52 protein-coding genes and 2 pseudogenes (1 of these 54 only partly in view) are annotated in these 56,079 nt (G+C 61.2%); 15 read left to right on the top strand and 39 right to left on the bottom strand.

What is annotated here, in order from left to right:
- Positions 1-645: 645 nt before the first annotated feature.
- The 12 genes from ccmI to CWM53_RS25200 form a co-directional block, all read right to left on the bottom strand.
- Complete coding sequence (ccmI, locus tag CWM53_RS31760; RefSeq protein WP_100729474.1) at positions 646-1,488, bottom strand: c-type cytochrome biogenesis protein CcmI; 843 nt, start codon at positions 1,486-1,488, stop codon at positions 646-648.
- Entirely contained in the window at positions 1,485-1,931 is a 447-nt protein-coding gene (locus CWM53_RS25150) for a cytochrome c-type biogenesis protein (protein ID WP_162893589.1), read from the bottom strand. Before CWM53_RS25150 ends, ccmI begins: the two co-directional genes overlap by 4 nt.
- Positions 1,932-1,942: 11 nt before the next feature.
- Positions 1,943-2,497, bottom strand: a complete 555-nt coding sequence (locus CWM53_RS25155; RefSeq protein WP_008804532.1) for a DsbE family thiol:disulfide interchange protein — start codon at positions 2,495-2,497, stop codon at positions 1,943-1,945.
- Positions 2,494-4,446, bottom strand: coding sequence for a heme lyase CcmF/NrfE family subunit (locus tag CWM53_RS25160; RefSeq protein WP_100729475.1), 1,953 nt, complete (start codon positions 4,444-4,446; stop codon positions 2,494-2,496). Before CWM53_RS25160 ends, CWM53_RS25155 begins: the two co-directional genes overlap by 4 nt.
- Complete coding sequence (gene ccmE, locus CWM53_RS25165; protein ID WP_004143391.1) at positions 4,443-4,901, bottom strand: cytochrome c maturation protein CcmE; 459 nt, start codon at positions 4,899-4,901, stop codon at positions 4,443-4,445. Before ccmE ends, CWM53_RS25160 begins: the two co-directional genes overlap by 4 nt.
- Positions 4,885-5,115 (bottom strand): heme exporter protein CcmD, encoded by a 231-nt coding sequence (ccmD, locus tag CWM53_RS25170; protein ID WP_002908220.1) that lies wholly within the window; start codon positions 5,113-5,115, stop codon positions 4,885-4,887. The genes ccmE and ccmD overlap by 17 nt, the downstream gene beginning before the upstream one ends.
- A complete protein-coding gene (locus tag CWM53_RS25175; RefSeq protein WP_100630633.1) occupies positions 5,112-5,849 on the bottom strand; it encodes a heme ABC transporter permease in 738 nt (245 codons plus the stop codon). Before CWM53_RS25175 ends, ccmD begins: the two co-directional genes overlap by 4 nt.
- 49 nt (positions 5,850-5,898) lie before the next feature.
- On the bottom strand, positions 5,899-6,558 hold the full coding sequence (ccmB, locus tag CWM53_RS25180; protein WP_012967964.1) for a heme exporter protein CcmB: 660 nt from the start codon (positions 6,556-6,558) through the stop codon (positions 5,899-5,901).
- Positions 6,555-7,178, bottom strand: a complete 624-nt coding sequence (gene ccmA, locus CWM53_RS25185; protein WP_012541448.1) for a cytochrome c biogenesis heme-transporting ATPase CcmA — start codon at positions 7,176-7,178, stop codon at positions 6,555-6,557. The genes ccmB and ccmA overlap by 4 nt, the downstream gene beginning before the upstream one ends.
- An 83-nt stretch (positions 7,179-7,261) precedes the next feature.
- Positions 7,262-8,602 carry a c-type cytochrome gene (locus CWM53_RS25190; protein WP_163595913.1) on the bottom strand — a complete coding sequence of 447 codons (1,341 nt, stop codon included), beginning with the start codon at positions 8,600-8,602 and terminating at the stop codon, positions 7,262-7,264.
- Positions 8,603-8,612: 10 nt separating this feature from the next.
- Entirely contained in the window at positions 8,613-10,397 is a 1,785-nt protein-coding gene (locus CWM53_RS25195) for a GMC family oxidoreductase (protein WP_002908285.1), read from the bottom strand.
- Positions 10,398-10,399: 2 nt separating this feature from the next.
- Positions 10,400-11,155: a gluconate 2-dehydrogenase subunit 3 family protein gene (locus CWM53_RS25200; RefSeq protein ID WP_165785131.1), complete on the bottom strand. Its 756-nt coding sequence runs from the start codon at positions 11,153-11,155 to the stop codon at positions 10,400-10,402.
- A gap of 501 nt (positions 11,156-11,656) precedes the next feature.
- Between CWM53_RS25200 and CWM53_RS25205 the strand changes: the two genes are divergently transcribed.
- Positions 11,657-12,028 carry a VOC family protein gene (locus tag CWM53_RS25205; RefSeq protein WP_100729477.1) on the top strand — a complete coding sequence of 124 codons (372 nt, stop codon included), beginning with the start codon at positions 11,657-11,659 and terminating at the stop codon, positions 12,026-12,028.
- Between the two features lie 60 nt (positions 12,029-12,088).
- Here the strand turns inward: CWM53_RS25205 and CWM53_RS25210 are convergent, their stop codons facing one another.
- From CWM53_RS25210 to CWM53_RS25225, 4 genes are all read right to left on the bottom strand, one after another.
- Positions 12,089-12,772 (bottom strand): YrhA family protein, encoded by a 684-nt coding sequence (locus CWM53_RS25210; protein ID WP_100729478.1) that lies wholly within the window; start codon positions 12,770-12,772, stop codon positions 12,089-12,091.
- A gap of 423 nt (positions 12,773-13,195) precedes the next feature.
- Positions 13,196-14,266 carry an ABC transporter ATP-binding protein gene (locus tag CWM53_RS25215; protein WP_008804521.1) on the bottom strand — a complete coding sequence of 357 codons (1,071 nt, stop codon included), beginning with the start codon at positions 14,264-14,266 and terminating at the stop codon, positions 13,196-13,198.
- Entirely contained in the window at positions 14,259-16,028 is a 1,770-nt protein-coding gene (locus CWM53_RS25220) for an ABC transporter permease (protein ID WP_061154291.1), read from the bottom strand. Before CWM53_RS25220 ends, CWM53_RS25215 begins: the two co-directional genes overlap by 8 nt.
- Before the next feature lie 74 nt (positions 16,029-16,102).
- On the bottom strand, positions 16,103-17,191 hold the full coding sequence (locus CWM53_RS25225) for an ABC transporter substrate-binding protein (protein WP_012541442.1): 1,089 nt from the start codon (positions 17,189-17,191) through the stop codon (positions 16,103-16,105).
- 297 nt (positions 17,192-17,488) lie between these two features.
- On the opposite strand from CWM53_RS25225, the gene CWM53_RS25235 reads away from it, so the two are divergent.
- Both CWM53_RS25235 and fdhF read left to right on the top strand, forming a co-directional pair.
- Positions 17,489-18,568, top strand: a complete 1,080-nt coding sequence (locus CWM53_RS25235) for a malate/lactate/ureidoglycolate dehydrogenase (RefSeq protein ID WP_100729479.1) — start codon at positions 17,489-17,491, stop codon at positions 18,566-18,568.
- Positions 18,569-18,814: 246 nt separating this feature from the next.
- A complete protein-coding gene (fdhF, locus tag CWM53_RS25240) occupies positions 18,815-20,965 on the top strand; it encodes a formate dehydrogenase subunit alpha (RefSeq protein ID WP_100729480.1) in 2,151 nt (716 codons plus the stop codon).
- A gap of 40 nt (positions 20,966-21,005) precedes the next feature.
- On the opposite strand, the gene CWM53_RS25245 is transcribed toward fdhF, so the two are convergent.
- On the bottom strand, positions 21,006-22,163 hold the full coding sequence (locus tag CWM53_RS25245; RefSeq protein WP_008804517.1) for a M20 aminoacylase family protein: 1,158 nt from the start codon (positions 22,161-22,163) through the stop codon (positions 21,006-21,008).
- A 296-nt stretch (positions 22,164-22,459) separates the two neighbouring features.
- Here CWM53_RS25245 and CWM53_RS25250 point away from each other — a divergent pair, with 296 nt between their 5' ends.
- From CWM53_RS25250 to CWM53_RS25275, 6 genes are all read left to right on the top strand, one after another.
- Entirely contained in the window at positions 22,460-23,659 is a 1,200-nt protein-coding gene (locus CWM53_RS25250) for an MFS transporter (protein WP_100729481.1), read from the top strand.
- 87 nt (positions 23,660-23,746) lie between these two features.
- The gene (locus CWM53_RS25255; RefSeq protein ID WP_100729482.1) at positions 23,747-24,139 is read left to right on the top strand and encodes a VOC family protein; all 393 of its coding nucleotides are present in this window, start codon (positions 23,747-23,749) and stop codon (positions 24,137-24,139) included.
- 142 nt (positions 24,140-24,281) lie between these two features.
- Positions 24,282-24,866, top strand: a complete 585-nt coding sequence (locus CWM53_RS25260) for a TetR/AcrR family transcriptional regulator (RefSeq protein WP_100630642.1) — start codon at positions 24,282-24,284, stop codon at positions 24,864-24,866.
- A gap of 199 nt (positions 24,867-25,065) precedes the next feature.
- Entirely contained in the window at positions 25,066-25,638 is a 573-nt protein-coding gene (locus CWM53_RS25265; RefSeq protein WP_100630643.1) for a DUF308 domain-containing protein, read from the top strand.
- Between the two features lie 47 nt (positions 25,639-25,685).
- Entirely contained in the window at positions 25,686-26,741 is a 1,056-nt protein-coding gene (locus CWM53_RS25270) for a catalase family peroxidase (protein ID WP_100630644.1), read from the top strand.
- Positions 26,738-27,277 (top strand): cytochrome b, encoded by a 540-nt coding sequence (locus tag CWM53_RS25275; protein WP_008804511.1) that lies wholly within the window; start codon positions 26,738-26,740, stop codon positions 27,275-27,277. Before CWM53_RS25270 ends, CWM53_RS25275 begins: the two co-directional genes overlap by 4 nt.
- A gap of 2 nt (positions 27,278-27,279) precedes the next feature.
- On the opposite strand, the gene CWM53_RS25280 is transcribed toward CWM53_RS25275, so the two are convergent.
- Complete coding sequence (locus tag CWM53_RS25280; protein WP_074385590.1) at positions 27,280-28,149, bottom strand: LysR family transcriptional regulator; 870 nt, start codon at positions 28,147-28,149, stop codon at positions 27,280-27,282.
- A 128-nt stretch (positions 28,150-28,277) separates the two neighbouring features.
- Here CWM53_RS25280 and CWM53_RS25285 point away from each other — a divergent pair, with 128 nt between their 5' ends.
- The 3 genes from CWM53_RS25285 (at position 28,278) to CWM53_RS25295 (ending at position 31,080) form a co-directional block, all read left to right on the top strand.
- Positions 28,278-29,024 (top strand): glucose 1-dehydrogenase, encoded by a 747-nt coding sequence (locus CWM53_RS25285; protein WP_100630646.1) that lies wholly within the window; start codon positions 28,278-28,280, stop codon positions 29,022-29,024.
- Positions 29,025-29,130: 106 nt separating this feature from the next.
- Positions 29,131-30,567 (top strand): MFS transporter, encoded by a 1,437-nt coding sequence (locus CWM53_RS25290; RefSeq protein WP_100729483.1) that lies wholly within the window; start codon positions 29,131-29,133, stop codon positions 30,565-30,567.
- Positions 30,568-30,687: 120 nt separating this feature from the next.
- Positions 30,688-31,080 carry a RidA family protein gene (locus tag CWM53_RS25295; RefSeq protein ID WP_100630648.1) on the top strand — a complete coding sequence of 131 codons (393 nt, stop codon included), beginning with the start codon at positions 30,688-30,690 and terminating at the stop codon, positions 31,078-31,080.
- Between the two features lie 58 nt (positions 31,081-31,138).
- On the opposite strand, the gene CWM53_RS25300 is transcribed toward CWM53_RS25295, so the two are convergent.
- The 8 genes and pseudogenes from CWM53_RS25300 to CWM53_RS25335 all read right to left on the bottom strand — a co-directional run bounded on the left by CWM53_RS25300 (position 31,139) and on the right by CWM53_RS25335 (position 38,282).
- Positions 31,139-31,861 carry an amino acid ABC transporter ATP-binding protein gene (locus CWM53_RS25300; RefSeq protein WP_061156356.1) on the bottom strand — a complete coding sequence of 241 codons (723 nt, stop codon included), beginning with the start codon at positions 31,859-31,861 and terminating at the stop codon, positions 31,139-31,141.
- Positions 31,848-32,612 (bottom strand): amino acid ABC transporter permease, encoded by a 765-nt coding sequence (locus tag CWM53_RS25305; RefSeq protein WP_004151161.1) that lies wholly within the window; start codon positions 32,610-32,612, stop codon positions 31,848-31,850. Before CWM53_RS25305 ends, CWM53_RS25300 begins: the two co-directional genes overlap by 14 nt.
- 63 nt (positions 32,613-32,675) lie before the next feature.
- Positions 32,676-33,443 (bottom strand): basic amino acid ABC transporter substrate-binding protein, encoded by a 768-nt coding sequence (locus tag CWM53_RS25310; protein ID WP_061154280.1) that lies wholly within the window; start codon positions 33,441-33,443, stop codon positions 32,676-32,678.
- A 92-nt stretch (positions 33,444-33,535) separates the two neighbouring features.
- Positions 33,536-34,469: pseudogene (locus CWM53_RS25315) on the bottom strand (MurR/RpiR family transcriptional regulator).
- The gene (locus CWM53_RS25320; RefSeq protein WP_074456603.1) at positions 34,435-35,412 is read right to left on the bottom strand and encodes an iron-siderophore ABC transporter substrate-binding protein; all 978 of its coding nucleotides are present in this window, start codon (positions 35,410-35,412) and stop codon (positions 34,435-34,437) included. Before CWM53_RS25320 ends, CWM53_RS25315 begins: the two are co-directional and overlap by 35 nt.
- Complete coding sequence (locus tag CWM53_RS25325) at positions 35,402-36,442, bottom strand: FecCD family ABC transporter permease (RefSeq protein ID WP_100729485.1); 1,041 nt, start codon at positions 36,440-36,442, stop codon at positions 35,402-35,404. The genes CWM53_RS25320 and CWM53_RS25325 overlap by 11 nt, the downstream gene beginning before the upstream one ends.
- Positions 36,439-37,464 (bottom strand): FecCD family ABC transporter permease, encoded by a 1,026-nt coding sequence (locus CWM53_RS25330; RefSeq protein ID WP_100729486.1) that lies wholly within the window; start codon positions 37,462-37,464, stop codon positions 36,439-36,441. Before CWM53_RS25330 ends, CWM53_RS25325 begins: the two co-directional genes overlap by 4 nt.
- Positions 37,461-38,282, bottom strand: a complete 822-nt coding sequence (locus tag CWM53_RS25335; RefSeq protein ID WP_100729487.1) for an ABC transporter ATP-binding protein — start codon at positions 38,280-38,282, stop codon at positions 37,461-37,463. The genes CWM53_RS25330 and CWM53_RS25335 overlap by 4 nt, the downstream gene beginning before the upstream one ends.
- A 505-nt stretch (positions 38,283-38,787) precedes the next feature.
- On the opposite strand from CWM53_RS25335, the gene CWM53_RS25340 reads away from it, so the two are divergent.
- Positions 38,788-40,860: a TonB-dependent siderophore receptor gene (locus CWM53_RS25340; protein ID WP_100729488.1), complete on the top strand. Its 2,073-nt coding sequence runs from the start codon at positions 38,788-38,790 to the stop codon at positions 40,858-40,860.
- A 148-nt stretch (positions 40,861-41,008) separates the two neighbouring features.
- On the opposite strand, the gene CWM53_RS25345 is transcribed toward CWM53_RS25340, so the two are convergent.
- The 7 genes and pseudogenes from CWM53_RS25345 to CWM53_RS25375 all read right to left on the bottom strand — a co-directional run bounded on the left by CWM53_RS25345 (position 41,009) and on the right by CWM53_RS25375 (position 48,040).
- Positions 41,009-41,797, bottom strand: coding sequence for an ABC transporter ATP-binding protein (locus tag CWM53_RS25345; protein ID WP_100729489.1), 789 nt, complete (start codon positions 41,795-41,797; stop codon positions 41,009-41,011).
- Entirely contained in the window at positions 41,791-42,786 is a 996-nt protein-coding gene (locus tag CWM53_RS25350) for an ABC transporter permease (RefSeq protein ID WP_100729490.1), read from the bottom strand. The genes CWM53_RS25345 and CWM53_RS25350 overlap by 7 nt, the downstream gene beginning before the upstream one ends.
- A complete protein-coding gene (locus CWM53_RS25355) occupies positions 42,767-43,804 on the bottom strand; it encodes an ABC transporter substrate-binding protein (RefSeq protein WP_074385580.1) in 1,038 nt (345 codons plus the stop codon). The genes CWM53_RS25350 and CWM53_RS25355 overlap by 20 nt, the downstream gene beginning before the upstream one ends.
- Complete coding sequence (locus tag CWM53_RS25360) at positions 43,801-44,763, bottom strand: ABC transporter substrate-binding protein (RefSeq protein WP_008804495.1); 963 nt, start codon at positions 44,761-44,763, stop codon at positions 43,801-43,803. Before CWM53_RS25360 ends, CWM53_RS25355 begins: the two co-directional genes overlap by 4 nt.
- Before the next feature lie 5 nt (positions 44,764-44,768).
- Positions 44,769-45,920: an acyl-CoA dehydrogenase family protein gene (locus CWM53_RS25365; protein ID WP_165785132.1), complete on the bottom strand. Its 1,152-nt coding sequence runs from the start codon at positions 45,918-45,920 to the stop codon at positions 44,769-44,771.
- Positions 45,907-47,002: pseudogene (locus CWM53_RS25370) on the bottom strand (LLM class flavin-dependent oxidoreductase). The gene CWM53_RS25365 and the pseudogene CWM53_RS25370 overlap by 14 nt, the downstream one beginning before the upstream one ends.
- A 144-nt stretch (positions 47,003-47,146) precedes the next feature.
- On the bottom strand, positions 47,147-48,040 hold the full coding sequence (locus tag CWM53_RS25375; protein WP_100630651.1) for a LysR family transcriptional regulator: 894 nt from the start codon (positions 48,038-48,040) through the stop codon (positions 47,147-47,149).
- Between the two features lie 106 nt (positions 48,041-48,146).
- On the opposite strand from CWM53_RS25375, the gene CWM53_RS25380 reads away from it, so the two are divergent.
- Entirely contained in the window at positions 48,147-48,749 is a 603-nt protein-coding gene (locus tag CWM53_RS25380; protein WP_012541416.1) for a cysteine dioxygenase, read from the top strand.
- Between the two features lie 5 nt (positions 48,750-48,754).
- Positions 48,755-50,335, top strand: a complete 1,581-nt coding sequence (locus CWM53_RS25385) for a rhodanese homology domain-containing protein (RefSeq protein ID WP_100630652.1) — start codon at positions 48,755-48,757, stop codon at positions 50,333-50,335.
- A gap of 12 nt (positions 50,336-50,347) precedes the next feature.
- Here the strand turns inward: CWM53_RS25385 and CWM53_RS25390 are convergent, their stop codons facing one another.
- From CWM53_RS25390 to mhpC, 6 genes are all read right to left on the bottom strand, one after another.
- Positions 50,348-51,073, bottom strand: a complete 726-nt coding sequence (locus tag CWM53_RS25390; protein WP_032730631.1) for a polyphenol oxidase family protein — start codon at positions 51,071-51,073, stop codon at positions 50,348-50,350.
- A 102-nt stretch (positions 51,074-51,175) separates the two neighbouring features.
- On the bottom strand, positions 51,176-52,372 hold the full coding sequence (gene mhpT / locus CWM53_RS25395; RefSeq protein WP_100729491.1) for a 3-(3-hydroxy-phenyl)propionate transporter MhpT: 1,197 nt from the start codon (positions 52,370-52,372) through the stop codon (positions 51,176-51,178).
- Between the two features lie 75 nt (positions 52,373-52,447).
- The gene (gene mhpE / locus CWM53_RS25400) at positions 52,448-53,464 is read right to left on the bottom strand and encodes a 4-hydroxy-2-oxovalerate aldolase (protein WP_012541412.1); all 1,017 of its coding nucleotides are present in this window, start codon (positions 53,462-53,464) and stop codon (positions 52,448-52,450) included.
- Positions 53,461-54,411, bottom strand: coding sequence for an acetaldehyde dehydrogenase (gene mhpF, locus CWM53_RS25405; protein ID WP_100675449.1), 951 nt, complete (start codon positions 54,409-54,411; stop codon positions 53,461-53,463). Before mhpF ends, mhpE begins: the two co-directional genes overlap by 4 nt.
- Positions 54,404-55,210 carry a 2-keto-4-pentenoate hydratase gene (gene mhpD / locus CWM53_RS25410; protein WP_012967940.1) on the bottom strand — a complete coding sequence of 269 codons (807 nt, stop codon included), beginning with the start codon at positions 55,208-55,210 and terminating at the stop codon, positions 54,404-54,406. The genes mhpF and mhpD overlap by 8 nt, the downstream gene beginning before the upstream one ends.
- A 10-nt stretch (positions 55,211-55,220) precedes the next feature.
- On the bottom strand, positions 55,221-56,079 hold the 3' portion of the coding sequence (mhpC, locus tag CWM53_RS25415) for a 2-hydroxy-6-oxonona-2,4-dienedioate hydrolase (protein ID WP_004151837.1). The gene runs 8 nt beyond the window's last position; the window shows 859 of its 867 coding nt (coding positions 9-867); its start codon lies beyond the right edge, outside the window; the stop codon is at positions 55,221-55,223.

The following is a 56,079-nucleotide window of genomic DNA, read 5'->3' on the forward strand; positions in this document are numbered from 1 at the left end:
CTGAAACTGCCGGTGCTGGCGGCCTCAACATCGCTGAGACGTTCCCGGAAGGCCGGGGCAGCCCGCATGGATGCGGGCTGAGGGCCGTATTTTGCACGGACGCTGCCTCGGCCCGACCCGAAGCCTGCAGGGATAAGTCGAAGGGTCCACGCAGTGGCGATTTTGCTGGCCGGAGCCCGGGGGTACAGGGGGCGGCGGCGACTGGCCGCCCCCTGTGCGCTCCCTGCGCCATGCCAGGCATAACGCAGAAGATTAACCGGGAGCGCAAACTACGCTGAAGCCACAGATAACATAAAAGACTTGCCAGCAATGCTTTCCCTCACCCCGGCCCTCTCGCGGAGGGAGAGGGAACCGTCCGGCAGTCGTTGCCGCTGCCATACCGCTCCCCGCACCACAGAAAACCGGGTTCAGCAACACGAAGCGGGAGCACAAAGTACGCTGAAGTCACGCGTGTTAAACGCTTTCCCCAGGCTGAGAACTTGTAAAACCGATAATAGTCTCCACCGCCGCCGGCAAGATATCAGGCTCCGAGCCCAACATGTTGCCGGGTGGCGCTTCGCTTACCCGGCCTACAAAGGCTGCCCGCGATTTGGCGCTCTATTCGCGCCCTTCGTCGGCCCACGCCTGCGCTGCGCCGCCGGGCAGTTACTGCGCCTGCTGCTGCGCTTGCGCCAGCTGGCGGACGATCGCCTCGCGCCGCGCATCCCCTTCCGGCAGCCGGGCCAGCAACGCCTGCAGGGCTGCCACGGCTTCGGGGTAATCTTCATTACGCACCGCGCTCAGGGCCAGCATCTCCAGCACCGGCAGGCTGGTCGGCTGCCGCTGATGCAGGTCACGCAGCAGCAGCTCGCCCATCCGAACCTGACCGCTATCCCCCGCCCGCACCAGCGCGCTGGCGTAATCGAAAGCCGCCGCCGGGTCATCCGCCGCCAGATCATGCGCCCGGCCAAAGGCGCCGATCGCCGTCTCGCCATCGTTCAACAACAGGCCCAGCCGCCCAAGCAGCTGCCATCCGGGGAGATCGTTCGGGGTATCCTGCAGATGGCTGCGCAGCCCGAGCCGCAGCTCCGCCAGCTCATCCATACGCAGCGGCGCCGCCGTCGGGTCCTTAACCTGCTGCAACAGCGCAGGATAATGCCGTTCAGCCTGCTGCCAGAGCAGCACCTGGCCAATATCGCTGGTTTTCAGATACAGGCCCAGACTCAGAACCACCAGCAGCAGCGCGCCCGGAAGCAGCGCCCAGCGGCTTAGCGGCCGTTCGCCAGGCTGTGCCTGGGGCGGAATATCCGTCAGCAGCGTGCGCTGCAGCTCGACGACCAGCGCCGGGTTGTCCTCGCCGCGCTCCTGCGCCAGCTCCTGCAGACGCGACTGGTACAGGGCGCGGTTGAGGGTATCGCGGTCTACCGCCCCTTTGCCCGGCCACGGGAAGTACAGCAGCCCCAGCGCGCCAGCCAGCAGCAGCGCGACGATAACCACCAACAGGCTCATCGTTCTTTTCCTTCTTTCAATAATGCCGCCAGCCGCTGGCGCTCTTCGGCGCTGAGCGCCGCGTCAGGAATGTCGCGACGACGCGCGCGGGCGATAATCACCCCCGCGCCCGCCAGCACGAACAGCCCCGGCCCCAGCCACAGCAGCACCGTGCCCGCGGTCAGGGGCGGCTCGTAGCTGACAAAATGACCGTAGCGGGCCACCATATAGTCAACGATCTGCCCTTTCGTTTTCCCCTGCTGCATCAGCTCGTACACCTTCTGCCGCATATCAGCGGCAATCATCGCGTTTGAGTCGGCGATGCTGTTGTTCTGGCATTTCGGGCAGCGCAGCTGGGAGGTGATCTCGCGGAAGGCCTGCTCCTGGGCCTCATCCTTAAACTGCCAGGTGTCGATGACAGCCCACGCCTGGCCGGTCAGCATCAGCGCCAGCAGGATGCCCATTACCCCTCTCATCAGCCCGCCCTCCGGTTGTATTGATCCCACAGCGGCTGGAGCTCCTCGCGCCACACCCGTTCGTTCAGGTCGCCGGCGTGCCGCCAGCGGATGATGCCCTGACCGTCGATGAGAAACGTCTCCGGCGCGCCATAAACGCCCAGGTCCAGACCAAGCATGCCGTTGCCATCGTACAGGCTCAGCATGTACGGGTTCCCCAGGCGCTGCAGCCAGCTCATCGCCTTCTGCCGATCGTCTTTGTAGTTCATCCCCACCACCCGCACGCCCTGCTGCGCCAGGCCGTTGAGAAACTGATGCTCGGCGCGACAGGTTGGACACCAGGTGGCCCAGACGTTAAGCAGCAGCGGCTTGCCGTCAATCAGCGTGCGCCGGTCCAGCGTCTGGCCGGGGGTATTCAGCGCTTCAAGGCGAAATTCCGGCAGCGGTTTGCCAATCAGCGCCGACTCGAGGGTCGTCGGGTCATCGCCATCGGCGTTGCGCATCAGTTGCCAGAACAGCGCAGCGGCCAGTGCCAGAAACAGCACCAGCGGGATAAACAGTAGCTTCCGGTTCATGAGGCCTCCTGCAGCTTCTTACGCATCCGGTAGCGCGGGTCGAGCATGCAGCACAGACCGCCGAGGGCCATCAGTACGCCGCCGTACCAGATCCAGCGAACGAACGGTTTATAGTACAGACGCACCGCCCAGCTGCCGTCGCTCAACTCTTCCCCCAGCGCGGCGTACAGATCGCGGGTCAGCCCGCCGCTGATCGCCGCCTCGGTCATCATCATCCGGCTGGCGGTGTAAAAGCGCTTCTCGGCATACAGCGTCGCTTCCGGGCGGCCGTTGCGGGTCACGGCAATAATGCCTTCGCCGCCGGTCCAGTTGGGGCCGACGATATTGCGCACGCCATTAAACACAAAGTGATAGCGGTGGATATCGATACTGTCGCCGGGGCGCATCCGTACATCGCGTTCCACGCTGTAGTTCTGGCTGAAGGTGATGCCGATAACGGTCACCGCCACGCCGACGTGGCCGAGCACCATCCCCCACTGGCTGCGGGTCAGAGTGCGCAGGCCGCGCCAGAAGCCGTGGCGATGGGTGGCCCGTTCGTGAACCTCCATCAGGGCGAAGATCAGCACCCACAGGGCCATCATCAGGCCGATGACCGCCATGGCGGTGATACGGTCCTGCAGCAGCCACGGCAGCGCCAGAGAAAGTGACAACGTCACCACCAGAACAATAATCAGGCGCTTAATCTGCCTGGCGACGTCATCGCGCCGCCAGCGGATCAGCGGTCCCAGCCCCAGCAGCAGCGCAAAAGGCGCCATCAGGGCGGTGAACATGGTATTGAAGAACGGCTCGCCAATGGAGATGCTGCCGAGGCCCAGCTCTTTATGCACCAGCGGCAGCAGCGTTCCGAGGAGCACCACCAGCATCGCGGCCATCAGCAAGATATTGTTGCCAAGCAGGAACGACTCGCGCGACCACAGCGTATGTTCCACCCGCGCGCGCACCCGGCCGCCCTTCAGGGCGTACAGCAGCAGCGACCCGCCGATAGCGACGATCAGCAGTACCAGAATAAACAGCCCGCGCGACGGATCCGAGGCGAAGGCATGCACCGAAACCAGCACCCCGGAGCGCACCAGGAAGGTGCCCAGCAGGCACAGAGAGAAGGCGGCGATGGCCAGCAGTACCGTCCAGGCACGGAAGCTACCCCGCTTCTCGGTCACCGCCAGGGAGTGCAGCAGCGCGGTTCCCACCAGCCACGGCATAAACGAGGCGTTTTCCACCGGGTCCCAGAACCACCAGCCGCCCCAGCCCAGTTCGTAATAGGCCCACGCCGAGCCCAGCACGATGCCGAGGGTGAGGAACATCCATGCCGCCTGGGTCCAGGGACGCGACCAGCGCGCCCAGGCAGTATCCAGCCGCCCCGCCAGCAGCGAGGCGATGGCGAAGGCGAAAGCCACCGAGAAGCCGACGTAACCCATATAGAGGATCGGCGGATGGAAAATCATGCCGATATCCTGCAACAGCGGATTGAGGTCGCGGCCATCAATGGGGTACTGCGGCAGGCCGCGGCTGAACGGGTTGGAGGTAAAGAGGATAAACAGCAGGAACCCAAAGGCGATCATCCCCATCACCGCCAGCACCCGGGCGACGGCGTCGAGCGGCATTCGGCGGCTGAAGATGGCGACGGCGAAGGTCCAGACGCTGAGCAGCAGGACCCACAGCAGCAGCGAGCCCTCGTGCGCCCCCCAGGTCGCCGCCACCCGATACCACACCGGCAGCGCGCTGTTAGAGTTTTCCGCCACGTAGCGGACGGTAAAGTCGTTGACCACGAAGGCGTGCACCAGCAGCAGGAAGGCGCCGCCGATACAGGCGAACAGCCCACAGGCCAGCGGCCGGGCCAGGGCCATCAGCCGCCGGTCCTGCCGCGCCGCGCCCCACAGGGGATAGACGCTCAGGAGCAGCGCCAGCCCCGCCGCCAGACACAATAAAAAGTTGCCCAGCTCCGGCATCATGGCTGCGCCCCCGTTTTCTCCGGCGTCATGGCGTTTTTCACCTCCGGCGGCGTGTAATTTTCATCATGCTTGGCCAGTACCTGCTGGGCGGTGATATGCCGCTCGCCGTCCAGCACGCCCTGGGCCACCACACCCTGCCCTTCACGAAACAGGTCCGGCAGAATGCCCTTATAGCTGACGTCCACCACCCCGCGGGCGTCATACAGCTTAAAGCGCACGTCGAGGGTTTGCGGGTCGCGCTGCAGGGAGCCCGGCTGAACGTAGCCCCCCACCCGCAGCCGCTGCCCGGTATGGGGCAGCGCCCGGGTTTCCGTTTTGCCGTAGATAATTTCCCCCGGGGTGTAGAACAGATCGATATTGCTGCTCAGGGCGTACAGCGTCAGGCTGACGGTCAGCCCGAGGCCGGCGAGCACCGCCAGCACGATATACAGCCGGGTTTTACGACGCGCTTGCATCCGCGGCCTCCTTGTCGTGTTCGCGGGCGGCAGCGATCCGCCGCTCGCGCGCCTGCTGGCGTCGTACCTCATGGAACAGCGCCCGCCGCGCCCACAGAGTGTGCACCGTCAGCAAGCCAAAGGCGGCGACGGCCACCGCCACCGCCAGCCAGACGTACACGGCATAGCCGCCCATATTCAGGAAGGCGGCGAAAGACGAAAAAGCGGGGCTCATCGGGCAGCTCCTTTATTCACCAGCGCCACCACCCACGGTCGACGGCGCTCCAGTTGCAGGATCAGGTTGCGCAGGCGCATCAGGGTCAGCGTGACCGACAGCGCGAGGAAAGCAAAGATACAGATCCGCAGCGGCAGACGCATGCTTGGGTCAATGGTTTGCTGCAGGTTGGTCGAGCCCTGGTGCAGGGTGTTCCACCAGTAGACCGAGTAATGAATGATGGGCAGATTGACCACCCCGACCAGGACGAGGATCCCCGCCGCGCGCCCGGCCAGCCGCCGGTCGTCAAAGGCGTGCCACAGGGCGATGACCCCGGCGTACAGAAACAGCAGCACCAGCTCTGAGGTCAGGCGGGCGTCCCAGATCCACCAGGTTCCCCACATCGGCTTACCCCATGCCGCGCCGCTGACCAGTGCCACCAGGGTGCAGACCGCCCCCACCGGCGCCAGGGCGGCGATCGCCAGGTCGGCCATTTTGATCTGCCAGACCACCCCGACGAAGGCCGCGACGGCCATCGCCAGGTACAGCCCCATCGACCACATCGCCGCCGGGACGTGAAGGTACATGATCCGATAGCTTTCCCCCTGCTGATAGTCCGCGGGGGCGAAGCCAAAGCCCCACCCCAGGCCGATGACCAGCAACAGCGCGCTCAACGCCGCCAGCCAGGGGATCCAGCATCCGCACAGGCGGTACAGCCGCTCGGGGATCGCCAGTTGATGTAACGCTTTCCACATAGACGCTTACTCACACGGTTATGATGGCCGCGCCCGCAGGCGCAGCGAATTATTGCACGGTCAGCCGCAGCGCGGCGGCGGTGGCGAACGGACACAGGGTGGCGCTGGCGGTTAAAAACGCCGCCAGCATCGCCAGATAGCCGCTGACCGGGAGCCCAGCGGCCGCCGCCTGGCAGGCCGCGGTGGCGAAAATCAGCAGCGGCACCGCCAGCGGCAGCACCAGCAGGCTCAGCAGGACGCCGCCGCGCTTCAGACCGACCGTCAGGCCAACCCCCACCGCGCCGAGAAAACTGAGCGTCGGGGTGCCGAGCAGCAAGGTCAGCGCCAGCACGCCGGCATCGTGCAGACTCATCCCCAGCAGCAGCGCCGCCAGCGGCGAGACGATCAGCAGCGGCAGGCCGCTCATCATCCAGTGGGCAACCACCTTCACCAGCACAACCGCCACCAGCGGCGTCGGCAGGAGCATCAGTTGCTCCAGGGAACCGTCCTGCCAGTCGTCGCGAAACAACCGATCCATCACCAGCAGCGCCGCCAGCAGCGCGGCGACCCACACCACGCCCGGCGCAATCTGCGCCAGCAGCTGTGGCGCGGCGCCGACGCCGAACGGAAACAGGGTGATGACGATCAGAAAGAACCAGAGCGGATTGAGGATCTCCGCCCCGCTGCGCCACGCCAGGCGCAGTTCCCGGGCCAACAGCGCTCGCATCATTGCCCGCCTCCCGCGTCGCCGCCGAGGCGCAGGGTGCGCAACGGACAGCGCAGCGGCCGCAGCGGCTGATGAGTCGTGAGGATCGCGCTTCCCCCCTGCCGGGCGTGCTGCTCCAGGCGGCGGGTCAGGGTTTCCATCGCCGTGGCGTCGAGCGCGGTGAACGGCTCATCGAGGATCCACAGCGGCGCGTCGGTTAACCACAGGCGGGTCAGCGCCACCCGCCGCTGCTGCCCGGCGGAGAGCTGGCTCAAGGGGAGGTCTTCATAGCCCGCCAGGCCGACGGCGGCGAGGGCGCTTTCCCGCTGCTGAAGGCGGCTGGATGGAAAGAAGAAACGCAGGTTTTCATCGGCGGTCAGCGCCGCGTTGACGCCGGGTTTATGGCCCAGCCACAGCAACTGACGATGAAATGACTCCCGGACCTTCGCCAGCGGCTGCCCCTGCCAGCTCACCACCCCGCTTTCCGGGCGCGCCAGGCCGCAAAGGATCCGCAGCAGCGAGGTTTTCCCCGCGCCGTTATCACCGGCGACCTGCAGCAGCTCGCCGGCAGCGAGGGACAGCGTCAGCGCCGCAAATAGCGGTCGATCGTCAACGATGCAGGTCAGTCGCTCTGCATGCAGCATGAAGGCAAACTCCTTGATTCAGACAGTATTTTACGTCGTGGCTAAGTATGGGTTGCGCCGCGCGGGCGACGCAACCCTGACGATTACTGTCCGGCCCCCGGCAGCTTCGAGATATCGGCGTTGCCTAACGCCTTCTCATCGTGCGCTGCGGTCTCCTTACGCACCTTCGCCACATCGCTGGCGCTGACCGCCGGCGCATTGTTGCCCCAACTGGTGCGGATGAAGTTGACCACATCCGCCACCTGCTGGTCGTCCAGACGCCAGCCAAACGACGGCATGGTCAGGTTGGAGACCGCATCTTTCACCGCCGGCGTGGTGCTCCCGGTCAGAACGATATGGATAAGCGAAGTGGCATCTTCGGTCTGTACCACCGGGTTGCCCTTCAGCGACGGGAAGGCGCGTTGGTAGCCCACGCCGTCGGTGCGGTGGCAGGCGGCGCAGTTATCAACGTACAGCGCGGCGCCGGTTTTGCTGTCGTTACCCTTCCACAGATCTTTCGCCACGCTGTCTTCCACCGGGGCTGGGGTCTGTTTGCCGCCGCGCGGCGGGAGCGACTTCAGATAGCGGGCGATGGCGGTGATGTCGTCATCAGAAAGATACTGCAGACTGTGCTCCACCACATCGCTCATGCCGCCGAAGACCACCGATTTATCGTTGCGTCCGGTTTTCAGGAACTCGGCCAGCTCAGCCTCGCTCCAGGTCCCCAGACCGTCGCGGTTTTCGCCGCGCAGGCTGGAGGCGACCCAGCCGTCAATCGGCGCATTGCTGCCCGCCAGGTAATCATCGCCTTCGCTTTCGCTCAGCGCTTTTTCCTGCATCGTCAGACTGCGCGGGGTATGGCAGGCGCCGCAGTGGCCCAGGCCTTCCACCAGATAGCGGCCGCGCTCCAGCACCGGGTCAACCTGCGGGTTGGCGACAAAGTCGCTCGGCGTCGGGGCGAAGATGCCGCGCCAGAACGCCAGCGGCCAGCGCATCGACAGCGGCCACGGGATGTCGGTGTCCTTGTTGGCGGCATTTACCGGTTCCACGCCATGCATAAAGTAGGCGTACATGGCGCGCATGTCCGCTTCACTGATCCGCGCGAACGAGGGATACGGCATCGCCGGATAGAGCGTGGAACCGTCTTTCCGCACGCCCTTGCGCACCGCGTCGTCGAACTCTTCGAAGGTGTACCCGCCGATGCCGTGTTCTTTATCCGGCGTGATATTGGTGGAGTAGATGGTGCCGATCGGCGTCTCCATCGGCAGACCGCCGGCGAAAGGTTTCCCCGTTTTGCCGTTGGTGTGGCAGGCGACACAGTCCCCCGCCCGCGCCAGATACTCCCCCTGCTTAATCAGATTGCTGTCCGCAGGCGCCTCTTCGGCAAAAGCCGCGCAGCTCAATGCCCCAAGCACCAGGGCCGATAACCATTGCATTTTCATCATCTGCCTTCCTTTATGCCTGCACCAGGGGACCCGGATTTTTCAGATACTGCTCACGGATCGCCTTCGCTGACCAGTAGGCCAGCGCGGCCACCGTGCCGGTTGGGTTGTAGCCCAGCCCCTGCGGGAACGCGGAGGCGCCGATGACGAAGACGTTATGCACGTCCCAGCTTTGCAGATAACGGTTCACGGCGCTGGTTTTCGGATCTTCCCCCATTACCGCCCCGCCGTTCATATGGGTGGTCTGGTAGGTGGTGGTATCAAAGTGGCTGTTGGCGTTTTTCGGGCTGCCGAGGATATATTTCGGCTTCATCGCTTTGGCGATCGGCGCCATCTTATCGAACATAAACTGCGCCATCTTGATGTCGTTTTCCTGCCAGTCGAAGGTCATGCGCAGCAGCGGCTGGCCGAAGACGTTTTTGTAGTTCGGATCAAGATCGAGGTAGTTCTGCCGATAGGACTGGTGCGCGCCGTGGGCATCCATCGACAGGTGATGGGTGTAGGTATCGGCAACCGCCGCTTTCCACTTGCTGCCCCACGCCGGGGTGCCCGGCGGTACCGGGAAACCGGAGATGGGCTTGGTCCCGGCCTGGTTGACCCAGAATGGTGAACCGCCCACAAAGCCCGCCGCGCCGTGGTCGAAGTTGTCGGCGTTGAAGTCGTCGACCCCGACGCCGTTGCCGCCCGCGCCGATAAACGGGTTGGTATAGGTGTCTTTGTCGAAAATGGCCTTGATGGTGGTCATGTTCTGGTAGGCGAAGTTACGCCCCACCACCCCTTCGCCGGTCTCCGGATTGTACGGTTTGCCGATCCCGGAGAGCAGCATCAGGTGCACGTTGTGGAACTGGAAGGCGCCGATAATCACCAGGTCCGCCGGCTGTTCCATTTCGCGCCCCTGGCCGTCGACGTAGGTCACGCCGGTGGCGCGGGATTTGTCGTCGGTCAGGTTGACCTTCAGCACGTTGGCGTTAGTCCGCAGTTCAAAGCGTTTTTCCTGGCGCAGCGCCGGCAGGATGTTCACGTTCGGCGAGGCTTTCGAATACATGTAGCAGGCGTAGCCGCTGCAGAAACCGCAGAAGTTACACGGCCCCATCTGCGCGCCATACGGGTTGGTATAGGAGTCGGAGGTGTTTGCGGAAGGCAGGTTATAGGGATGATAGCCCACTTCCAGGGCCGCTTTTTCAAACAGCTGCGCCGACCAGGTGTTTTTCTGCGCCGGCAGCGGGAAATCGTCCGAGCGGTCCGGGGCGAAGGCGTTGCCGCCGCGGCCTTTGCCGACGACCTTGCCTTTGATCGACCAGGCAGTCCCGGAAGTGCCGAACACTTTTTCCGCTTTATCGAAGAACGGCTCCAGCTCGTCGTAGGTGACGCCGAAATCCTGGATGATCATATCCTGGGGAATGAAGTTTTTGCCGTAGCGTTCTTCATAGTGGCTGCGCATCCGCAGTTCGATGGGATCGACGCGAAAATGCACGCCGGACCAGTGCAGCCCGGCACCGCCCACGCCGGTACCCGGCAGGAAGGCCGCCAGCTGCCGATACGGCACCGCCTGCTGGCTGGTGTTATGCCGGATGGTGACGGTGCTTTTCGACAGATCCTGGAACAGCTTGCGGCGGATGTTGTAGGTCAGCTCATCAATCACCTGCGGATAGGCGCCGTCCGGCCAGGTATCGCGCATCGGGCCGCGCTCCAGCGCGACGACGTTGAGCCCGGCTTCGGTCAGCTCTTTGGCCATGATCGCCCCAACCCAGCCGAAGCCGACGATCGCGACATCGGTTTTTTTCAATACGGTGGCCATGATTACGCCCTCTCCCCATTAATTGATACCGGTGGGAAGGGATAGCGTTCGCTTCGTTCAACCCAGTCCATAAAGTCGGCGCGCGCGCCGGGAAAATTAATCAGCGTCCAGCCGACCATGCCTTTATTGCCGCCATGGATCGGGTCGCTGAAGAAGCCTTCGCGGGTGTTTTGCAGCAGATAGGAGAAGAACAGCGAGGCCGGGAGCTGTTTGAACTCGGCTTTGCCGGATTCCCACAGGCCGAGCGCCTCGTCCTGCTGCTCGCTGCTCAGTTCAGCGAAGGTTTTGTGATACTTGTCCTGACACCAGACCTCAGCGTCGGCGATCCCGAGGTTATAGATCTGTTTGGGCACCAGCGGCAGCTGATAGCCCATCTCTTTCGGTACGTCGGGGTTGAAGGGACCCTGCATGTACCAGATGGAGCCGGTGGCGTAGGGGGTATTGAGCTGGCGGTCAATAAACTCCGGCACCCCGGCCTCTTTGGCGCCAGGACCGAGTTCATCCGCCGGGATTAAGCGAGCGACGGCGGCGTTGATAAACACCCACTCACGATCGTTGAAGAACTGCGGCTTCCAGTAGCTGGCCGCCACGGTGTTCCCGGAAGCGGGCTCAGACGCGGGGGCCGCCTGCGCGGTCGCGCTGGTGGCCACGCCAATGGCCCCTGCTCCCGCGCCGCCGATCACCACCGTCGGGATCAACGCCATCGATTTCACCAGGAAATCACGCCTGGAATTGTTGGTTTTCTCGCTCGACATCATCACATTCCTGTCATTGAAAATTACTGTTTTTGTCGCTGACAAACCCAGTGAATGTCGTGCTGGAACCGATACCATTACGCTTCGCAACCACTTAACGTCTGGCCCGGCCCGGCAAGTCGGATAAAACATCGCCAGTGGCGATATCATTTATAGGGTTATCGTTTGGATAGTAGACGATTCTCAACGAAACGCGGGAAATCGGAGAGAAATTCACCGGAATGTCATCGTGAGAAGGGTGCTGCCATAAACCTTGAGGCGGCAAACCGGCGGCATTCACACCGCGCTGAGCTTACCCATGCGCCATAAAAGAGTGACTTGTATCACAAATGTTATTTTTTGTTTATGGTACATGGCAGATTAAACGTCTGTAAATACTCGTATTAGGAATAATTAAACATTTTGAGCTGTTAAAAAAGTTACTAACCGTTGTTAACTATTTTGCATCTATTTCCCGGCTAACGCGTTCAGCTGGCGATCCCCATCCACAGGAGAAGAGAAGATATGTTCGATCATGTGAAATTCGGCGCTAGCGACTATGCCGCCAGCAAAGCGTTCTTTTTACAGGCCCTGGCCCCGCTTGGCGTAACGCTGGTTGGCGAAGGCGAGCCGACCTACGGCGCAGAGCTGGCCGGCAGCGGCGATGTCTCTCTATGCCTCTATCAAAGTACGGAAAAACCGGCGCCGCTGCACATTGCCTTTCGCGCCGACAGCCGCGAGCAGGTCGATGCCTTCTGGCAGGCGGCGCTGGCCGCCGGAGGAAAGGACAACGGCGCGCCGGGGTTACGGCCAAACTACCACGCCAGTTACTACGCCGCCTTTGTGATTGCGCCAGACGGGCACAATATTGAAGCCGTGTGCCATCTGGCGGGGTAAGCTGAGCGGAAAAAAATTCCCACGTCCGTGGGAAACACTGAAGGTATGGATGTGTCGGATTCAGCTGACCGGCTCAATGAGGGCGGACAACAGTCCGTTGAAGTGGGTATGTGACTCAATGACATAATCCGAGGAGACTTTATCGCGGATTTCGAAACGGTCATCTGTGAAGCTGTAGACAATCGCGGACATGCCCTCTTCACCAATCACTACTTTGTCATTGAGGTTCGGATCGACATAGATTTCGTTAATACGCGTCTCAAAGTTTCGAACAAAGATATTCGACCATGCAGGTTCACCGTTCTCTGCCTGCACCAGGCTGTACAATGTCATGCCATTGTACTCACCCCCATCCATAATATTGAACATATCCGCGTAGTCCGGCCGACTAATCAATAGTCGTTGAATATCCTCATAGACCCTTCTTTTCTTGTCCTCCCATTCAACAGGCGCGACTTTGTGCATTAAATCTGCCATGACGTCTGGGTCTACAGGGTCGGCTACGGGATAATTACCTTCCACCATCAGCGACTTCAGGTTACCAATCGTGAAATAGCGCTTTAGCTGGGCGGGGAATAAAACTGGCATTGCGATTGTTTTTCCTTTCTCGTCGCAAAACTCGACCAGATAGCCAGTTGTTGGCGTATTAAAAAACATCACAATCGTACCAAGCGTTCCTTTTACCAGCCCTTCATTCGGTAAATCCTCACCTAAAACCACAACGTCTAATTCGGCTCTTTTCATTTTAATTTCCTTATCAAACGAAAACAGGCCCCACACGTGTGGGGAAGACCCGAACAGGGAACCGGAGAGTTTTTCTTTTTTAGACACACCCCCACACACGTGGGGAAGACAGTCCATATACTCTGACAAAACCATGCTTAACAGAAACACCCCCACGCATGTGGGGAAGACACCAGCATATTGTGTTTAGCGGCGTATTAAAATACCAGATTTACGATAGTTGCACTCCGCAGGGTTTCCGCATCAGCATCAACATTTATCAAACGAAAAAGTCTGTCCCCATATCACCACCGTCGACTTGCTGCTGACCAGGACCGATATACCCTACTGGCCTGCCCGCCCCGCAGCCAGGCGCAAAACGCTTTTGTCATACCTAGAACGTAGCGCGACGTACTGATGCTTGCCTTCCGTGGCTTCGCGTAGTTACCGCTGCGGAAAAATCCACACATCCTCCGCCGGGAGCGTCAGATGGCAGTGTTCGGCATCGCGCAGCGCCGTTCCGTAGGCGCGCAGCGGAAAGTCGTCGCCTTCGGTACGGAACAGGTACTCCCAGCGGTCGCCGAGGTACATGCTGGTCAGCAGCGGTAGCTGGAGGCTATTATCCTGCGCTGCGCCGTCGAGACGCAGGCGCTCGACGCGGATCACCGCCGTCGCCGGTTGGCCGACGCTGACCCCCTCGCCCGCTCGTCCCCACAGCGTCCAGCTGGCGCCTTCAACCCTCGCACGACCGTTTTCCAGTGCCGTCACCTTACCGTGCAGGCGGTTATTGCTGCCCATAAACTCGGCGGCGAACAACGTCGCCGGGCTGCCGTACATCTCCTGCGGCGTCCCCTGCTGCTCGATGACGCCATTATTCAGCAGCAGAATACGATCGGAGATGGCCATTGCTTCATTTTGATCGTGGGTGACCATCAGCGCCGACAGGCCCAGCTTGATGATCAGCTCGCGCAGAAACACCCGCGCCTCTTCGCGCAGCTTGGCGTCAAGGTTGGAGAGCGGTTCATCCAGCAGGATCACCGGCGGGTTGTAGACCAGCGCCCGGCCGATGGCCACCCGCTGCTGCTGGCCGCCGGAGAGCTGGTGCGGATGGCGGTTGCCGAGATGCCCCAGCCCCAGTTGATCCAGCACGCGCTGCACCCGTTCTTTTATCTCCCCGGCGGCGACTTTACGCAGCTTCAGCGGATAGGCCACGTTGTCGAACACCGTTTTGTGCGGCCACAGGGCATAGGACTGAAAGACCAGGCCCAGGTTACGCTCTTCGGCCGGGATTTCGCTGCGCGGCGTACCGTCGTACACCGTACGGTTGCCGATGGCGATCCGTCCGCTCGTCGGCTTCTCCAGCCCGGCCACCGCCCGCAGTAGCGTGGTTTTGCCGCTTCCCGAAGGCCCCAGCAGCGATACTACCTCCCCCCGGCCAAGCGTCATGGACACCCCCTTCAGCACCGGGTTGTCGCCATAGGTGAGATGCAGATTTTCTACCGATAACTCAATCATGTAATTTCACTCCAAAGCGCAGGGCGATGCCAAGGCCAATCACCACCAGCAGAATATTGATAAAGGAGAGCGCCGCGACGATATCAATGGCCCCCGCCGCCCACAGCGACACCAGCATCGAGCCGATGGTTTCCGTACCCGGCGACAGCAGATAGACGCCGGTGGAATACTCGCGCTCAAAGATAAGGAACATCAACAGCCACGAGCCAATCAGCCCATAGCGCGACAGCGGGACGGTGACGTGGCGGGTGATCTGCCCCCGTGAGGCACCAGTGCTGCGCGCCGCCTCCTCCAGCTCCGGGCCCACCTGCAGCAGCGTCGAAGAGATGAGCCGCAGACCGTAGGCCATCCATACCACGGTGTAGGCCAGCCAGACGCTGAAGATGGTGTTGCGCAGGGCGCGCAGCTGCACGATAACGTGTTCGCGCAGCCAGTCGGCCACCGGCAGCGCTGAGAGCCAGCCGTGCTTCAGCGACTGATCGAGCCACATCGGCACAAACAGGAACACCCACAGGAAGGCCAGACCGGCCAGCAGCCCCGGCACCGCGCGCGGGACCAGCACGCTGTAGTCGAGAAAGCGGGTGACGTTGTCCGCTTTGCGGTGCATGGCGATGCCGACAAACAGATAGCAGACCACCGCCAGCGCGCCGCCGACGATGCCGATAGCCATCGAGTTGACGATCGCCCGCAGCAGGTTGGGCTGCTGCCAGATATTGTGGAACGTCGCCAGCGACAGCTCATCCCACAACGACACGCCGACGCCCCAGTTGGAGATAAAGGCGCGCAGCGCCACGCCGAGCAGTGGTACGCCGATGGTCACCGTCAGCCAGGCCACTACCACCGCCCCGGCCACCCAGCGCCATTTGCCCAGCGGCAGCGCCCGCGCCTGCGACGCCTTGCCCTTCATGGTGACAAAGCGGTTGGCGGTGCGCATCAGCCGACGCTGGAGCATCACCAGCGGGATGGTGATGCAGATCAGCACCACCGCCACCGCCGCCATCAGATGGTAGGAGGGGGTGCCGAGCTTGTTGGTCAGCTTATAGAGATAGGTCGCCAGCACCATGTTGCCCTCAGGGTCGCCCAGCACCAGCATCAGACCGAAAACTTCCAGACCGAGGAAGAAGAGCAGCACGCAGGCGTAAAGAATGGATGGCCGCACCATCGGCAGACTCACCGAGGTCATCACCTGCAGCGGGGTAGCGCCGACGGTGCGCGCCGCCTCTTCCACGTCGGAACCGACGCTGCGCAGCGCCGAAGAGATATAGAGATAGGCGTGCGGAACGTGGGTTAAGCCGGCGATGACCACAATGCTGAACATCGAGTAGATATTCCACGGTACAAAGCCGATCAGTTGCTGCGCCCACTGGGAAAAGAAGCCTACCGGCCCGGCGGCCACCACGTAGCCAAAGCCCAGCACCATCGGCGAGACGAAGATCGGCACCAGGATCAGCGGCTCAATGATCCGCCGGCCGGGTAAATCGGTGCGCACCATCAGAAACGCCAAAATACCGCCCAGCGGAATGGCAATAATCACCAGGCCAAAGGCCAGAATAAAACCTGACCTTAATGCCAGATAAAAATCCGGGTCGGTAAAAATAAAGGCGAACGCTTCCAGACTCCACGATTTGGAGCGGGAAAAGAATGGCGCGGAGAGAAAACTCTGCACCACAATAAATAACAGTGGGACATAAATCACCAGCGCCGTGATGCACACCACCACGCCGCGCGGCAGCCCCTGCCACTTTCTGCGTAATACATTCATGGTTCATCCCTTTGGTCAGGAGAAAAAACCCGCCGGGTGTGAATAAGGGGCATCGGCGATGCCCCGAAGGAGGATTATTTCGCGGCGGCGCTGCGCCATTGTTTAATAAACTGCAGACGTTTTTGCGGCTGTAAATAATCGAGCAGCGTTTCGTTGACCGGGATCGGTTTTAACGCTTTGCCCAACAGCGCGGTCATACCATCGATATCATTTTTACCTTCAATATCGCGACGAATAGAGGGAATATCCGCCTGGCTGGCGAGGATCTGCTGGCCTTTTTCCGACAAGACATAATCCAGCCACAATTTCGCTGCATTGGGATGTTCGCTCTCCTGGCTAATAAACGAGACGCGGGAGAGCACCAGCACGTAATCTTTCGGATAGGCGATGCCTAAAGAGGGATCGTTTTTCGCCCGTGCTTCGGCATAGGAGCCAAGAATGTTATAGCCGATCAGGTTTTCGCCAGAGGAGACGCGCTCCATCATCGTGCCGGTGGAAGACTGCACTGTCAGACCGCCTTTAGCGATATTCGCCAGGTCGGCAAAATAGTTCGCGTCGGCCTGGCTGTCCTGCACCGCCAGCATAAAGCCGAGGCCCGATTTTTCGATATCGTAGGTGGTGACTTTGCCTTTAAATTTATCGGCCTGGCTGGCGATCAGTTTTGCCAGCGCGGTATGCGAATCCGGAACCTCATTCTGCGGGATCAGCCGTTTGTTATAGATAAACACCACCGGCTCGTAGGTGGTGCCATAGGCTTTCTGCTGCCAGACCGCCCAGTCGGGTAATTGCTTCACCTCCGGCGAGGCATATTGTTCCGCGTATTCGGTAGCTAATTTCAGCGCGGTATCCATCGACGAGCTCCACACCACGTCCCCGCTGCCGCCCCCGGCGGCCTGCTCGCTGATATAGCGGTTATACAGCTCGGTGCTGTTCATGTCGTTATATTCAACTTTGACGCCCGGATATTGCGCTTCAAATCCTTTAATTAACGGCCCGGCTGCTTTGGTATCGGTGGTGGAATAAATAACCACCTTGCCCTCTTTTACGGCGGCATCAACCGTTTTTTGATAATCCGCCGGATAGCCCGCAGGCACCTCCGCCCAGGCGGCACAGGCGAAAACGGCCGTCAGTGAAACCACTAAACCACTTATTTTCTTATACATGATACCAACCTTTAACCATCAATTAATAAACACAAATTTAACATATAGTGGTATCAGCTCCCCTTGCAACGCCGGGGATGGCTTTTTTCTGGCTTTTGTGACACTGGCAGAATTTAAAAATGTGGTGTTTATGGCGTTAATTAAAACGCGATCCCGGCCCGGTTTTTTATCGCCTGTCGCCTGACTCAGACGCAGTGACGTTCCGCCGGAAGCCCCCGCCCTTGACCTTCTGCGCCGGGCGGCGCAGCATAAAACGGCAAACATAACAAAATAACAACAGACTACAGGAGAGAATCAGTGCCAACAGGACACCGCTTTCTGGCGACGGATCTGCATCAGTTTGTCGTCTCACTGTTTACCCATCTCGGCAGTACCTCAAGAGAAGCCACCCTCGTCGCGGACCATCTGATCGCTGCCAATCTTGCCGGGCATGACTCCCACGGCATCGGGATGATCCCAAGCTACGTGAAATCCCACGCCGGTGGTTTTCTGCAGCTCAACCGCCACGCCACGGTGACCAAAGACGCCGGCGCCGTGGTCACCCTCGACGGCAACGCCGGCTTCGGCCAGGTGGTCGCCCACGAAGCGATGCAGTTAGGCATTGAAAAGGCGAAGCAGCACGGCATGGCGGCAATCGCCCTGCGCAATGCGCATCACGTCGGGCGCATCGGCTACTGGGCCGAGCAGTGCGCCGCCGCGGGGCTGATCTCCATTCACTTCGTCAGCGTGATCGGCGACCCGATGGTCGCCCCGTTCCGCGGGAAGGACAGCCGCTTCGGCACTAACCCGCTGTGCGTGGTGTTTCCCCGCGCGGGCCATCCTCCGCTGCTGCTGGACTACGCCACCAGCGCCATCGCCTTTGGTAAAACCCGCGTCGCCTGGCATAAAGGCGAAGCCGTGGCCCCTGGCTGCCTGATCGACGCCAAAGGGCTCCCCACCACCGACCCGGCGGTGATGCAGACCTCGCCGCTGGGCGCCCTGCTCACCTTCGCCCAGCACAAAGGCTATGCCCTGGCGACGCTGTGCGAAGTGCTCGGCGGGGCGCTCTCCGGGGGGCAAACCACCCATCAGGAGAGCCTGCAGACCAGCGTCGACGCCATCTTTAACTGCATGACCACGGTGATCCTGCGCCCGGACGCGTTCGATGCCCCGGACAGCCAGGCGCAGACGGAGGCCTTTATCGCATGGTGTAAGCAGTCACCGCACGATCCCGATGCCCCGGTGCTGGCGCCCGGCGAATGGGAGGCCGCCAACCGCGAAGCGCGGCTGGCGCAGGGGATCCCGCTGGATGCCGGCAGCTGGCAGGCTATCTGCGCCGCCGCGCGCGACGTCGGCCTGAGCGAATCGCACTTCGACCGCTGCCGCCCTCTCGCCTAGCCGCGTTTCCCCCCGCAGAGCGTCTGACGTCGGCGCTCTGCGTCATCGTCATTAGTGACGAGGTCACGCTCCCGTCAGTAATCACCTTTCACTTTCCATTATAAATCAATAAATTAAATTCTGGCACAAGACCTGCATAGCGCAGCAGGCCTGCGTCTGCATCACGACCAGGCGTTACCGCGATCGTTGCCCGTCGGGCCCGGCGCGACAGCGATCCTCTGTTCACTGTTAACAGGTCTGTTACTGATGAAAAAAATCACGAGCGTGTGCCCCTACTGCGGGGCGGGTTGCAAACTTAAACTGGTTGTCGACAACAATAAAATCATTCGCGCGGAAGCCGCCGACGGCGTCACCAACCAGAACCAGCTGTGCCTGAAAGGCTACTACGGCTGGGATTTTCTTAACGACACGCAGCTCCTGACGCCCCGTCTCAAACAACCGATGATCCGCTACCAGAAAGGCGGCGCCTTCACGCCGGTCAGCTGGCAGGAGGCGATTCGCTATACCGCCAGCAAGCTCAGGGAGATCAAAGAGAAGCATGGCCCGCGCGCCATCATGACCACCGGCTCCTCGCGCGGCACCGGCAACGAAACCAACTATGTGATGCAAAAGTTCGCCCGCGCGGTACTGAACACCAATAACGTCGACTGCTGCGCCCGCGTCTGCCACGGCCCCTCCGTCGCCGGGCTGCAGCAGGCGCTGGGCAATGGGGCGATGAGCAACTCGATCAGCGACATCGAAAACTCGAAATGCCTGTTGGTCTTTGGCTACAACTGCGCCGACTCCCATCCGATCGTCGCCCGCCGGGTGATCAAAGCCCGGGAAAATGGCGCCAAAATCATCGTCTGCGATCCGCGGCGCATTGAAACCGCGCGCATTGCCGACCGTCATCTGCAGCTCAACAACGGCAGCAACATGGCGCTGGTGAATGCCTTCGGCTATGTACTGCTGGAGGAGGAGCTGTACAACAAAGCCTATGTCGAACGCTATACCGAAGGGCTGGATGCTTACCGCGAAGCGGTGAAGGATTATGCCCCGGAAGCGGTGGAAGCGATTGTCGGAGTCAGCGCGCAGGCGATCCGTGAGGCGATGCGCATCTTCGCCGCGGCCCCTTCCGCCACTATTATGTGGGGCATGGGCGTCACCCAGTTTGGCCAGGCGGTGGACGTGGTGCGCGGTCTGGCAAGCCTGGCGCTGCTCACCGGTAACCTGGGGCGGGCGAACGTCGGCGTGGGCCCGGTCCGCGGGCAAAACAATGTGCAGGGCGCCTGCGATATGGGCGTGCTGCCGAACCTGTTCCCGGGTTATCAGGAGGTCACCGACCCCGCCGTGCGGGAGAAATTTGCCGCCGCCTGGGGTGTCGACCCGGCGCTGATGGATGACCAGGTCGGCACCCGCATCACCGAGGTGCCGCATAAAGCGCTGACCGGCGAGATCAAAGCCTACTACATCATGGGCGAAGATCCGCTGCAGACCGAAGCCGACCTCGGCCTGGTGCGCAAAGGCATCGAGGCGCTGGACTTTGTGGTGGTGCAGGACATCTTCATGACCAAAACGGCGGAAATTGCCGATGTCCTGCTGCCGGCCACCTCCTGGGGAGAGCACGGCGGCGTATTCACCTGCGCCGACCGCGGGTTCCAGCGCTTTGAACAGGCGATCCCTCCGGCGGGGAATGTGAAGCGCGACTGGGAGATCATCAGCCTGCTGGCCAGCGAAATGGGTTATCCGATGCACTATGAGAGCAACCAGCAGATCTGGGACGAGATGCGCGAACTCTGCCCGCTGTTCTACGGCGTGACCTGGGAGAAAATGGGCGATATGGGCCATGTCCAGTGGCCGTGCCCGACCCTCGACCACCCCGGCACGCCGTGGCTGTATAAAGACAACCGCTTCGATACCCCATCGGGTAAAGGGCAACTGTTCGCCACCGCCTGGCGCGCGCCAGCGGAGCGCCCGGATGACGAGTGGCCGCTGGTGCTCTGCACCGTGCGGGAGGTGGGGCATTACTCCTGCCGCTCAATGACCGGCAACTGTGCCGCGCTGCAGTCGCTGGCCGACGAGCCGGGACGGGTGCAGATGAATCCGGTGGATGCGCAACGACTGGGGATCGCTGACAAACAGCTGGTGTGGGTCAGCTCCCGGCGCGGGAAGGTGATCACCCGCGCCGACCTCAGCGATCGCATCAATCCGGGGGCGGTCTATATGACCTATCAGTGGTGGGTGGGCGCCTGCAATGAGCTGACCCAGGATAACCTCGATCCGATCTCCAAAACGCCGGAAACCAAATACTGTGCGGTGAAAGTGGAAGCGATTGCCGACCAGCAGTGGGCGGAGCGCTATGCCTGGACGGCCTACAGCGATATGAAGGCGCGGCTGAAAGCCACCGCCGACGTCTGACCTCAGGGAGCGCGCGCGCTCCCTCTGCCGCTGCCGGTGGTTACGCCGCCGGCAGCTGTTTCTCTACCAGCGCCACCCACATGGCCACCCCGGGACTAATCAGCGCATCGTTAAAGTCATAGCTGGCGTTATGCAGCGGCTTCGACGGGGTTTCGCCGTCGGTGCCTATCCAGAAATAGGCTCCCGGACAGGCCTCCAGCATGCAGGCAAAATCTTCGGAGGCCATCGACGGCGCCTGGTTCCAGCGCACCGCTTCCGCGCCGAGGGTGGCGACGGCCACCTCGCGCACCTGCTGCGCCTGCAGCGCATGGTTTTTGGTCACTGGATAGCCCGGGAACCAGCTAATCTCACCCTGCACATCGGACACCTGCGGCTGGGTCGCCACATAGCTTTCGATAAGCTCGCGCACGCGGGCGCGAACGCGATTGCTCAGACAGCGGAAGGTACCGCGCAGCACCACGGTGTCCGGCAGGACGTTGATCGCCTCGCCGCCGTTTATCTGGGTGATACTGACCACCGCGGAATCCTGCGGCGACAGGCGGCGGGAAGGAATGGTCTGCAGCGCCATAATCAGCTGCGCCGCCGCGACGATCGGATCGGCCCCGCTCTCCGGCATCGCCGCATGACAGCTCTTTCCGCGCAGGGTGATCTCGAAGGCGTCCAGCGAGGCCATCATCGCGCCATCGCTGAGCGCCACTTCGCCAAGGGGGATCCCCGGCCAGTTATGCAGCGCGTAGATGGCGTCCATCGGGAAGCGTTCGAACAACCCCTCTTCCACCATTTTGCGCGCGCCGCCGAGGTTCTCTTCCGCCGGCTGGAAGACAAAGTGGACGGTGCCGCTGAACTGGCGGGTCTGCGCCAGATGGGCGGCCGCCGCCAGCAGCATCGCGGTGTGACCATCGTGGCCGCAGGCGTGCATCACCCCGGGACGGCGCGAGCGATAGCTGACGCTCCCCAGCTCGGTGATCGGCAGGGCATCCATATCGGCGCGCAGGCCGATGACCGGCCCGGGACCGTTTTCCAGCGTCGCCACGACGCCGGTGCCGGCCAGCCCGCGGTGTACCTGCAGCCCAAACGAGGCCAGCAGCTCCGCAACGCGGCGCGAGGTCTCCTGCTCCTGATATCCGAGCTCAGGCGCGGCGTGAAATTCACGTCGCCAGCCAACGGCTTCGGCGATCAGTGACGGCGATACGGCCATGTATTACTCCTTTCCTGCATAGCGTAATGCTGAATAATCGGTCATGCGTCGCGTTTTTTCCCCGTCGCTCACCGACGTCGGGTCGCTGCCGCTCCCTCCGTTATATCCTGTCGTTAACACGCTGACAACGTCACGAAATGCGGCGGCGGCGCGGCGTACAGCCCTGTCGCCGCCCGGCGGTCCTTTTTTGGTAGTGATTTCAACGGTGACAACGGCCAGGCGATTAATTATTATGCAACTCAGGACGGCAATTTGCCGAAGGATCCACTACTGACCTCTCCTTCATCGGAAATAAAATGTTTAACCCAGACCAGAATCGTCTTGCCCCCACGCTGGCGATGATCATGGCCGCGTCGCTCGTGGGATTTATCACCGGCTATACGGTGCCGTTAATCAGTCTTGAGCTGGCGCAGAAGCAGATCGCGCCGCTGTACGTCGGCCTGCTGGCCGCCCTGCCGCCCGCCGGCATGATGATCTCCTCTTTCCTCTCTCCTGCGCTGTGCCGGCGCGTTGAAATGGGCGTGCTGCTGAGCGGCAGTCTGATCATGCTGGCGCTGGCGACCATCGCCTCATGCATGACCACCGATATGACGCTGCTTTTGCTGCCGCGCCTGCTGACCGGCCTGGCCTCCGGGGTCATTATCGTGCTGGGCGAAAGCTGGATCACCGGCGGCGCGGCGGGCAGCCAGCGCGCCACCCTCACCGGCATCTACGCCTCGGCCTTTACCGGCTGCCAGCTGGCCGGGCCGTTACTGATCTCCGTCGGCCCCGCCTGGCAGGCCTCGGCGCTGATGGCGATCGTCGCGGTCACTGCCGTCTGCCTGCTGATGCTGCGCCATCTGCCCACTGGCACCCGCGAAAGCCTTGGGGAGCGCGCCAGCTGGCGCAGCCTCGGCGCTTTCCTGCCGGTACTTGCCTCCGGGGTCTTCTGCTTCGCCTTCTTTGACGCCAGCATCCTCGCGCTGCTGCCGCTGTACGGCATGGACAAAGGACTTAATGAAGGAATGGCGGTGCTGCTGGTCACCGTGGTGCTCACCGGGGATGCGATGTTCCAGACCCCGCTCGGCTGGCTGGCCGACCGGGTCGGCATTCGCCGCGTGCATCTGACCTGCGCGGTAGTCTTCAGCCTGTCGCTGCTGGCCCTGCCGCTGATGCTCGGCTCGCGCATTCAGCTGATGGCCATTTGCCTGTTGCTGGGCGCCGCGGCGGGCGCGCTTTATACCCTGTCGCTGGTGCGGGCGGGGAAAACCTTCAATGGGCAGAAGCTGATTATGATTAACGCCCTGTTCGGCTTTTTCTGGTCCGCCGGCAGCGTCGCCGGGCCGGTGGTCAGCGGCATGCTGATCGGCATCACCGGTTACGATGGCCTGATCGTCACCCTGGTGGCCAGCGGCGTGCTGTTCCTGTTGATTCAGTGTCTGTGCAAAAACGAGAAAACCCTGCTTGCCAGTGAGCAGGAAGAGGAGATGGACGAGGCGACGGAGTCCGCACGCTAGTTTTGCGTGGGGCTGGTCTGGCGCCAGCCCGCTCGCCAGCAACCAGGCTGAGGTTTTACGCCATCAAACCTGCTCCAGGAGGACATCATGTTTTCATACATCATGCTTGGAACCAATGACCTGCCACGCGCCATCAAGTTCTATGACCCGTTAATGGCGCTGCTGGGACACGTCAAAGCCGGCCGTAACGAACAGGGGGCGTCCTGGGGCACCTTCAACGGCAATCACACCTGTGGGCTGTGCGTGGGCATCCCTTTTGACCAGCAGCCTGCCGGGGTGGGTAATGGAACGATGGTGGCGCTTAACGCCCGCTCCGTCGAGCATATTGCGGAACTGCATGCCCTCGCCCTGCAACTCGGCGGACGTGACGAAGGCGGTCCCGGTCACCGCCCGCAGTATGGCGACGGTTTTCACAGCGCCTACGTCCGCGATCCCGACGGCAATAAGCTGGCGTTTGTTTATTATGCGTCTGCAGATTGAACGTTGAGATCTGAGGAGCTTGCGGGCTGCTGGCAGGAGAGGAAATTTGACAATCTCACTTCCTACCAGTAGGTTGTCCCGGCTGAATAGAACCCGCTGTAGATAGCGCACTTTTTCACCGCAATGATTGCTGGAGCGTGAAATGATCGAACGTTCGCCGAAAGCGCGAGAAATTATGGCCAATACGAGACAGCTGCTCACCGTCGGAGGGTATAAAAGTTTTAGCTATGCCGATCTTGCTGAGCGCGTGGGAATTCGTAAAGCCAGTATCCATCATCATTTTCCCAGCAAAGAAGATTTAGTTCATGCTGTTGTACAGGAGTACCGTGCAGAAGCCCGGGCGGGCATGGAGGCCATGGATCAGCAAATACACGATCCGCTGATCAAAGTGAAAGGGTATGCCGATTTCTGGTCAGCATGTATCAAGGATGGTACTTCGTCATTTTGCATCTGTGTCATGCTTGCTGTTGAGCTTCCGACATTACCTGCCGATATTGCCGATGAGGTCACTGGCCATTTCAGCGATCTCTCTGACTGGCTGGCATCGTTACTTAGGGCGGGTGAAACCCAGGGCGTTTTCAAACTCAATGAAACGGCGGAAGTAGAAGCCAGAGCCCTGATGGCTGGTATACATGGTGCCATGCTGGCAGCACGGGCATTCAATAATCCGATGGTGTTTGATCAGATTGCCTGGCCTCTGATAAACAAAATCATAAAAGTCGCCTGACGGTTGCCCGGTGACTTACCGGGCAATACTTGTTGCAAAACGGCCCCTTACCTCTCGCACCTCGATAACGCTCTTATGACCTCACCAGGATTGCATCAAAACATGTTGATCCTTTACCTACCTACTAGTAGGTTTACTAACAAGAAGAAGCTCACGCCGATGCTTCGCTTGTCCAACATGCCAGCTTGAGAGGGTTAAAATGACCGACAGTATTCATCAGGGGAATCAGCAGAACTGGCTCAGACAGTATTATTTTTCCCGCACCATCTTCTCGATATTATGGGCTGTTTCCACATTTATCGCTGCCCGGCATTCTTATTTTTGGGCGTCATTTTTGTTAATTCTTTATCCCGCCTGGGATGCGATAGCGAATTACATTGATGCTATTAGAAACGGCGGATTCGTCCGTAACCGGATGCAGACCGTCAATATTATCGTAAGCGCCGTCACAACGCTGGCGGTGATATTGGCTATTAACAGCAGCATGAATGATGTGATTCGGATATTCGGTTGCTGGGCAATATTATCAGGCCTGCTACAGTTGGGCGCAGCGGTCCAGCGCTGGAAAAACTATCGTGCGCAATGGAGCATGATATTAAGTGGCGCCCAGTCTACGTTAGCCGGTGCTTTTTTTCTCTTTCAGTCCCGAACAACAGAACCACCGTCTATAGACAACATTGTAGGTTATGCGACGTTTGGCGCCTTCTATTTTTGTATTTCAACCGTGTCGCTAACCGTTCGACAAAAAAGAGAAGCACAACAACCAGGCTGAATGCACTTCTCGTTTAGCAAAAATCGTGGACAGAATGAGTTAACACTATGAATATCAAAGTACAGGTAAACAAACAGACGGTAGTGCGTCTGGCGCTGGTCGGCATTATTCCACTGTTCCTTATTTTATTATTCCTGTGGGCTGGTGGATGGCTTACGCCTGAAAGGCTGACGTCGGATAAGCTTGTCACGGTATTACAACAGTCGGGTGGCGTTCATCAAGGCTATCGGCGGAATCATGCTAAAGGCATGTGCGTGCTGGGGAGTTTTATCTCAAACGGGAATGCCAGCACGCTATCGCGCGCCTTACTATTCAGCAAAGGCGAAACCGCGGTAACAGGACGTTTGGCTATTGCAGGAGGTAACCCGGCAGCTCCGGATTATACCGTGCCTGTCAGGAGCATGGCGCTGTCCTTTACACAGGCCAATGGTGAACAGTGGCGAACCGGGATGAACGCCATGCCATTTTTCCCCGTCAGTTCCGTCGAAAGTTTCTATGAACTTCAAACCGCGACGCTGCCGGACGCCAAAACCGGCAAGCCGAATCCGGAAAAAGTAAATGCTTTTGTCATGAGCCATCCGGAAATCAAGCCTTTTTTTGCCTGGGCAAAGCAATACATCCCCTCTTCAAGCTGGGCCAGCGATCGCTTTAACAGCCTGAATGCTTTTCGCCTGATCGATCAGGCGGGCAATGAACATCTGGTACGCTGGAGTATGGTGCCGCACACCAGGTTTGTCCCCATTAGCGATATCGATAAACAGAACAAAGATTTTCTGCAACAGGATCTTCAGCAACGTCTGGAACAGGGCACGCTGGAGTGGGATTTAGTTTTCACGCTGGCTCAGGCGGATGACAAAGGTAACGATTCCACCAAAGCCTGGCCCGCAGACCGGAAAACGATTAATGCCGGAACGTTAGTCTTAAACAAGGCCATCCCTCAACAGCAAGGCCCCTGTAATGACATTAACTACGATCCCTTGATCTTGCCTGATGGCATTGCCGCGTCTGATGACCCGATACTTAACGCACGCTCATCGGCTTATGCCAAATCTTACAATCTACGTACTCATGAACAGGCACAACAAGCAGGAGAGCATTTATGAAACAGGTTGCTTACTTTCATCCGGCTCTGCGCGTCCTTCACTGGCTGATGGCCGCTGCGATCCTCAGTATGTTATTTATCGGAGTGGCGATGGTCTCGACCGTATCCTCCTTGCACAGTCTGTTGGTGTCGATCCACAAGCCTCTGGGGGTGATGATATTGCTTCTGGTTATCGTTCGCTTGTGGGTGCGATTCACCACACCTACTCCCTCTTTGCCCGCCACCATCCCTGCCTGGCAGCGTGGCATTGCCCACCTTTCGCACTGGGTACTCTATCTGATGATGTTGGCCCAACCACTAATAGGTTGGGCCATGCTTTCAGCTGCAGGATATCCCGTCACCCTTGGCTACGGGATCGTCCTGCCCCCCATCCTGGGAGTCAATAATGACTGGTATGCGGAACTACGGCCTCTTCACACCTGGGTGGCTCTGGCATTATTCGCGACAGTGATGCTTCACCTGGCGGCGGCGTTGCTACATGCTTTCGTGCTACGTGACGGCGTGTTCAACAGCATGACTGGCATCCGTAAACCGTAAGCTCACGTTGCGGCCGTCCCGGGATCCGCAAGCAACACATCGGCAATATCCAGCATGACACGCAGGCGGTCCATATGCCGGAGGTCAGAGTGATAACCCACCCATATATTTTTGGATGGCGGTGGCTCTGGCATGCTGATGGGTTGCAAACCGATGATGGCATCGCCAAGCGGCCGCGGCAGCACGGCAATCCCCATCCCCCGCTGGCACATCTGCGCCTGTACGGCCCGGCTGGTACTGGTAAACACACGCCGTGACTGAGGGAACCTGTCGAGCAGCCAGGCGACGTCAGAGAAATGGGATTGTGCCGTATTCATCAGAATAAGCCCCACTGCAGCCGGGTCGTGTTGCGCGATCCCGGCCATATCCGGCGTTCCATACAGCGCATAGGGAATGGTCATCAGGCGGCGCTGGACAATATCCGGTTCGGTAAAGGGCACGATGCGAAACGCGATGTCGGCATCACGGCGCGACAGATTAAGCAAGCGGTAACTCGCGATTATCTCCGGTACAATCGCGGGATGGCGGCGCGTCAACTCGCTCAGAACCGGCGCCAGAACGTAGTTAGCAAACCATTCAGCGCAAGATATCCGCAGTATCCCTTCGAGACGTTCGTGATTCCCTGCCAGGCGTCGCTCCATCGCCAGTGCGGAGTTTTCGACCGCCTCTGCCAGCTTCAACACTCTGTCACCAGCATCCGTCAGCACCAGCCCTTCCTTTGTCCGGCGAAACAGTGCCTGCTGCGCCTCAGCCTCAAGCGCCTTTATCCGCCGACCCACCGTCGGATGGCTTACGCCAAGGCTACGGGCCGCCTCCCCGAAAGACCCCTTACGCATGACAGCAAGAAACACCCGGACGTCGCCCCATTCCATGCCATTGCCTCGCCGTTCAAAAATGAACATCGAATATACAAAATCGTCAGTTCTAAAACAACTTTGTCGATATCACTATAGCCTCTTCAACCATACCGCTCAGGACGGCAATTCGAGGAAGCTTAGATATGAACAAATTAAAAGACAAAGTGGCCATTGTAACCGGTGGTTCCAGTGGGATCGGAGCAGGTATTGCCCGTCAGCTGGCGGCTGACGGCGCGAGGGTCATCGTCAACTACGCGTCAAACAGAAGCAGTGCAGATAAGGTTGTTGCAGATATTGAAGCTGCCGGTGGACGGGCCGTGGCGGTAGCGGCAGATGTCACCAACCCATCAGAGGTCGAGGCGCTGGTTAACTCAACCATTGGCAACTTCGGGCGCCTCGACATTGTAGTGAACAACGCCGGTATCTATCAGTTCGCCAGGATTGAAGATAGTACGGAAGCACTCTATCGCAGGCAGTTTGACATCAATGTTCTCGGCCCGCTGCTGTTGGTTGGCGCCGCCACCCCGCATCTGGGTAAGGGCAGCAGCATAATCAACATCAGTTCGTTCGTCACTCGCGTCGCTATCCCCGAGAGCGCCATCTACAGCGGCACCAAAGGCGCAATTGACGCCATCACCAGCGTACTCTCGCGAGAACTCGGCCCACGAGGAATCCGCGTCAACGCGGTCAACCCAGGGCTTATCGAAACGGAAGGTAGCCATATTTCGGGCGCGATGAACTCGGATTTTCAGATATGGAATGAAAAGCAGACGCCACTTGGACGCATCGGCCAGGTGCAGGATGTTGCTCCAATTGTCTCATTTCTTGCATCAGACGACGCGGGGTGGGTCACCGGCGAGGTGATTCTGGCCTCTGGCGGCATGCGCTGACCCCACCCTCACGACAGCCGTTTCTTACCGGGGACGGCGGCCATTCACTATGGAGTGTACAATGTCGACACCTACCATCATGTAAGCCGAGCCGCGTCGCTGGGCAATGTTTGTCATCCTGCTGGTCGGCGCGTTTTTGCCGCCGCTCGATTTTTTTATAGTCAATGTTGCGCTGCCTGCCATTCAGGGTGAGCTGGGTGCCTCATCCTCCGCTGAACAACTGGTCATTTCATCCTATGCTGCCGTGTACGCGGTCACATTAATTACCGGCGGCCGCCTGGGTGATATATATGGCCGTGGAAAGATGTTCTTTCTTGGGCTGGTCGGTTTTGCTGCCGCATCGCTGCTGTGCGGTTTAGCCTGGTCACCATGGGTACTGATTACCGGACGGGTGTTACAGGGAGCCACGGCCGCGATTATGGCACCCCAGGCGCTGGCTTCCGTACAGGCTATTTTCCCGGAGGCGGAAAAACCGCTAGCACTGAGCCTCTATGGCGCAGTATTTGGCCTGGCGTCGGTTATCGGGCAGGTGTTGGGCGGCATTCTCATTTCAGTGAACCTGTTTCACCTGGGATGGCGAGCTATTTTTCTCGTTAACCTGCCGGTGGCGCTGCTGGTCATTCTCTGTGGTCTGCCGCTGGTAAAAGAGACACGGGCGCAATCTGCTCAGAAACTCGACCCCGTCGGTATGCTGCTGGCAACCGTCATGCTGAGCACGCTGATTGTGCCACTGATTGAAGGCCGTGAGGCGGGATGGCCCTGGTGGACATGGCTGTCATTTTTGGCCTTCCCGTTACTGGTCTCATTGTTATGGCGTTATGAACGTCGCCTTAGCCAGCATGGCGGTTCTTCGCTGCTTGATCCGACGGTGTTACGTGCCCCAGGCCTGGGCCAGGGACTGGCGATCGTTTTGCTGTTTTATTCCATCGGCGCCTTTTTCCTGTTGTTTTCTGTCTATCTCCAGGACGCGCTACATTTAAACGCCCTGAACGCGGGCCTGATTTTTCTGCCTTTTGGCGTCGGCTTTCTTATCGGTCCGTTGCTGACCCCTTTCCTGAGACGTTTTGTCGGAAATTATCTGAGTGCAATAGGGATGGGATGCGAGACTTTCGGGCTAGCAGGCCTTGCAGGGTTGATTGCCAACACGATGACGGGCACGCCTCCGCCCATGCTGCCTCTCGCGCTACTGCTCTTTGTCACCGGTCTTGGCCAGGGACTGGCGATGCCTACGCTGGTGCGGATGGTAACAGGCCGCGTTGCGCCAGAGTTTTCAGGGATGATAGCCGGCGTGACCAGCTCAACGCTCCAGATCAGCACGGCGCTAAGCGTCGCCATTATCGGCGGCATTTTTTACAGCATGTTGGAAAACGGAAGAAGTGGCGCACACATCACGCATGCCTTTATCGTCGCCCTGCTAACAATGGCGGTATGTCTCGCCACGGGCGCCGGGCTAAGTATCCGGCTTATCAGGCGCTCCACCGGTTTATTTTCAACTGCGGCCCGTCTTGCTGGCAGCAAAAGCAACAGGCAGGTGGCTGATTGAATGCGCGATGCTCAAACAGCCCCCTGACCACAGAGATAGTTTAAGCTTGTTTAACCGTATTTTTGGACATCACCGCTTCGAGCACGCTGTCATTTTTAAGTCATCCATTTGAGAAAAATCATGAAAAAGTCGATAGTTCCTGAAGAGTTTCAACATTATTTTAATGACTGGCACTTCTCCCCCATCATCGAGTCAGATGGCACAGTGTACCTTTCAGGTGTCACCGCCGCGCGTAAAGACAAACCGATTAGTCAACATCCTGAAGAACAATTCCATGATGCTTTTTATAAGCTGGGGGTTTATTTAGAAGCTGCCGGATTAACTTATGAAAACATACTTGAAATGACGACTTTTCATATTGATCTAAAAAAACATATAGACCTTTTTTCTAAAGTGAAAGATAGGTATATAAAAGCGCCATACCCGGCATGGACCGCCATCGGTGTATCAGAGTTCATTCCCGAAAATGCCCTTGTGGAAATGCGGATTGTGGCAAAAATGGAGGTTCAGTAACTCGACAATGGTTATACATTTCTGATCAGCGGGCTGGCCTGGCGCCAGCCCGCTCGGTTTACAGCACCTTGCTGAGGAACGCGGCGGTGCGTGGGTTGGTCGGCGCGCTAAAGATCTGCCCCGGCTTGCCCTCTTCCTGAATCACGCCCTGGTCGATGAAGATCACCCGGTCGGCTACTTCGCGGGCAAAGCCCATTTCGTGGGTCACGATCACCATGGTCATCCCCTCGCTGGCGAGGTTTTTCATCACCTCCAACACGTCGCCCACCAGCTCCGGATCCAGCGCCGAAGTGGGCTCATCGAACAGCATAATCGACGGCTTCATCGCCAGCGCGCGGGCGATGGCTACCCGCTGCTGCTGGCCGCCGGACAGGCTCGAGGGCCAGGCGTCGCGCTTATCGCTTAAGCCCACCTTCGCCAGCAAGGCGTCCGCCAGGTCGATCGCCTGCTGGCGCGGCATATTGCGCAGATTCATCGGCGCCATAATCAGGTTTTCCAGCACCGTCATGTGCGGGAACAGGTTAAAGCGCTGGAACACCATGCCGACGCTTTCGCGCATCTTGTTGAGGTCGGTGGTCCGGTCGTGGGCGGCAAAGCCGTTAACCACCACCTCGCCTTCGCTGACCGTCTCCAGGGCATTCATGCAGCGCAGGAAGGTACTTTTACCCGAGCCGGACGGGCCGATGATGCACACCACTTCCTGCGGTTTAATATCGCAGCTAATGCCGCGCAGCACGTGGCTGTCGCCGAAGCGCTTATGTAAGTTATTAATGTGAATCACTTTTGCCAAACCTCTTTTCCAGACGGTTAACCAGCTGCGCCAGCAGGAAGGTGATCACCCAGTAGACCAGGGAGATGGTCAGGTAGGGTTCCCAATAGGTGGCGTAGGCGCCGGAGACGGTGCGCGCGGCGTAGGCCAGATCGGCCAGGCCAATCGCCGAAGCCAGCGACGAGTCTTTAACAATGGCGATGGCGTTGTTGCCCAGCGGCGGCAGAATGCGGCGAAACGCCTGCGGCAGGATCACCTTGCGCATGGTTTTCCACCACGGCATGCCCAGCGCGCGGGAGGCCTCCATCTGCCCTTTGTCGATCGACTGGATGCCGGCGCGGAAAATCTCCGACACATAGGCTCCGGCGTTAAGGGTGATCGCCACGATGCAGGAGAGGAACGCCCCGTAGCTCGCGCGCAGCTCGCGGGCAAAGTCGGCGCTCATCAGGCCGCTGGTCACCAGCAGGCCGTCGCGCGGGTTGATAAACAGTGGCACCAGCGCAAAGTGCACCACCATGATCTGCACGAACAGCGGCGTACCGCGGAAGGCGCTGACGTAAAAACGCACCGGAAACTGCACCAGGTAGCGGAGAATATATTTCCACGGCCCGTGCTCGGCCTTCGCCATCCGCCCGAGACCGAGAGTTAACCCCCACAGCGTCCCGAGGATCACGCAGATAATGGTACATTTAATCGTCATCAGGGCGCCGTCCACAAACAGCGGGCCGTACTCCTCGATGATCTCCCAACGGAATCCCGTCATAGTCCTTCCCTAAAAAATACGGCTATCGCCTGGGCGATAGCCGTGGTCACTGAAAAAAGTGGATTATTGCGCTGGCAGCGTCGGCACGTTGTCGTCGAACCAGGTTTTATAGATTTTGGCGTAAGTCCCGTCAGCAACGATCTTTTGCAGCCCGGCGTTGATTTTGCCCAGCAGTTCGCTGTTGCCTTTCGCTACCGCAATACCGAAATACTGACGCTCAAATTTGGCATCCGGCACCAGTTTGAACTGCTTCTCCGGGTGCTGTTTGATGTAGTACTTCACTACCCCGACGTCGCCCACCGCGGCGCTGACGCCGTCCTCAAACAGCTCCTGGAGCATCAGCGGGGTATTGTCGAAGCGCTTGATCGCGGTGCTGTTTTTACCCAGCACCTCAGAAACCACGATATCGCCGGTGCTGGAGTTCACTACCCCGACCTTCTCGTTTTTCAGGGCCGCCAGCGAATCCACCTTCGAGTCCTGGGCGACGACGATAGACTGCTCGGCAGGGAAGTACGGCGCGGAGAAATCGACCATCTGTTTGCGTTTATCGGTGATGGTGATCCCGGAGATGATGATGTCGCGGTCGCCGGTGTTCAGCGTGGCGAAGATGCCTTCCCATGGGGTATTGACCAGCTTGACGTCAAAGCCTTCGGCTTTGGCGATGGCTTTGATGATGTCGATGTCGAAACCTTCCAGCTGTTTCTGGCTGTTTTCAAATTCAAACGGCCGGTAGGTGCCGCCGGAGCCGACGGTATAGGTTTCCGCAGCCGCCTGTCCGGCTGCCGTCAGCGCGGCCATCATGAAACACGCTTTGAGCAAATTCTTGATCATGAGATTTCCTTTTTATGCATTTATTTTGCATAAAAATACACACACTGACTTTTATATGCAACCGGAAACCTTCCCGCTGGTGAATTATCGTATTAACTGCCGCGTTTACCGCCGGATTTACCAATAGCCCGGTGCAGGTCGTTGATTCGCTTCAGGGATTTCACCGTTTTTTGTGGTGTGGTGGAGGCCACCGACAGGACAATCATCTCCAGGCATACCAGCACCGTGCCGTGCAGCGGCATTCTGGTGCTGTCCCCGCCGCGCGGGACGTCAATCACTACCTGCGCCTCCTGGCTGAAGCGCGAGTCCACCGCCTGGGTCAGCAGGATGGTCGGGATACCCAGCCGCTTCGCCTCGCGCAGGGTGGTCATCCCTTCGCGATGGGGGGATTTTTGCCCCATCATGATCAGCACATCACCGCGCTGCAGGCCGATAAGCTGCTCGGCGAGGCTGAAGCCCGTGCGGTTCATCACATACGCCGGCAAGCCAATGCGGCTGAACAGCCGGGCGGTGTACTCGGCGAGGATCCCCGAGGCGCCGATGCCGAAGATCCCTACCTGTCGCGCGTCGCTGAGCAATGCCACCGCCTGGGCCACCGCCGCGCGGTTGTCGGCGCGCGCCAGGACCTCGCAGACCCGCTGATGGCCTTCAAGCACAAAATCAATACTGGAGTTGACGTCGCTGGAGAGCGCCGTGACCGTCGAGCGCATCTTTTCCGCCGAGGTGACCGAGGTGCCGAACCAGCGCTCCATGGTCTGCTTAAGTTCGCGCAGCCCGGCGAAGCCCAGCGCCTGGATGGCGCGCACCACCGTGGCGTCGGAGGTCTGGGTCGCCGTGGCGATCTCCATCGCCGTATGCTCCAGCACCACCTCGCGGTTGTCGTTGATATAGCTGACCACGACCCGCAGCCGGGGGGAAAGCAGGTGCGCCCGGGCGCGATAGCGTTCGCCGAACAAGTCGACTTTGCCCTTCTCTTTTTTTACCGCGCTTTTCATTTGGCCTCCGCCGGGATCGGCCGGCCGGCAATATGCGACTGCACCTGGGCCACCATCAGAGACAGCGCGGCGTAGGAGTTAGAGATCACCTCTTCCCGCGGCAGCAAAATATAGTGCCCGGTGCGGCAGGCACGCAAAAAGTCACACCAGCCGGGCATCACGCCTTCCATCGCCTGCAGCTCATCCTGCGGCTTACCGCCGGTATCCGACCGCCAGGTGGCGAAGACAAAATCGGCATCCAGCTCCGGCAACTGTTCAGCGCTGACATCAATTCGCTGGCCGTCGGGGATCCGCTCAATCAGCGGCGGAAAGCGGAACCCGGCATCGCGCAGCACCCGGCCCAGCGCATGATACGAATGATGCACGGTGACCTTGCCGTTGTTCGCCTGGATCACGGAGACGCTGTACTGCGGTGGGTTGACCATCGCTTTCAGCTGTTTGATTTGTTCCTGATAGCGGCGCTCGAGGATCGCCAGCCGCGGCTGGGTGCCGGTCAGCTGCGCCAGCTTGCGGTAAATCTCCGGGGCGCTACCCTGCAGATGGTCGATGCTCACCGTCGGGGCAATCTTCTCCAGCTGCTCTACCGACACGTGGCGGCTGGGCTCGGTGATAATCAGATCCGGCTTTGCGGCGGCTACCGCTTCCAGATCGATATCGGCGGTGCCAATAAAGCGGATATCGCTGTTGTCGAAATCGACACCGGTAAGCTGGGCGCTGGCGCGCAGATAGTGGCTGCCGTCCGGACGCGTCCGGCCGTGGCTGGCGATCGGCGGCACCCCGAGCTCAATCAACGGAATGGTAATATCGAGATCGTGCATCGAAACAATGCGTTGCGGATGCAGCGGCACGGTGACCGTGCGGCCTAAATCATCGGTGAAAGTTTGAGTTTGTGGGGCGGCGGCGCTGACGGCCCCCGTCAGCAACAGCAGCAATGAGACGAACCAACGCATACTACCTTCCTGGTTAAAGGGCATCACGGCGACGCCAGAGCAAGACAACAAAGAACGGGCAGCCCGCCAGGGCAATAACAATCCCCGCCGGGATCTGCAGCGGCGCAAACGCCAGCCGGCCAAAGGTGTCGGTCACCAGCACCAGCAAGGCGCCAATCAGCGCGCTGCCGCACAGCAGCGAGACCTGGCCGCCGCGCAGCACGAAACGCGCCATATGCGGCGCCATCAGGCCCACAAATCCAAGGCTGCCGACGCAGGAGACGCTGGCCGAGGTCAGCAGCACCGGCGCGAAAAAGCGCAGCACCGTCAGTTGCTGCAGACGTACGCCGAGGCCGATGGCGGTCCGGTCGCCCAGCAGCGCCACGTCCGCCGCCCGGGCGGTACAGAACAGGATGACGGCCCCGGGCAGCGCCCAGCAAAAGGCCACCGCCAGTAGCGGCCAGGTGGCGGCCTGCAGGCTGCCCGCCAGCCAGATCATCGCCGTCTGCACGTCGCGAACGTCGGCGGTGGTCATAAAGATGCCGACCGCTGCCGCCAGGGTCCAGGAGACGCCGATACCAATTAAAATAAAGCGCGGCCGCGAACAGTCGCGCGCCAGCGTCAGGACCAGCAGGGCCACCGCCACACCGCCGACCATCCCCGCCAGCGGCCGCCAGACCAGGCCTAACGCCGGGAAAAACAGCACCAGCGCCAGCACCACGATGCTGGCCCCCTCTTTGACGCCAATCAGCCCCGGGTCGGCCAGCCCGTTGCGGGTGATGCTCTGCATCGCCGCGCCAGCCAGCCCCAGCATGGCCCCGCACAGCAGCGCCATCAGGATCCGCGGCAGGCGGATATCAAACAGAATAAAGCACGGCTGCTCGCCCAACCGCTGCGGCGTCAGCAGCGTCGACGCGGGCAACGGATAGCTGCCGCGGCTGAGGCTGTACAGCCCGAGCGCCAGCAGCATCAGCATCATGATGGCGGCAACTTTTAGCGCCGCCGGGCGCAGCAGCAGCTGGCGGGAGGCGATAACCAGCGGCCGAAAACCGGCCCGGTGAACGGCGCGCTTCATTTAAAAAACCTCGCGGCGATAAAGATAAACAGCGGCGCACCCACCAGGGCGGTCATCGCTCCGGTCGCCAGCTCCTGCGGCGCGACCAGCGTCCGGGCGGCGATGTCAGCCAGCACCAGCACCAGCGCCCCCACCGGCGCCGCCAGGGGCAGCGCCAGACGGATATCTTCCGTCACCAGACGGCGTACCACGTGCGGCACCACCAGCCCGACAAAGCCGATCGGCCCGGCCACCGCCACCGCCGAGCCGCACAGCAGCGCAATCGCCAGCAGGCCCAGCAGCCGCGTCTGGACGAGATTAACGCCAAGGCCCAGCGCCACCTTATCCCCCAGCGCCAGCACATTGAGCCGTGGGGCAATGAGCAGCGCGACGCCAAGGCCGCACAGCGCCGGAACCAGCGCCGTCTGCAGCGTGCTCCAGTTCAGTCCGGCCAGGTCGCCGGCCAGCCAGGTGCGCATCGCCAGCAGCGTCTGTTCATCGAGAATCAATATCGCCGCCGTCACTGCCGACGCAAACGCTGACAGCGCCACTCCGCACAACGTGATGCGCAGCGGCGTCGCCCCGCCGCGCCCGGCAGAGGCCAGCGCCATCACGCCACCGAACAGCAGCGCTGCGCCGCAGGCGGCGGTCAGCGGGCGCCCGGCGGGAAAAGCGCCGAGAGACAGGCCCAGCGCAGAGGTCGCCACCACCGCCAGCGAGGCGCCGGCGTTAAGGCCGAGAATATGCGGCTCGCCAAGTGGGTTACGGATCACCGTCTGCAGCAGCAGCCCGGCGACGCCGAGCGCCGCGCCGGTCAGCAGCGCTGCCGCCAGCCGCACCAGGCGCAGATCGACGATAATCCGCTGGTCGAAATTGCGCGGATTGTACTCCAGCAGCGCCTGCAGCACCGTCTGCGGGGCGATCCAGCGGGCACCCAAACCAAGATGCACCAGCGAGGCGGCGATAAGCAGCAGCGTTAGCAGCAAGAGCGCCAGTCGGGGGCGGGCATGACGCCGCGCGGCGTACAGAACGGCGGCGCTCATGCGTCAACGGCCTGGCGGGCGCGAAACGGCATAAAGAACGGTTTGCCGGTTTGCGGGTTAATCGACATCTGCACGTCAACGTCAAACACGCGTTTAATCAGCTCAGGGCTACAGACGTCGTTGGCGCTAATCGTGCCGGCGATGCGCCCCTGTTTGAGGAACACCAGCAGATCGGCGTAGTTCACGGCAAAGTTGAGGTCATGGAGTACCGTCACCACCGTGCGGCCATGTTCGCGGGTGAGGGTCTGGAGCAGTTCGAGGATATCGACCTGATAGCGCAGATCGAGCCAGGTGGTCGGCTCATCGAGCAGAATGGTGGCCGTTTGCTGGGCCAGCGCCATGGCGATCCAGCAGCGCTGACGCTGGCCGCCGGAGAGGCTGTCCACCGGCAGATGGGCGAATTCGGCGGTACCGGTTAAGCGCAGCGCCTCCTCCACCGCCAGCTCATCGGCCTCGGACCACTGGCGCATCAGCCCCTGCCACGGGTAGCGCCCGCGCGAGACCAGCTCGAAAACCGTTAACCCTTCCGGGGTCAGCGGCGATTGCGGCAGGATGCCCAGCTGGCGCGAGACGGCCTTCGTCGGCATCTGGTGAATGGCTTGCCCGTCCAGACGCACGCAACCGCCGAGCGGTTTCAGCATTCTGGCGATGGTCGAGAGCAGCGTGGATTTGCCGGAGCCGTTCGCCCCGGCCAGCACCGTCATTTTGCCGGTAGGGATGGTCAGGTTGATGTCGTTAACGATCAGGGTCTGGCCGTATCCGGCCGACAGGGCATCCAGTACGATCCCCTGCTCTGCAGGTTTCACCCGCTGTGGCATAACTCGCTCCTGCGCCGCAGCGTTCCAGGTCATCGCTGGACATTCTGCAGTCAAACAAAAATAAATCTCATTCTCTTTTGATCATGACGGGGATAGATGTAGTAGTCAATACTCGCCACTGTCTTCAGTTTGTCACGATAACTACAGCGAGGTCGCGCTAAATAAAAACCAATAAAATCATCTAATATCAATAAAATAAAAACAAAACCCCATATCAATAAAACGTGATAACCCCGCCATTGACCATCGCCAATTTTTTATCTTACATAACGTTTACTACTACATCTCTTCATGATTGAATGATTCTCAATTACACATCTGAAGGCGCATTCAGACGCTAAACAGAGTGCTTTTATTATTCAGGGCAATGATTTTATTGGCTTAATCTGACCGCAAAGGCAGATTCGTTCACGAGAAACAGATAATGACTCAACCCCATGTCGCCTGCAGAGCGTTGCAAGGGCGCGCGCTTTTTTCGCTTCTTTTTTTAGCCTCACCGGGATTAATGGCCGCCGACAATAGCGCGGCGAAAAGTAACAACGACGCGGAAGAGACCATCACCGTGGTGGCCGACGGCGCGCAGCAGAGCGCCACCAGCGGCTATCAGCCACTCAGCTCCGCCACCGCGACGCTGACCTCGATGCCGCTGCTGGATATTCCGCAGGTGGTCAATACCGTCAGCGATCGGGTACTGGAAGATCAGCACGCCACCTCACTCGACGAGGCGCTGTATAACGTCGCTAACGTGGTGCAGACCAACACCCTCGGCGGTACCCAGGACGCCTTTACCCGCCGCGGCTTCGGCGCCAACCGCGACGGCTCGATCATGACCAACGGCCTGCGCACCGTGCTGCCGCGCAGTTTTAACGCCGCCACCGAACGGGTGGAAGTCCTGAAGGGGCCAGCCTCGACGCTGTACGGTATCCTCGACCCCGGCGGGCTGATCAACGTCATCACCAAACGGCCGGAGCGGCAGTTCTCTGGTTCGGTTTCCGCGACGTCTACCAGCTTTGGCGGCGGTACCGGCAGCTTCGACGTCACTGGTCCCATCGAAGGTACAAATCTGGCGTACCGGTTGATTGGGGAATATCAGAATGAGGATTACTGGCGCAATTTTGGTAAAAACAAAAGCAACTTTATCGCCCCTTCCCTGACCTGGTTTGGTGAACGGGCGACGGTGACCGCGTCCTATTCGCACCGCGACTACAGCGCGCCCTTTGACCGCGGCACTATTTTCGATCTGAATACCGGCCATGCGGTGAACGTCGATCGCAAAACCCGCTTCGATGAAGCGTTTAATATTACCGATGGCTATTCCGATCTCGCTCAGCTCAACGCCGAGTATCGCCTTAACGACGCCTGGACCGCGCGCTTCGACTACAGCTACAGCCAGGACAATTACAACGACAACCAGGCGCGGGTGATGGCCTATGATTCGGCGACCGGCAATCTCACCCGCCGGGTCGACGGTACCCACGGTTCAACGCAGAAGATGCACTCCACCCGCGCTGACCTGCAGGGCAACGTGGTGGTGGGCGGCTTTTATAACGAACTGCTGACCGGCGTCGCCTATGAGAATTACGATCTGCTGCGCACCGATATGCTGCGCTGCAAGAACGTGAAAGGCTTTAACATCTATCATCCGGTCTACGGCACCCTCGACACCTGTAATACCGTCTCCGCATCCGACAGCGATCAGCGTATCCAGCAGGAGAGCTATGCCGCTTACGTGCAGGACGCGCTGTACCTGACTGACAACTGGATCGCCGTCGCTGGCGTGCGCTACCAGTACTACACCCAGTACGCCGGTAAAGGCCGACCGTTTAACGTCAATACCGACAGCCGCGATGAGAAATGGACGCCGAAAGCCGGCCTGGTCTACAAAGTGACGCCGAACGTCTCCCTGTTCGCCAACGTCGCCCAGTCGTTTATGCCGCAGTCGTCGATCGCCAGCTATATCGGCGAGCTGCCGCCGGAAGAGTCCACCTCCTACGAAGTCGGCGCCAAATTCGACCTGTTAAACGGCATTACCGCCAATATCGCGCTGTTTGATATTCACAAGCGTAACGTGCTGTACACCGAGAGCATTGGCGATGAGACGGTGGCCAAAACAGCGGGCAAGGTGCGTTCCCAGGGCGTGGAAGTGGACCTGGCCGGGTCCATCACCGATAACCTCAGCGTGATCGCCAGCTACGGCTACACCGACGCCAAAGTGCTGGAAGATCCGGATTACGCCGGGAAACCGCTGCCAAACGTGCCGAAACATACCGGCTCGCTGTTCCTGACCTATGACATTCATAACGTCTATAACAGCAACACCCTGACCGTCGGCGGCGGCGGTCATGCGGTCAGCAAGCGCTCCGGCACCAACGGCGCGGATTATTATCTGCAGGGCTATGCGGTGGCGGATGTGTTCGCCGCCTATAAGATGAAGCTGCAGTATCCGGTGACGCTGCAGGTGAATGTGAAGAACCTGTTTGATAAGACCTATTACACTTCCTCGATCGGCACCAATAACCTCGGCAACCAGATTGGCGACCCGCGCGAGGTACAGTTCACGGTGAAGATGGATTTTTAAGCCGGACCATGGCGTCGCGCCGGATGTTCATTGCCGGGCGGCGCTGCGCTTGCACCGGCCTACAACAGCATTGGCCTGCAGTCCTTCCCCTTCCTGTCGAGTTTGTAGGCCCGGTAAGGCGCAGCCGCCACCGGGCAATGCGTTCAGCTTACCAGTCCTCCTCCTGGCCGAGGATGCGCAATATATCCTGACGATGCTGCAGCAGCTGCGGGTTATCGCGATGACGGGGAAAATCCAGCGGCAGCGCGAACTCGGCGATAATCCGCCCTGGACGCGGCGACATCACCAGCACCCGCTCGCACAGCAGCAGCGCCTCTTCGATATCGTGGGTCACCAGCAGGCTGGTATACCCCTGCTGCTGCCAGAGGGCGATCAGCTCCCGCTGCATGCTAATGCGGGTCAGTGAATCGAGTTTGCCCAACGGCTCGTCAAGCAGCAGCAGGCGCGGCTCGTTCAATAAGGCGCGCGCCAGCGCCGCACGCTGCGCCATCCCCCCGGACAGCTGCCGCGGCCACGCCTCGCTGAAGGCCTGCAGCCCGATGCGGTCAATCAGCGCGTCGGCCTTCGCCTCCAGCCCCTTTTTGCCCTGCGCCTGCGGGCCCAGCAGCACGTTCTGCCGTACCGTCAGCCATGGGTAGAGCGTCGGATCCTGAAACACAAGGATCCGCTCCGGCCCCGGGGCGCCGAGCGCCGCGCCGTCGATCTGCATCTGTCCATTCTGCGGCGCTTCCAGCCCCGCCAGCAGCCGCAGCAGGGTTGATTTACCGCAGCCGGAAGGGCCCAGCAGCGCCACGCTTTCCCCCGGGCGCAGCTGCAGACTGATATTCTCCAGCACCGGTACCGTCTGTTTGCCAAGCGTAAACGCATGATGAAGATGGCTGATGGAGACCGCCGCGCCGCGCGCTATCGCCGGCGATTCTGGCGTCGCTGTTACCATTGCATTCCTCCTCGCTGCCAGCTCAGCAGCCGGTCACGCAGCATAAATAATCCGCTTATCAGGCCGGAGCATAACAACGCCATCACCAGCAGCGCGGCGTACATATTCGGATAGGCCGCCCAGCCCTGGGCCCACTGGAGGTAAAAGCCGATCCCCGACTTCACCCCGACCATTTCGGCGACAATCAGCACCGAAAACGACGCGCCGAGCCCCATAAACAGGCCGACAAAGACGTTCGGTAGCGCGGCGGGGATCGCCACCCGCAGGATCAGGAAACGCTGGCTGGCGCCGAGGGTCCGCGCCACGTCGTACCACGCCTTATCAATGCCCATCACTCCGGACCAGGTCAGCACCGTGACCGGGAACCAGGTGCTCAGCGCGATCAAAAACACGCTGGCGCCGAAGCTCGAGGGAAAAATAAACAGGCACAGCGGCAGCAGCGCGGTGGACGGCACCGGCCCCAGCAGACGTAACACCGGATGAACCCAGTAGCCAATCCGTTGCGACCAGCCAATGGCCAGACCGGTGATGAACCCGCTGCTGGTGCCCAGCAGCACGCCGAGCCCCAGCAGCCCCAGCGAGTGCAGCAGGCTGTCGAGCAGGCGCGGCCAGTCGTCGTGCAGCACCTCGATCAGCGCCTGCGGCGGCGCGAAAAACGGCACCGGCAGCACGGCACTCTTGGCGGTCAGCCCTTCCCAGACAGCAAACAGCACCGGCAACAGCGCCAGCCACTTGCCGGCATGCAGCACACGCGCGCCGCGCGCTCGCCAGTAGCGATAGCTCAGCGCCAGCAGCAGTAATCCGCCGCCGAGGGTGAATTGCGCCAGCGCCCACCCTTCGCTAAACGGCCAGCGCCGCCCGGCATCGGGCCAGGTCAGAGTAAACAGACCGCCCAGCAGCCACAGCGCGGCGGCCAGCAGCCCTTCTCCCCACAGCGGCGCGCGGCCGGTGGAGCGCGCCAGAGCCTGCTCAGGCGAATACGTTGGCATAGATACTCTCCGCGAACTGATGGGGATCGGTACCCGGTTTGATCACCTGCACCCGCTGCAGGTCGACCGCGTACTGCGTCAGCTCTTTCACGAACGCTTCGCCCACCGCGTGATGGCCGTGGCCCTGCCCGTGCAGGATGCCGCTCACCTCCGCTTCACTGGTATTCAGGGCATGGGCGAGGAAAGATTGCGCCACGCTTTCCGGATGCGCTGCGGCATAGCTGTGCGCCTCAAGGATCGCCTGGGTGAGCGCGGCGGCGGCCGGTTTATGGTCCCGCGCCAGGCTCCCGCTCACCCCCAGCACGCAGCAGCTGAGGTTGGCATAATCCCCGGTCATATTGCTGGCGATCAGCTGATACTTGCCGGTCTCCAGCAGACGATAGCTGAATGGCTCGCTGCCGCTGATGGCGGCGATTTCGCGCTTGTCCAGCGCCACGCTGAGCAGATCCGCCGGGTAGACTTTCCACTGCACGTCGCTGATCGGGTCGATACCGTGGCGCTTAAGCAGAATGGCGAAGAAGTTTTTATCCGGCCCGGCCATGTCAGTGACGCCGATGGTTTGTCCCTTCAGGCTCTCGAGGCCGCCGAACGGCGAGTCTTTGGCCGTCAGCAGGTTCAGACAGCCGCCGTGGGTCCCGGCGGTGAGCTTGACGTCAAAGCCCTGCTCCAGCGCCTTCAGCCAGCGCAGCGCCATCCCCACCCCGGCGTCGGCCTTGCCGGTGGCGATCGCCTCCAGCAGCACATCGGTGGAGTTGCCGAAGTTAACAAACTCAACGTCGAGGTTATATTTACTGAAAATCTTCTGCTGCTCGGCGACGGCGACCGGCGCGAGGCATACCGCGCTTTTATTGATCGCCAGCTTGATCTTGTAGGGCTCTGGCAGGCGCAGCGCCGGATGGGCATCGCCGCTGGCCATGTCCGCCATATCGTGAGCCCACAGCGGCAGAGAGACCCCGGCCAGCGCCAGGCCGCCGCTGAGCTGTAAAAAATGGCGGCGGGAAAAAGTGTTTCTGGTCATGGTGTCACCTCGGCGGCGGGCACGCTAAAGCTGGGGTCAAAGGTCGGCTTCACGTCCAGCCGGGTGCGGATCAGGCCGTTGGCGAGATAAAAGTCCGCCGTTGCCTGCTGCTGGGTCACCGTTTCCTCTGCCAGCGGCTGCCACTGCGACTGGCGGTTGGCAAACTGCGCGCGGGCGATCTCCGCCGGGAAGCGGATGATCTCCCCCAGCGTTTTCCCGTAGCTGTCGAGATTGGCGTAGGCCCAGCGTTCGGCGCCGGCCAGGCGCTGGAGATAATCCTGCAGCGCGGCGCGTTTTTGCGGATCGTTCAGCGCGGAATCCGTTGCCGCGAGGAAGGTATTCCCCGGCAGCAGCCCTTTGCCGCTCACCAGAATCTGCCCCTCATTGGTCTTCACCATTTGGGTGGTGTAGGGCTCCCAGGTCGCCCAGGCGTCCACCGAACCGTTAAGCAGCGCCACTTTGGCGTCCACCGGGCCGAGGAACACCCACTGCACCTCCTTCGGTGAAATCCCCGCCTGCTCCAGCGCTTTCAGCGCCACGAAATGACCAATCGATCCTTTACCGGTGGCGATGCGTTTGCCTTTTAAATCGGCGCCGCTTTTTAACGTGCTGCCGGGGGAAACCAGCACCGCGGTCCCCGCCGGGTTGCTTTTATCCACGGCAATGGCTTTGACCGGCGCACCGTTGGCCAGAGCAAACAGCAACGGCGCATCGCCGATAATCCCCGCGTCCACAGCGCCCGCGTTGAGGGCTTCCGCCAGCGGCGCGGCGGCCGGGAACTCGGCCCACTTAATGTCGTAAGGGAGATTTTGCAGGGCGTTGGCCGCCTCCAGCTGCGAACGCATGCCGCCTTTTTGATCGGCGATACGCAGGGTGATCCGCTCCTGCGCTGTCGCGTAGCCGCCCAGCGCCAGCAGCATCAGCGCTGCCGCCACCCGGCCTGAAAATGATAGACGCATCGTGATTATCCTTGTGATTGAAAGACGAAGTTGCCGGCTGCCAGCCAGGCGCTGTCGCTCTGTGGGGTATGTACCCGTCCGCAGAGCACATTGCGGTAGTGGCGTTCCAGCGGGTTCTGTCGGCTCAGGCCATGATTGCCGGTCAGCTCGAGCGCAATATTCACCGCCTGAATGGCGTTGTCGGTGATGGTGACTTTCGCCAGATTGGCCTCGATGGCGGAAAAGCGCAGCGCGGCGGCCTGCTCCAGCAGGCTGCGGTTGACCAGCAGCAGCCCGGCGATCTGCCCGACTTTCTCCTGCACCCGTGGCAGACGAGAGAGGGGATACCCGAGACCGGCGGGTACCCGCCCCGCCAGCCACCTCACCAGCCAGTCGTGAGCGGCGTGGGCAATGCTGTCATAGATCGCCGCCAGCAGCGCCGTCTGCCGGTTGGCGAACAGGCGAAACGGTTCGGCCTCCGCGGCGGGTGGCGCATCGGCCGGCCAGACATCCACCGCGTGCTCTGCCGCCACCCGCACGTGGTTAAAAATAACTTCATGGCTGCCGGTGGCCCTCATCCCGGCGTGATCCCAGCTTTTCACCACGCTGATACCCGGGCTGTCGCCAGGCACCAGCCAGGTGCCCACCAGCGGCGGGTTATCATCGCTTCTGGCCCACACCGCCAGCCAGCGCAGCCCTTCAATGCCGGTGGTATAAATTTTATGGCCGCTGATGTCCCAGCCCTCCGCGCGACGGGTCGCCACGGTGTCCGGCAAGCCGCCCCGCGCCGGGGAGCCCAGCTCCGGCTCGACGCGCAGGCTGTTGATCAGGCCACCGTGTTCGACAGCATCGTGAAAAACCTGCTGGCGCAGCGGCGCGTGCCAGGCGTCGTTTTCCGCCAGCCGCAAATGGTGCAGATACTGCATGCAGACGATCAGCGCTGTCGCCGGCTCTCCCCAGGCGATGGCGGCGATGGCCTGCTGAAGCTGGGCCAGAGTGGCGCCCGCGCCGCCGCAGGATGGCGGCACGGCGAGACTTAACCAGCCTCCCGCGCGCAGAAGGTCGATATTACGCCGGGGAAACTCGCCGCTGGCATCAAGGCTGGCCGCCTGCTCCGCCATCTGCTGGCGGAGCGCCGTCAGTTGCCGGGCCCAGTCGTCGCGCTCAGGATGGATCACGATGCGCGCTCCGCCACCGCACGCCGCGCGGCTTTTTCCCGGGCGATCGGCAGCAGCGCCCGGCCATAGTCGGCCGCGTCGTTCAGCGGATCAAATCCGCGGATCAGGAAGTTACGCACGCCGAGGTCGTAGTAATCGAGCAGCGCATCCGCCACCTGCTCCGGGGTGCCCACCAGGGCGGTGGAGTTATGTCCGCCGCCCACCAGTTGGGCGATGCCGGTCCACAGACGTTTGTCCACCACCCTGCCCTGCGCTGCGGTGGCCCGCAGCCGCTGGGCGCCGATGCTGTCCGGTTTGGCTTTGAAACCCCCTCCGCGCTGCGCCGCCTGCTCGGTGGCGACGTGCAGGATATGCTCGGCTTTCTCCCAGGCTTCGGCTTCGCTGTCGGCGATAATCGGCCGGAACGAGACGCTGAAGCCAATATCACGCTGGTGTTTCGCCGCTTCGGCGCGCACACGCTGGATGGTCTCGCCGGTTTGCGCCAGCGACTCGCCCCACAGGGCGAAGACGTCGGCATGTTTGCCGGCGACGGCGATGGCCGCTTCCGACGAGCCGCCGAAGTAGATGGGAAGATGCGGTTTTTGCAGCGGGCGAATGGCGGACCAGGCCTGCTCGGCCTGATAGAAATCGTTGTGAATATCCACCGGCTGCTCGCTGGTCCACACCTGGCGCACGGTGTCGAGGAAGGCGTCGGTGCGGGCGTAGCGCTGGTCGTGGTCGAGATAATCGCCATCCCGGCGCTGCTCGGCATCGTTGCCGCCGCTGATGATATGCACCGCCAGCCGGCCCCCCAACAGGTGCTCAAGGGTGGCGAATTTGCGCGCGGCGAGGGTTGGCGAAACAAAACCGGGGCGATGAGCCAGCAGGTAATGGATTTTCTGCGTCGACAGCCCCGCCAGGGCCGTCACCAGAAAGCCGTCGGGTTGATCGGACCAGTGGCCGACCAGCAGACGATCAAACCCAGCGGCTTCATGGGTTTGCGCAAAGCGAACGATATAGTCGCGGTCAAAGATCGGCCCCACCGGGGCAATCGTTTCGGAAGAGAGGCGGTGGCCAATCATGCCGAGAAACTGAATGCTCATGAACAACTCCTTGCGTCAGGGTAATGGAGTGGCCGCGACAGCGGCGCTGGTCATTACCCTATACAGAGTGTGTTAATGAGCAAAATGCATTTTTATCATATCTTAATATGCTGAATTAGCATTAAACAAAAATGCATAGTGCTTTCAGTCGGATACTGTCAGCTGCTGTACCACTTTGCTGGCGAAAAAGGTCAGCGGCGGCTGCAGGTTTGCCAGATACTGGGCGTGGATCAGCCACAGTGAGACCGCAGGCTGAAAATCGCTGAGGTTGAGGACCGCGATCTCGTCCCGCCACGGGCTGCTGGCCAGCGCCGCCCGCGGCACCAGACCCAGCCCCTGTCCCTGCGCCACCAGCGCTATCTGCAGCTGCGCGCCCGCGCTCTCGACATTAAGCTTCAACCGCAATCCCTGACTCTGCAGCTCGCGAATGAGCCCGGCGCGCAGGCCACAGCCGTCGGGGTTAAGGATCCAGCCCTGTTCGGCGCACTCCCGCAGGGATGACGCGCGTAAATTCAAACGCCGGCCGACGATCGGCACCACCTCCAGGGGACACAGCAGCCGTCCGCTATAGCCCTCGGCGAAGCTTTGCTGGGCCGGCCCCATCGCCAGCATGCCGTCCAGCTCGCCGTTTTCCAGCCTACGCTGCAGCTGTCCGCTCCAGCCGCAGGTGATCTGCGGCGACAGTCCGGGAAACTGCTGGCTCAGCGCTGACAGCGCAGCCGGCAGGGCAATCTCGCTGAGACTCTGCGGCACGCCGAGACGCAGCGCGCCGCGCGGCTCGCCTTCCGGATCCAATAGGCTGTAGAGTTTTTTCGTCTCACGCTTAATGCTCAGACACTGCTCGTACACCCGATGTCCGGCGGCAGTCAGGGTCAGCGGGCGGGTCTGGCGCTCCAACAGCGTCACGTTCAGCTCCTGCTCCAGGCGTTGCAGGCGCCGGGTGATGGCCGACTGGGTGATCCCCAGATATTCCGCGGCCTGATTGAGGGACGAAAACTGCACCGTGGCCAGCAAAGCGTCGATATCGTCAATGCGCATAGGATCCTTATGTGAAATTTGCATATTAATATATGCGTAAATTGCATTTAAATAATATTAACGCCTCTGTTAGCGTTTTGACCAGTCCCTCTGACAGGAACCGCACATGACTGCACCACGACTGGAAAAATTACGCCATTTCATTCATGAGGTAGACCGCCTGCACCGTGAGCACCACCAGACCGCCCCGCTGCTTGACGCCGTGGCGCAGCGACTGGCGGCGCTGGTGCGTTACGACGACTGGCTGCCGGAAGAGTACACCCTGCCGCATCCGCACCATTACCAGCAGTATCTGCTGCATGCCGACTCCGGGGAGCGCTTCTCGATTGTCAGCTTCGTCTGGGGACCGGGGCAAGCGACGCCGATCCATGACCACCGGGTGTGGGGGGCCATTGGTATGCTGCGAGGCGCGGAAGAGAATCAACGCTACCAGCTGGATGCCGATGGCATACCGCGCGCGCTGGGCGCCGCCACGCTTCTGGAAGCAGGCCAGGTGGAGAAAGTCTCCGCTGACGATGGCGATATTCATCGCGTCAGCAATGCGCTGGCGGATCGCGTCTCCATCAGCATTCACATCTACGGCGGCAATATCGGCGCGGTGAAGCGCGCCGTGTATACCCCGGAAGGACAGCAGAAACCGTTTATCTCCGGCTACTCCAACCGCCATTTACCCAATATCTGGGATTCCTCCCGCGAACATCAAGGATAACCACTATGTCCACCTACGCTTATCGCCAGGCCGCCGAGATCCGCCAGGCACTGCTCGATCGTCGTGAACTGGCGCTGATCGACGTCCGCGAAGAGGCCGATTTCGCCACCGATCATCCGCTGTTTGCCGTCAATCTGCCGCTCAGCAAACTGGAGCTGGAGGTCCGCCGGCGAATACCGCGCTTCACCACCCCGCTCACCGTTTACGACAACGGCGAAGGTCTGGCGGAGATCGCCGTCGAACGACTGCGGGCCTGGGGCTATCAGGATGTGGCCCTGCTGACAGAGGGGCTCGCCGGCTGGCGCCGCAGCGGCGGCGAGCTGTTTCAGGACGTTAACTCCGCCAGTAAAGCCTTTGGTGAACTGGTGGAAAGCGTGCGTCACACGCCGTCGCTCAGCGCCCAGGAGGTTCAGGCGCTCATCGACAGCCAGCAGGAGGTGGTGATCGTCGACGCCCGGCGCTTCGATGAGTACCAGACCATGAGCATCCCCGGCAGCATCAGCGTGCCCGGCGGCGAGCTGGCCCTGCGGGTAGAGAGCCTGACGCCCTCCCCGCAGACGCCGGTTATCGTCAACTGTGCCGGACGCACCCGCAGCATCATCGGCACCCAGTCGCTGATCAACGCCGGCGTGCCAAACCCGGTCCATGCCCTGCGCAATGGCACTATCGGCTGGACGCTGGCCGGCCAGACGCTGGCGCACCAGCAGCAGCGGCAATACGATCCCTCCGCCCGCGCCTCCGGCGCCCGGGCCGCTGAGGTGGCGCATCTTGCCGAACGGGCCGGGGTGGTGGTCATCGATGAGGCCACGCTGCAACGCTGGCTGCAGCAGAACGACCGCACTACCTTCCTGTTTGATGTCCGCAGCCCCGAGGAGTACGCGGCGGGTCACTATCCCGGCAGCCTGAGCGCGCCAGGCGGCCAGCTGGTGCAGGAGACCGATCACTTCGCCAGCGTACGAGGGGCGCGAATTGTGCTGCTGGATGACGATGGCATCCGGGCGGCGATAACCGGCTCGTGGCTGGCGCAGATGGGCTGGGAGACGGCGCGGCTGAGCGCGCTGTCGGCCAGCCAGTTGAGCGAACGCGGGGTGCCGGCCGCCGAGGTGCCGCCCGGCCCGCAGGCGGAGGAGATAAGCCCGGCGCAGCTGGCGCAACAGCTGGACGAACCCGGTACGGTGGTGCTCGATTTCACCACCAGCGCCAACTTTGTCGCTCGCCATATCCCCGGCGCGTGGTGGCTAACGCGCTCGCAGCTGCGCCAGGCCCTGGATGTGATCCCTCCCGCACAGCGATACGTGGTGACCTGCGGCAGCAGTCTGCTGGCCCGCTACGCGGTGCCGGAGGTGGCGGCCTTGACCGGTAAACCGGTGCAGTTGCTTACCGGCGGGACGCTGGCGTGGATCGCCGCCGGTCTACCGCTGGCGCATGGCGACAGCGGCCTCGCCGTCGAGCGCCGTGACCGCTATCGTCGTCCGTACGAAGGAACCGATAATTCCGCCGAGGCCATGCAGGCCTATCTGGAGTGGGAGTATGGCCTGGTGGATCAGCTGGCCCGCGACGGCACCCACGGTTTTCGGGTGCTCTAGCGCGAGCGCGCCTCAGGCCTCGCGCAGGATCCACGAATACTGAAAGCTCTTCGGCGCCGGAAAATGGGTCCGGCGTCGGTAGGAGCCCAGCGACTGCGGGGTGCAGTAGGTGCAACTCCCCAGCCATTCAACGCTCGCCGGCGACACTCCCGCCTCTGCGAAGATCGCTTCGGCAAAGGCGCGCAGATCAAACCACAGATTATCGCTGCCGCGTGCGGCGGCTTTGAGCGCATCGCTGACCGGGCCCGAACGGGAATGAAACAGCCGCTGGCGATGGCGGGCCACCCGATCACCGCCGGGCTGGTCCAGCAGTTGCTGATAAAATGCGGCGGAGACTTCGTAACAGCAAGGGTGAATATGCGGCCCCACGGCGATGACCAGATCGGCCAATGCCACCCCCTGCTGGCGAAAACAGGCCAGACTGTTGTCGACAATGCCGCTGACCAGCCCCTGCCAGCCGGCATGCACGCTGCAGACGAAGCGACCGTCGCGCGAGGCGATCAGCATCGGCAGACAGTCGGCGGTCACCACCCCCACCTTTTGCCCGGCTACCGCGGTAAACACCGCGTCGGCGTGCGGGCGCGTCGGCAGCGGCTGCTGATAATGATGAACCTCATTACCATGCACCAGCTTCACCGGAGCCAGCTCGGCATAGGGAAAGGCGGCGGTTTCGTGGACATCGAGAAAAGCGTGGCGGATGCCAGGGATAGCATTGAGCAAACGGGAGGTGTAAGCCATAGGGACGATAAGCGTCAGGGAATGATGTCTTACCATAGGCCAGGTGACGCGGACAGGCAAGGCGGCGGCCCGGCATTTTTTTGCCAGACCGCCGGATGCGTCTCAGACAATCGCGGCGCGCTGCTGACGATGCATCAGCCAGAACACCGCCACGCCGGCCAGCACAATGCCCGGCGCCGAGGCCGCCATCACCCCGACGGTGCCAGTGCCGAGGGCCAGCATCTTGCCGGCCAGCAGCGGGCCGCTCATCGCCCCGAGACGGCCCACCGCCACGGCGGTGCCGACCCCGGTGGCGCGGATCGCTGCGGGATAAAAAAGCGGCGCCAGGGCATAGAGTACGCTCTGGCCGCCGGTGGCGAACAGGCCGGCGACAAACCCCGCCAGCAGCATTCCGTTCAGCGACGACGCGCTGCCCAGCGCCAGCAGGGAAGCCAGAATCCCGCTGTAGATCAGGAGCGACATCCGCAGCGGGGTGAGCTTATCCATTAGCGCTCCCAGCAGCAGCGTGCCGCAGGCGGCGCCGATCTGCAGAGAGAACATCACCCCCGCCGCCTGGCTGGCCTGGAATCCCTGGCCCACCAGCAGCATCGGCAGCCAGTTGATCAGCATATAGACCACCAGCAGGGTGAAAAAATAGCCCAGCCACAACAGCAGGGTGGCGGCGGCATGCCCCGGGGCAAACAGGGTGCGCAGCGGCACGCTGGCCTCCGCGCGCTGAAACGCCTGCGACTCCGGTAGCCAGCGCATCAGCAGCGGGATCAGCAGTAACGGGACCACGCCGCCAATCCAGAAAATAGTCTGCCAGGCCGCGGCGAGACCGGAAAAGCCCAGCGCTGCCGCCAGCGCGGCGCCAATGGGTACGCCGCAGTACATCAGGCTTACCGCCCGGCCGCGGAAGCGTGAGCCAGCGGCTTCCGAGGTTAAGGCAATCAGGTTAGGCAATGCCGCCCCGAGCCCGACGCCGGTGAGCAGGCGCGCCAGCAGCAGCGTCGGGAAGCTCCATGCCACCGCAGTGGCCAGCGAGAACAGGCCAAACAGCAGCACCGACCCCAGCAGAATGCGCTTGCGCCCGTGGCGGTCCGCCAGCATGCCGCCCACCAGCGCGCCGGGCAGCAGGCCGAGGATCCCGGCGCTGAAGATCCAGCCCATCTGCATTTTATCCAGCGCAAAGGCCTGCGCCATGCCGACGGCGGCAATCCCCGCCGCCTGCAGATCCAGCCCTTCCATCAGGGCCACCATAAAACAGAGCCCGATGGTGACCACCAGGCGCGAGGGGTTTGCAGTCGTTATCTTGGTCATAGGGTACCTTGGCGATAGCCGAACAAACGGAGCAGGTGACTGGCGGCTGATGCTTTGTCAGCCGCGCGTTTTTCCTTATTTATTACGGTTAAGCAGATCCAGCGCAACGTCGACGATCATATCCTCCTGACCGCCGACCATCCGCCGCTTGCCCAGCTCGACGAGAATATCCACCGCGCTGAGGCCATAGCGCTCGGCCGCCGCTTCGCTGTGGCGCAGGAAGCTGGAGTAGACCCCGGCGTAGCCCAGCGCCAGCGTTTCGCGGTCGACACGCACCGGGCGGTCCTGCAGCGGCCGCACCAGATCATCGGCCGCGTTCATCAGGGCGTAGAGATCGGTGCCATGCTGCCAGCCGAGCTTGTCGGCGGCGGCAATAAACACTTCCAGAGGCGCATTGCCCGCCCCCGCGCCCATCCCGGCCAGGCTGGCGTCAATGCGATCGCACCCCTCTTCCACCGCGGCGATAGAGTTCGCCACCCCGAGGCTCAGGTTATGGTGGGCATGCATCCCGGTGGCGGTCTCCGGCTTCAGCACCGCCTTCAGGGCACGGAAACGGTCGCGAATGTCGTTCATGTTCATCGCCCCGCCGGAATCCACCACATAGATACAGGTCGCGCCATAAGATTCCATCTTCAGCGCCTGCTGCGCCAGTGCCTGCGGGGAGATCATATGGCTCATCATCAGAAAACCGACGGTGTCCATTCCCAGCTCGCGGGCAAAGGCAATATGTTGCGCCGCGACGTCCGCTTCGCTGCAGTGGGTGGCGACCCGCACCACCCGCGCTCCGGCCTGATACGCCGCTTTCAGATCGTGCAGCGTGCCGATGCCCGGCAGCAGTAAGGTGGCGATTTTCGCCTGGCTGACCGCCTCCGCCGCCGCTTCAATCCAGGCGATGTCGCTGTGTGCGCCAAAGCCGTAGTTGAAGCTGGATCCCTGCAGGCCATCGCCATGGGCCACTTCGATGGAGTCGACCCCAGCCTTATCCAGCGCGCCGGCGATCTGCTGCACCTGCGCCAGGGAATACTGGTGACGAATGGCGTGCATGCCATCGCGCAGCGTCACGTCCGAGATATAAAGTTTTTTACCGTTCATGCTGTCGCTCCCGCCGCACTGTGCATTGCCCCGGCCATTTGCTCCGCCGTCGCCAGCGCCGCCGAGGTCATAATATCGAGGTTGCCCGCGTACGCCGGCAGATAGTGCGCCGCCCCTTCCACTTCGAGGTAAACCGCGGTTTTCAGGCCGGAAAAACAGCCGACGCCGGGCAGGTTGACCGGCTTATCCTCGGGGATAACCTCAAACTGCACCTGCTGCTTCAGCCGGTAGCCCGGGACGTAAGCCTGCACTGCCGCCGCCATTTCGGCGATCGAAGCGGCAATGGCCTCCTGCGACGCCAGCTCGCTCAGGACGTAGACGGTATCGCGCATCATCAGCGGCGGCTCCGCCGGGTTCAGCACAATAATCGCTTTGCCCTTGCCCGCGCCGCCGACTTTTTCAATCGCCTGCGAGGTGGTTTCGGTGAATTCGTCAATATTGGCCCGCGTGCCCGGCCCGGCGGATTGGCTGGCGATCGAGGCCACAATCTCCGCGTAATGCACCTTCGCCACTCGCGAGACCGCGGCGACCATCGGGATGGTCGCCTGCCCGCCGCAGGTCACCATATTGACGTTGCCCTGATGGAGATTGGCCGCGAGGTTGACCATCGGTACGCAGTACGGGCCAATCGCCGCCGGCGTCAGGTCGATGACGCGGATCCCCGGCTTCGCTTCGCGCAACGCGGCATCGTTTTTGATGTGCGCCCCGGCGCTGGTGGCGTCAAAAACAAAATCGATGTCGGCAAATTCCGCCATCTGCATCAGGCCGCCCACCCCTTCGTGGGTGGTCGCGACGCCCATGCGCCGGGCGCGGGCCAGGCCATCCGACTGCGGGTCGATGCCGACCATCACCGCCATCTCCAGATGCTGGCCGTGGCGCAGGATTTTAATCATTAAATCGGTGCCGATATTCCCGGAGCCGATAATGGCGACTTTACGTTTACGCATCACGATGTCCTTCTCCGGCGGCGACGAAACGTGCCGCGACTGAGCCAATACCTTCGATATGGGCGACAAAGCTGTCCCCTTCGTTAATCGCCACCATCGGGCCTAACGCCCCGGTCAGCACGATATCCCCCGCCCGCAGCGGTTCGCCGAGACTGGCCAGCTTGCGCGCCAGCCAGACTGCGGCGTTCAGCGGATGTCCCAGACACTCGCTGCCGCGACCGCTGGAGACCAGCTCCTGGTTGCGGGTCATGTGCATGGCGCACTGCTTCAGATCCAGTCCCGCCGGGCGCTGCGCCGGGCCGCCAATGACGTACAGGCCGCAGGAGGCGTTATCGGCGACGGTGTCGACAAAGCCGATTGACCAGTCGCGAATGCGGCTGCCCACCACCTCCAGCGCCGGCAGCACCCATTCGATGGCGTTATACAGTTCATCAAAGGTGGTATCGGCATGCGGCAGATCCTGCTTCAGCACCAGGGCGATCTCGGCTTCCACTTTGGGCTGCAGCACGCGACCAAACGGCACCTCGGCGTTGTCGCCGTAGCACATGTCGGCAAACAGAGTGCCGAAGTCCGGCTGATTGACGCCCAGCTGCTGCTGCACTTTGGGATGGGTCAGGCCCACCTTGCGGCCCACCACCCGCCGGCCATGGGCGACGTGGTGCTGGACGTTCAGACGCTGGATGGCATAGGCGGCGTCGGCATTGTCGACGCCGAGGATATCGCGCAGTGGGGCGATCGCCTGGCCGGTCTGTTCCGCGTCGCGCAGCTGCCGGGCCAGCGCGTCAAGAGAAAAAGTCATCATTAACTCCTTAAGCCCGTGCGAGGAAATTGAGCACCAGCTGATTAAAACTGTCGGCATGTTCCCACTGCGCCCAGTGGCCGCAGTCGCGGTAAATATGCAGTTCCGAACCGGCGATCCCGGCGAGCAGGCGCAGCCCGGCGTCCATCGGCACGAAGCGGTCGTTGCGTCCCCAGACGATCAGGGTTGGCGCGCTGATTTCGCCCAGCCGCGGGCCAAAGTCAGGAAACTGCTTCGGGTTGGCTTCGAGGCTTTTGACGAAGTTGTCCAGATGATCGCGGCGCGACAGCATATTGTTGAGACGGGCCTCGAACAGCGCCTCGGTGAGGTCGCGGGTGTCGAAGACGAAGATGCTCATCATCTTCTTCAGGTTTTCTATGGTCGGCTCGCGGTACAGGGCGTTCAGCAGCTTGATGCCCTCCGTCGGCATCGGCGTAAACAGGCTCATGCCGCCGGTCCCCCCGCCCATCAGCACCAGCTTAGCCACCCGCTCCGGCCAGCTCAGGGTGAAGGCCACCGCGCTATGGCCGCCCATCGAGTTGCCCAGCAGATGGACTTTATCGATCCCCAGCTGATCGACCACGCTTTTCAGAATGCGGGCGTTGAGGTCCGAACGTGAGCCGCTGTTGACGATAGCATCGCTTTTGCCCCACCCCGGACAGTCGAGGAGCAGCACGCGATAGCCCGCCTCGACCAGCGGGTCAATGTTACGGCTGAAGTTGGCCCAGCCGGTGGCTCCCGGCCCGGATCCGTGCAACATAACCACAGTCTCTTTCCCGTCGCCGCAGTCATTGATATGGATGCGCAGCGTGCGGCCCCCCTCGTCGACATTGAGGAATCGGCTGGTGGCGGCTTCGGTTTGCGGTTGA

Source organism: Klebsiella sp. A-Nf5 (assembly GCF_002810545.1).
GTDB classification, from domain to species: domain Bacteria; phylum Pseudomonadota; class Gammaproteobacteria; order Enterobacterales; family Enterobacteriaceae; genus Klebsiella; species Klebsiella variicola.

What these genes read in the sequence shown, in the direction of transcription:
- ccmI (WP_100729474.1), bottom strand. Translation starts at nt 1,488, where the DNA reads ATGAGCCTGTTGGTGGTTATCGTCGCGCTGCTGCTGGCTGGCGCGCTG.
- CWM53_RS25150 (WP_162893589.1), bottom strand. Translation starts at nt 1,931, where the DNA reads ATGGGCATCCTGCTGGCGCTGATGCTGACCGGCCAGGCGTGGGCTGTC.
- CWM53_RS25155 (WP_008804532.1), bottom strand. Translation starts at nt 2,497, where the DNA reads ATGAACCGGAAGCTACTGTTTATCCCGCTGGTGCTGTTTCTGGCACTG.
- CWM53_RS25160 (WP_100729475.1), bottom strand. Translation starts at nt 4,446, where the DNA reads ATGATGCCGGAGCTGGGCAACTTTTTATTGTGTCTGGCGGCGGGGCTG.
- ccmE (WP_004143391.1), bottom strand. Translation starts at nt 4,901, where the DNA reads ATGCAAGCGCGTCGTAAAACCCGGCTGTATATCGTGCTGGCGGTGCTC.
- ccmD (WP_002908220.1), bottom strand. Translation starts at nt 5,115, where the DNA reads ATGAGCCCCGCTTTTTCGTCTTTCGCCGCCTTCCTGAATATGGGCGGC.
- CWM53_RS25175 (WP_100630633.1), bottom strand. Translation starts at nt 5,849, where the DNA reads ATGTGGAAAGCGTTACATCAACTGGCGATCCCCGAGCGGCTGTACCGC.
- ccmB (WP_012967964.1), bottom strand. Translation starts at nt 6,558, where the DNA reads ATGATGCGAGCGCTGTTGGCCCGGGAACTGCGCCTGGCGTGGCGCAGC.
- ccmA (WP_012541448.1), bottom strand. Translation starts at nt 7,178, where the DNA reads ATGCTGCATGCAGAGCGACTGACCTGCATCGTTGACGATCGACCGCTA.
- CWM53_RS25190 (WP_163595913.1), bottom strand. Translation starts at nt 8,602, where the DNA reads ATGATGAAAATGCAATGGTTATCGGCCCTGGTGCTTGGGGCATTGAGC.
- CWM53_RS25195 (WP_002908285.1), bottom strand. Translation starts at nt 10,397, where the DNA reads ATGGCCACCGTATTGAAAAAAACCGATGTCGCGATCGTCGGCTTCGGC.
- CWM53_RS25200 (WP_165785131.1), bottom strand. Translation starts at nt 11,155, where the DNA reads ATGATGTCGAGCGAGAAAACCAACAATTCCAGGCGTGATTTCCTGGTG.
- CWM53_RS25205 (WP_100729477.1), top strand. Translation starts at nt 11,657, where the DNA reads ATGTTCGATCATGTGAAATTCGGCGCTAGCGACTATGCCGCCAGCAAA.
- CWM53_RS25210 (WP_100729478.1), bottom strand. Translation starts at nt 12,772, where the DNA reads ATGAAAAGAGCCGAATTAGACGTTGTGGTTTTAGGTGAGGATTTACCG.
- CWM53_RS25215 (WP_008804521.1), bottom strand. Translation starts at nt 14,266, where the DNA reads ATGATTGAGTTATCGGTAGAAAATCTGCATCTCACCTATGGCGACAAC.
- CWM53_RS25220 (WP_061154291.1), bottom strand. Translation starts at nt 16,028, where the DNA reads ATGAATGTATTACGCAGAAAGTGGCAGGGGCTGCCGCGCGGCGTGGTG.
- CWM53_RS25225 (WP_012541442.1), bottom strand. Translation starts at nt 17,191, where the DNA reads ATGTATAAGAAAATAAGTGGTTTAGTGGTTTCACTGACGGCCGTTTTC.
- fdhF (WP_100729480.1), top strand. Translation starts at nt 18,815, where the DNA reads ATGAAAAAAATCACGAGCGTGTGCCCCTACTGCGGGGCGGGTTGCAAA.
- CWM53_RS25245 (WP_008804517.1), bottom strand. Translation starts at nt 22,163, where the DNA reads ATGGCCGTATCGCCGTCACTGATCGCCGAAGCCGTTGGCTGGCGACGT.
- CWM53_RS25250 (WP_100729481.1), top strand. Translation starts at nt 22,460, where the DNA reads ATGTTTAACCCAGACCAGAATCGTCTTGCCCCCACGCTGGCGATGATC.
- CWM53_RS25255 (WP_100729482.1), top strand. Translation starts at nt 23,747, where the DNA reads ATGTTTTCATACATCATGCTTGGAACCAATGACCTGCCACGCGCCATC.
- CWM53_RS25260 (WP_100630642.1), top strand. Translation starts at nt 24,282, where the DNA reads ATGATCGAACGTTCGCCGAAAGCGCGAGAAATTATGGCCAATACGAGA.
- CWM53_RS25265 (WP_100630643.1), top strand. Translation starts at nt 25,066, where the DNA reads ATGACCGACAGTATTCATCAGGGGAATCAGCAGAACTGGCTCAGACAG.
- CWM53_RS25270 (WP_100630644.1), top strand. Translation starts at nt 25,686, where the DNA reads ATGAATATCAAAGTACAGGTAAACAAACAGACGGTAGTGCGTCTGGCG.
- CWM53_RS25275 (WP_008804511.1), top strand. Translation starts at nt 26,738, where the DNA reads ATGAAACAGGTTGCTTACTTTCATCCGGCTCTGCGCGTCCTTCACTGG.
- CWM53_RS25280 (WP_074385590.1), bottom strand. Translation starts at nt 28,149, where the DNA reads ATGGAATGGGGCGACGTCCGGGTGTTTCTTGCTGTCATGCGTAAGGGG.
- CWM53_RS25285 (WP_100630646.1), top strand. Translation starts at nt 28,278, where the DNA reads ATGAACAAATTAAAAGACAAAGTGGCCATTGTAACCGGTGGTTCCAGT.
- CWM53_RS25290 (WP_100729483.1), top strand. Translation starts at nt 29,131, where the DNA reads ATGTTTGTCATCCTGCTGGTCGGCGCGTTTTTGCCGCCGCTCGATTTT.
- CWM53_RS25295 (WP_100630648.1), top strand. Translation starts at nt 30,688, where the DNA reads ATGAAAAAGTCGATAGTTCCTGAAGAGTTTCAACATTATTTTAATGAC.
- CWM53_RS25305 (WP_004151161.1), bottom strand. Translation starts at nt 32,612, where the DNA reads ATGACGGGATTCCGTTGGGAGATCATCGAGGAGTACGGCCCGCTGTTT.
- CWM53_RS25310 (WP_061154280.1), bottom strand. Translation starts at nt 33,443, where the DNA reads ATGATCAAGAATTTGCTCAAAGCGTGTTTCATGATGGCCGCGCTGACG.
- CWM53_RS25320 (WP_074456603.1), bottom strand. Translation starts at nt 35,412, where the DNA reads ATGCCCTTTAACCAGGAAGGTAGTATGCGTTGGTTCGTCTCATTGCTG.
- CWM53_RS25325 (WP_100729485.1), bottom strand. Translation starts at nt 36,442, where the DNA reads ATGAAGCGCGCCGTTCACCGGGCCGGTTTTCGGCCGCTGGTTATCGCC.
- CWM53_RS25330 (WP_100729486.1), bottom strand. Translation starts at nt 37,464, where the DNA reads ATGAGCGCCGCCGTTCTGTACGCCGCGCGGCGTCATGCCCGCCCCCGA.
- CWM53_RS25335 (WP_100729487.1), bottom strand. Translation starts at nt 38,282, where the DNA reads ATGCCACAGCGGGTGAAACCTGCAGAGCAGGGGATCGTACTGGATGCC.
- CWM53_RS25340 (WP_100729488.1), top strand. Translation starts at nt 38,788, where the DNA reads ATGGCCGCCGACAATAGCGCGGCGAAAAGTAACAACGACGCGGAAGAG.
- CWM53_RS25345 (WP_100729489.1), bottom strand. Translation starts at nt 41,797, where the DNA reads ATGGTAACAGCGACGCCAGAATCGCCGGCGATAGCGCGCGGCGCGGCG.
- CWM53_RS25350 (WP_100729490.1), bottom strand. Translation starts at nt 42,786, where the DNA reads ATGCCAACGTATTCGCCTGAGCAGGCTCTGGCGCGCTCCACCGGCCGC.
- CWM53_RS25355 (WP_074385580.1), bottom strand. Translation starts at nt 43,804, where the DNA reads ATGACCAGAAACACTTTTTCCCGCCGCCATTTTTTACAGCTCAGCGGC.
- CWM53_RS25360 (WP_008804495.1), bottom strand. Translation starts at nt 44,763, where the DNA reads ATGCGTCTATCATTTTCAGGCCGGGTGGCGGCAGCGCTGATGCTGCTG.
- CWM53_RS25375 (WP_100630651.1), bottom strand. Translation starts at nt 48,040, where the DNA reads ATGCGCATTGACGATATCGACGCTTTGCTGGCCACGGTGCAGTTTTCG.
- CWM53_RS25380 (WP_012541416.1), top strand. Translation starts at nt 48,147, where the DNA reads ATGACTGCACCACGACTGGAAAAATTACGCCATTTCATTCATGAGGTA.
- CWM53_RS25385 (WP_100630652.1), top strand. Translation starts at nt 48,755, where the DNA reads ATGTCCACCTACGCTTATCGCCAGGCCGCCGAGATCCGCCAGGCACTG.
- CWM53_RS25390 (WP_032730631.1), bottom strand. Translation starts at nt 51,073, where the DNA reads ATGGCTTACACCTCCCGTTTGCTCAATGCTATCCCTGGCATCCGCCAC.
- mhpT (WP_100729491.1), bottom strand. Translation starts at nt 52,372, where the DNA reads ATGACCAAGATAACGACTGCAAACCCCTCGCGCCTGGTGGTCACCATC.
- mhpE (WP_012541412.1), bottom strand. Translation starts at nt 53,464, where the DNA reads ATGAACGGTAAAAAACTTTATATCTCGGACGTGACGCTGCGCGATGGC.
- mhpF (WP_100675449.1), bottom strand. Translation starts at nt 54,411, where the DNA reads ATGCGTAAACGTAAAGTCGCCATTATCGGCTCCGGGAATATCGGCACC.
- mhpD (WP_012967940.1), bottom strand. Translation starts at nt 55,210, where the DNA reads ATGACTTTTTCTCTTGACGCGCTGGCCCGGCAGCTGCGCGACGCGGAA.